Source organism: Longibaculum muris (genome assembly GCF_004343035.1).
GTDB lineage: Bacteria > Bacillota_I > Bacilli_A > Erysipelotrichales > Coprobacillaceae > Longibaculum > Longibaculum muris.
Window position 1 is genome coordinate 57,672 of sequence record NZ_SMCQ01000007.1, and the last position, 50,511, is coordinate 108,182.

Genomic DNA, 50,511 nt, shown 5'->3' on the forward strand with positions numbered 1-50,511 from the left:
GATAAATATCAAAGGATGAATTTTTATTGGTTGAAAACACATGTTAAACTTTTATATATAGGTTGTTTAATTGGATTTGTAGTAGAAGTAAGCATGATGTTTGCAATTTATCAAATTGATTATTTATCTTCTAGTTTTTCACATTATATCCACAAGTATGTATTGTTTCCTACTCTTGTTAATTTAATGGTATGTTTTTTGGCATCATATCTCGTAAATAATCGTAAAATATCATTTAAATCAAAACAATATAGTGTATCTATATTGACTGTCATATTAACTTTTGTATTTTCTTCAGTCCATAATAGTTTTGTGTCAGTCTTAATCTTATTGGGATTTCCAATACTTATTACAATTATTTACGAAGATGAAAAGTTAACAAGTGTTGTGACGGTATTAAGTTTAATTTTAATGTTTATAAGTAGTTGTTTTTTAGAATGGGATCCAGATAAAGTCTTTAATTCAACCTATCTTTTAAATACTATGGTTATTATGGTTTCGACTTTTTTGCTTTGGGTTATTAGTTGTTCAATGATTCATTTTATTGAGAAGAAAAGTAAAATTATAATTGAGGATAGTATGGAAAAATTTGATTTGGAAAAAAGAATATATATTGACGGATTAACACTGATTAAAAATAAGGATGCTTTTGATAAAGAAATGGATGAAATCACGAAAGATTCTAAAAATATTTATCATTTGGTGATGTTTGATATAGATTTATTTAAAGCTTTTAATGATGATTTTGGTCATTTATTTGGTGATAGAGTTTTGACCTCAGTAGGAAAAATATTATTAGAAAATATTCCTGAACAATCTGCTTATAGATATGGTGGTGATGAATTTTGTGTTATATTTAAAAATTATTCGGAACATGAAATTGAAGAAAAATTAAAGTTGGTGCAAAAGCAATTAAAAACAACTCAAATAAAGGGTGTGTCTGTAGAAATAACAATAAGTATTGGAGTTGCGGTAAAAGAAAATATAATGACTAAAGAAGAATGGATTGCAAAAGCTGATAAAGCTTTGTATTTATCTAAAAATAGTGGTAGAAACCAAATCACTTTTAGTCAATAATAAAAAACAGAAATTCAATGTTTGAGTTTCTGTTTTACTGATTTTGTTTATAAATCAAACTATTGTAAAGATGAAAATATATGATAAAATAATAACCGTGTGACTAGTGTGTGACGATAAATTATTATACTTATAGTATAAAATATTAAGGTAGAGGTGAATGCGCTATGAAAAAGAAAATGACTCTTATGATAGTGGCTGCTGGGTTATTTGTTGTAGCAATAGTTGGTGGTTCAATTGCATATTTTACTGCTGATACAAGAGCTAAGAATGCTATTACTGCTGGTAACTTAGGAGTTGAATTAAAAGTAGATGAAGAAAAAGTATCTCAATATATTGAAAATAATGGATTGAAAGTATCTGGAGCACTTCCGGGAGATAGATATGATTATCCAATTTATGCATATAATAGTGGGGATTTTCCATCATATATTCGTATTACATTAACAAAATATTGGAGTGACAGTCATGATGAAAAGAATTTTGACGCAGATTCAGCAAAGATTCTATTAGAAAATAATAACTCTGATTGGATTATTGATACATCTGATGAAAATAATGAAGTTGTTTACTGTTACTATAAAAAACCAATTGATAGCAAGACATCAACTACTCATGTTGTTGATGCAATCAAAATTGCTGATTTAAAAAATGCTGATCAAGATTTGTATTCACCATTAACAATAAAAGTTGATGTTGAAGTTGATGCGATTCAAAAAGTTGCAGCAAAAGATGCCATTTTAGCAGAATGGGGATTAGATGCTCAATTTGATTCTAATGGTAATATTGTAAGTATTAGTGAGTAAAGGGGGAATCTAAATGAAAAAGTTACTAATAACAGGTTTAAGCATATGCTTGTCTTTATTGTTAAGTGTTAATGTAGCAAAAGCTGAAGATGATTCACCTTTTATTACTTTTGATGGTAATGCATCTCAATATTTCGAATTTAATACAAATCAAAATGAATTGACTGATAAATTCATGGGCATGATGCCTGGTGAAGAAAGAAGTGAAACTTTTACATTAGTTAATAATGATCAAAGAGAAATGAAGTTTTATTTAAATACACAAGTTTTAAAGGATTTAAGTGAAGATAGTAAAACAAAAGGTGCAGTTTATGAAATCTCATTTACAAGAGATGGTGAAGAATTTTATAGAGGAACTATTGGTGGTGAAGATGGTTCATTAGTTGATTTAAGTGGTCAAAGCATGGGTGAAAACATGTTGATGGCTTCATTAAAAGAAAATGAAAAAAGTGTAATTAAAATGTCAATTGGTATTGATGGTGACTCAATGACAAATAGTTATCAAAATGCTGCTGGTGAGTTACAATTTGAATTCAGTGTAGAATATGATGATCCTGAAGTAGTACAACCAACAATTGTAGAAAAAATTGTCAAATTACCAGGGAAACAAATTAACAGATATATCAATGCAGTAAAAACAGGTGACTATACAGAATTGTTACCACTAGTTGTTGGTTTAGCAATTAGTGCTGGATTAATTCTTGTCTTAGTTAAAACAAGAAAGAAAAAAGATACAAAGGAAGGAGAATAATCATGAAAAAATTAATGAAAACATTATTTGCAGTAATGGTAATGGTTAGCATGATTGCTCCTGCTACTTTGACAAATGTATCAGCTGCAACAAGAAAATATGAAGTAGTTTTTAGATCTGGATCACAAGGAACATTTAAAACAGAAGGATTAAAAGGTGATTATGTCATTAATAAAGATCATACTGTTATTAAATATACAGTAAATGCTAATGGGACTTTTCCAGATGTTCCTGAATTAGACATAAAAGAAGGATATAGAAATAATTCTTGGAGTCCTGTATTGCCACAAGTTGGGACAAAAGTTCAAGAAAAACAAGTTTATGTTGCTAAATATATAAAATTAGTTAATGCTGTAGAATTTACAGTAAAATATGTAGATAAAAATGGTGTTGAATTAGCTACACCATCAATCTATACAACTGATTTAAATACTGAAGAAATCGTTAGAGCAAAAACTATTGATGGATATCAACCAGACTCTTTACAAAAAAGATTGGTTGTATCTAGAGAAAATGTAGAAATTCAATTTGTTTATACATCTACAAGAGAAGCAGAAAAACCTCCTGTAATTGAACAAATCGTCTATGTTGAAGGAGAACCAGTTTATGTTGATGTTGTTAATACAACAACAGTTGGTGGAGGAGCAAATGGTGGACAAGCAAATAATCCAACAAACCAAAATCCAACAACAAACAATCAAAATGATAATCCAACAGTAGAAGTGGAAGATCCTAATACACCTCAAGCTAATGGAGACGATACAACAAATGTAGATGATGAAAAGACACCATTATCTAAAGGACAACAAACATCAGGTAACGTTTTATATGTTGCTGGAACATTAGGTGTTATTGTTGTTATTATGGCAGTTGTATATCTATTAAAGAAAAAAAGAAATGCATAGATGGTGAATAATGTTTGATAAGGTCATGAAATTCATCATGACCTTATATTGATAAATATATCTTTGGTTTCATAATTTCTATGAATATGAATGTCTGTGACCTTTGCGTGACTAAAAAAATATAGAATTATGGTAGAAGATAGAAAAATCCTATTGATATATAGTAAGGAGGCTAAATTATGAAAGGAAAAATCCAACAAAGAGTAATTAATTTATTATTATGTCTTTGTATGATATGTGTAACTGCTTCAAATGTATTTGCTGTTACAGGTGATGAGCCTAGTAGCAAAGAAGAAACTAGAGAGGTTATTGATTGGAGTGTTACAAATAAGGATGGTTATAAATTTATAGCTAGTAATGAAAAGGAAACTGTCCAATCATTAGATGTTGATAATGATAAGACAGGTGTGTTGAAAAAAGCACCTGTAAATGATATAAATAGTAAATTACAAGTTCCTAATTTAGAAGATGGACAAATTTGGAAAGGTAAACAAGTTAAATATCTTGGTGATTCAGTATATGAAATCACTATTAAGTTTACTGGAAAAACTTTTACAAAGAAATATACTGAAAATAATCAGGTTAAATACGAATATAATGTAAATCCAATTAAAGAGGGTACAACAAGCGTACTAACTGATACTATTGGTGAAGGATTTTCGATTGTAAAAGTACCTACAACAAATGTAAGTGGTTCAAATGTTGAAACGTCTGGTTCACAAGTTAAGTGGAGTGTTCCTTGGGATAAACAACCATTATATGATAAAGATGTTGTTGGTACTTTAATTTATCAAGTTAAGTTAAATGATGGTGCTAAAGTTAATACAATTTATCAAACAGGTGACTTATTAGCAAAGATTGAAGCTAATGAATATAATACTTATTATTATACACATGAGCAAGTAACTACTAATGTTCCTGTTATTATAAGTTGGAATAATAGAACATCAGGATATGATAGTCAAGGAAATGAATTTAAAGGTATTAATTCTGTAACAATAAAAGGCAAAGAATATAAAGGAAATCCACAAAGTGAAGATATAACTTTTGATGGAGAGAGGTATGCATCTTCTGATCAAACAAGCAAAGAAGATTATACATTAGCATGGCGTGCTGAGCCTGCAAAAGATAATGCAAAGGGAAAAATTTATTATATTTTAGTTTTTGATCAAAACGGGAAATTGTTATATAAACTTGAGAATGAAGATGCAATAACAGTTCAAAACCCAGGGGGAAATGGAACAGAATATGCATTTACGATTACAGAGATTATCCCAAATGGGAAGCCTATTGAAGGTCGTAATCCATCTGCAATTGATGCTCAAGAATTTGGTCAAATTAGATTGACACAAAAAGATATTAAGGATTTATTAGAAGTTGATAAAACAGCTGATTTAGTAAATTGGGACGCAAGAAAATACAATGTTAAAATCACAGCTTCATCTAAGCTTGAAGTTGCAGAAGAAAAGCCTATTGATGTTGTATTAGCATTAGATGTTTCAGGATCTATGTTGTTCCCAAGTAAATTAAGTAAGGTTTCTAATACTGAATATACAAAAGATGGCTTATCTAAAGCATTTGGAGACAACAAATTTGATCGAAATGGAACTTATTATGTTATTAATGATCCAGCAGGTAAAGCTACTGTATATAGAATAAAATTTACAAAAATCAATGGCATATTACCGATTCCTCTGTACAGGGTGAAGGAAGTACTATAATTAGTAATAATAATTATTTATCTGATAATGGAAAATATTATGTATACACAGCAAGTGATTCAACTCAACGTTTTCAATATGTTAAAGGTGCTGCTAGTACATTTGTAAAATCATTGAATCAATTATCTAAAGATAGTTATGTAGGTATTGTTCCATTTGCTAAAACAGTTCAAGAGGAATATCCATTGACAAAAGTGGATGGTAAGGTCTCAAACTTTATATCAAAAATAGATCAATTAAGTACAACTGGTGGTACTAATCAAGTAGCTGCTTTAAATAAAGCAAAAGCAATGTTGGATAGTTCTGAAAATAAAGAAAATCCAAAATATGTGATATTATTAACTGATGGTTCAATTAATGCTAGACGTCCAAATAGTGATATTAAGTTCAATAATGATGATATTAAACAAGCTGCAGATGAACTTAAAGCTGCTGGCTATACACTTGTTACATTAGGTGTAAGTTTGGGAGATATTCAAACAGCCAAAGATTTATTGCAGGCAATTGCAAGTAAAATGGTTTCAGGAAATAAACTAGCATATGAATTAGCATATGGTACTGAATATCCAGATGAATTAAATTCAATTTTTAATTCAATAGTAAGTTCAGTTATGGGTAGTAGCTTAACTAAATGTGTGATTAAAGATTATATTGATCCTAGATTTGATTTATTAAATGATGAAGGACAAATTGCTAAAGTTGGTGATTCAGTAAATGGTGGTATTGTTGATAAAGATCCAAATGGATGGTATGTAATCTGGGAAAATCAAACAATTGGTAATAAAATTGGAGATACACCTGGTTGGGAAAAGAATATCACTTTAGTAGCAAAAGAAGATTTCTTAGGTGGAAATGTTATTCCTACTAATGGTGAAGGTTCACATGTCTCTGTTCCTTTTGGTGATAAAGATGGAAACATTAATAATTGGCAAGATATGAATTTACCTAAACCGACTGTAAATGTAAAAGAATTAAAAGGTATAGAAAAAGAAGTTGAACAAACTTATTTCTTAGGTGAAACTATAAATACTAAAGAATTGTTGAAAGTATTAATAAATGAATTAAACACTACACATGAACAAGCAACGGCAATTGCGAAAGAATTATTAGAAAGTGGAAAAACAGTTGCTGATTATAGTTATGGAGATACAAACGATGTAGTTGGTCAATTAAAATTGGCTATTTCAACTGAAAATGGTAATCTAAATAATCATGTTGCAACTAAAGTTGGTAAACATGTTGAAAAATATCAATTGAATGTTAAATATATTCCTAAAGACTATTCATCAAGAGAAGATGTTATGAGTAAAAAAGGTTATGAAATGCCAAATCAAACATTTGTTAAAGATGGTGGAATGCTTGTTACTAAAGAATTTAATTTATTAACAGGAACTGCTTGGGTCAATGTTATTGATGGAAAAATTATGATTACAAAAACAATTGATAAGTCAACAAACAACGGTACACAAGGTGATCCAATCTTCACATTTAAGATTGAAGGAATAACTGCTTCTGATAAAGCTTACTTAGAATATAGAACAGTAAGATTTTCAAATGTTGGAGAACAAACTGTTACTTTAAATGGATTAGAAAAAGGTGTTTATACAATTACAGAGTTAGATACAATGAGATATAAATTGTTAGATATTACTGTTGATGGTAGTGCACCAGTAGCAAAAACTGATAGTAATGCTAAAGTTGCAATTGGCTATACAGGAATGGATAACGAAAAAACAAATTTAAATGCTATTCAAGGTAATGTAGTATTTAAAAACAGCTTAGAGAATGATAAATTTATTTCTGATACTGATGTTGTTACTAACAAATTCAGTGTTGATGAAAATGGTAAAGTTACGATTACAAATGAGTATTATAACAATAACAATTAATAGGAGGGATAATATATGAATATTTTGAAAAAAGTAAATAAAAAAACAACAATTATTATCTCTCTAATAGTTGTTGCTGTAGCATTGGTTGGAATATCTATTGCTTATTTAAGTGATTCTGCTGGGACATTAGTAAATACATTTGATGCGGCAAGTATTCACACTGATATCGAAGAAGAAGTTGATGGTTCTTTAAAGAAGGATGTTAAAGTTGCAAATAATGATAAAACTGATGCATTAGTAAGAGTAAGATTAAGTATTTCTAATGAGGAATTATTTAATCAATACTTTGGATTGAAAGATCTTGGTAATAATCCTTGGGAATTGAAAGGTGAATATTACTATTATACAGAAGTATTAAAGAGTAAGACAAAGACTCAATCATTATTTACACGTCTTCTATATAAAGATGGAAATGAATATAAAGATTTTCCATTTGTAGAAGATAGTGAAGGAAATTATGTTCTAGATTCTAGTGCAACTGATAGAATGAAAGAAGCATTACAGATTTTAAATAGTGTAGAAATTACGGTATATCAAGAATCTGTTCCGGTTAAATTCTCTTATAAAGATAATGGTCAAACCATTCAATTAAATGCTGACCAAAATGGAAATGGTTTAATTGATACTGATGAAGAAAAAGCAGATGCTGAAAAAATCTGGAATTATTTTGAAAGTCAAAAATAGAGGTTCATTTGAACCTCTTTTTTAAAGAAAAGGGGACCTAATATATGATGAAAAAAGTATGCAATATTTTAAGTGGAATAGTTTTTATTATTTTATTAGCTTTAGCGATATTAATGTTTGTTCCAAATTTTATTGGGTATAAAGGATTTGCTGTTATTAGTGGAAGTATGGAACCAAAGATACCAGTTGGATCAATTGTTTATGCTAAAGAAGCAGCATTTTCTGATTTGGAAGTGGGAGATGTAATTAGTTATAAAATTAATAATGATACAATGGTTACACATAGAATTTATTCGATTGATGAGAAAAAACAAACAGTTGTGACAAAAGGTGATGCCAATGAAAAAGTTGATACTGCTGAAGTAAAAAGTAACCAAATTGTTGGGAAGGTAGCAATGAGTATACCATTAATTGGTTATATTACAATTTATGCTAAAACCCCTATAGGAATTATTGCAATTTGTGCCATTGCTGCTATTCTTATTTTATTAAACTTCTTACCTGATATTTTTGAAAAGGAAAATAAGAAAGAGGAAGAAACAAAGTAAATAATAAACTCAAATGTTTTGTTAAAATACTTGAAAGTTTTTAACAAAACATTTTATTTGTGACCAAGATGTTACTATTGTTATATATAATGGAATCATAAAAGATAGAGAAAATCTTGAAAGGGAGGAAATAATATGAATAAAAAGAAATTAGGAGTCACTTTAGGAAGTTTAGCATTAGTAGGAGCAATTGGATTTGGCGCTACTTTAGCATATTTATCTGATACAGCTGGTACATTAACTAACACATTTGTTGTTGGTGATAACATTAGTATTGAATTAGATGAAGCTAAATATAACGAAACTGGTAGAACAAATGAAGGAAATGAATATACTGATATTTTACCAGGTGTAGCATTTGAAAAAGATCCAACAGTTACTGTTAATACTCCAACAACTGAGTCATATGTATTTATGGCTATGAGAGAAAGTGAACAAGTAAAACCAACTGATTTTAATAAAGATTGGGTTTTTGTTGATGAAGTAGGTAGTGTTAAAGTTTATAGATATAATAAACCTGTAAATAACGAAATGTTAAATGGTGAAGAAGATATTGATAAAGATCGTAAGGGTATTCAATTACCAGCTTTGTTTAATCATGCTAAATTAGATGAAAATTATGATTTAGACAATGAAACTATTATTGAAGATATTTTAGTAAGAGCTGCTGCTATTCAAACAGGTGGTTTAACTGAAGATCAAGCATATGCTCAAGTAAAAAATTTCTTAGTTTCATTTGCTAGATAATTAAATAAATTAAAAAAAGGTGAGGACAAAATATGAAAAAGAAAAAAATAACTACATTAGTGGCTAGTTTAGCCTTAGTTGGTGCTGTTGCATTTGGTGCTACTTTAGCATATTTCACTGATAGTGATAATGCTACTAACACAATTACTATGGGACATGTTGATATTGATTTAACAGAACCTAATTATCCAGGTGGAGAAGAAGGCGGAAAAATTGAAAATGTTGTTCCAAATCAAAACATTGTAAAAGATCCAACTATTACATTAGTAGATGGTTCTGAAGATGCATATGTTAGAGCTAAAATTGAATATAAATTCGATGGTCAAGATATGCCAGAAGAAATGGTTAAAGAATTAGAAGCTAATATTGATGTTTTATCTAATTGGGTAAAAGGTGAAGATGGATATTTATATTTCCAATATAAATTAACTTCTGAAAATAACAGCGTAAAATTATTTACTCATGTTGTTATTCCTGAAAAATGGGGAAATGAAGTAGCTAACAAAGCTATTGAAATTAAAGTAAGTGCTGAAGCAATTCAAGCAAATAGTTTTGAACCAACAAGAAATGAATTAAATGAAATTGTTGCTTGGTCATATGAAGATGGTACAGCAATTACTCCAGAAACATATAAAGCACAATAAATGTAAATTTAAAAGTCAATCATTTTGATTGGCTTTTTTGTATGAAAAGATATCGAATTTATTTGAATGTTGTGATATCATATGAGTAATCTTTATATTAGGGAGAAATTGATGATGAATAATAAAGGAATTGCAAAACTGTTAAATTTGATTGGTATAGGTTTATTGGTAATGATTATAGTAATTTTATTACCACTAACATTACCTAGGGTGTTTGGGTATGATATATATGGCATCTTAAGTAATAGTATGGAGCCAAGTATCAGTACTGGTAGTGTTATTTATGTAGAAAAAGTAGATGCATCTCAAATCAAAGTTAATGATATTATTACTTTTAAAATGGATAGTCAATCAGATGTTGTTGCAACACATAGAGTTGTAAAAATAAATGATGATCAATCTTTTGTAACGAAAGGGGATCATAATAAAACAGAAGATGCTATGCCAGTTAATCAGAAAAGATTGATTGGAAGAAGTGTCATGAGTATTCCGTTTCTTGGTTATATTTCACAATATTTATTTTCTGATTATGGAATTGCACTTATTATTGTGATGTTCTCATTAACTATCCTTTGCTGGATTGGAGCTGATTATTTTAAAAATAAGAACATATAGCATTAAAATGCTAGATGTTTTTTTGTGTAAAATATTTACACAAATACTAAAATTTATATTCAGAATTTCCTAAATTCACTTTTTACAATAACGTTTGTACCAGATAGGGTGATATGATATAATAATTTTGTGAATTATTAAACGAATTTATATAAAAAGATGCTTGTATTTTAGATAAAAAAGAATACAATAGTAGTGCCTTATTTATTTTTGTGAAAGAGGGATAATATATGGAAAATGACACGATTTATGTAACGATGTTTAAAATGTTTACAGTTCGTTTTGGGGATATTATGATTAATGGTGATGATATGAAGTCAGATAGGCTATTAAGACTTTTTGCTTATTTGTTATATAATCATGAAAGAATTATTCCTTCTAGTGAATTGGTTGATATGTTATGGTGTTTTGAGGAAGTTGATAATCCAATTGGAGCTTTAAAGAATTTGGTTTATCGTTTAATAGTTTTATTGAAAAAGACTTTTAGTATTAGTGATTTAATTACAACTGGTAAGGGATCATATTCTATTAATAAAGATTATCATATTGAGGTTGATGCTTTGAATTTTGAAAAAGAGTGTCAAAAGGAAATGAATACGATTGAGGAATATGAAGAATTTAGTTGTTTATATACAGGTAAATATTTAGTTGAGGTTGAAGATGATCATAATGTGATTACGAAACGTACTTATTATGATTCTGTTTATATTGAACGTATTATGGAGTATGCAAATTTACTTGAAGAACAAGGTGAGTATGCAAAGATGGAACATGTTGTGAAACGTGCTCTTGAAATTAATCAGTTAGAAGAAGAATTGTATGAATTGTTGATTAGATCGTTATATTATCAAAAACAGTATAAGCAGGCAGCTGAAATGTATCGTAAAACTACAGAGTTGCTTTATAAGTCTTTGGGGGTTAAACCTTCTGAGAGTATGCAGGATTTGTTTGAGTTAATTAAAAAGCAAAGTCATAGTGAGGATGCAGATATTATTGAGATTCAAAAGGATTTGGCTGCTGAAACTCCTGAGGGAGCGTTTTTATGCGAATATGGAACGTTTAGAGAAATCTATAATATGCATTCACGTTTGATGGGAAGACTTGGTATATGTGCTCATATGTGTCTTGTGAGTGTTGTGAATAGAAAACCTAAGGATGATGAAGCTGATCAGAAATATGTTGAGAAGATCATGGAAAAAATGCAATCTGCGATGTTGAGTGGTTTACGTATTGGTGATGTTTTATCACGTTTGAGTGTGAATCAATTTATTGTTTTACTTCCTAGCTGTAATTATGAAAATTCGAGTATGGTTATGAATAGGGTTTTAAGAAAAATTAGATATTCTTTAAATCATACCCGCTTTGATTTAGAAGTGACCATTGAAGAAGTTGAAACTAAGGGGTAAACTATGGATAAGTATATAAGAAGTATGTCATTTAATATGATTCATTTATGTATTGATGATTATGAAAATTATAAAATCAAAGGCAGAGCCTATAACAATACTCGTCAAGAAGTTATATGCTTTAATGATATTGATGATATCTTTATTCAGTTTGATCGTATTTTTGATGATAATGGTCAACCCCAAGCATCTCAATCATCAAGAAGCTTTACTCATCCAAAACCACTTGGAAGATATCAGTTTAGACCCGAGACTTATAATGATTATGATGAATTTTTAAATGAGGTTGGGAAAAAGGCCACTTTAGATTTGGTTATTAAATCAAGAAAAAGATCAACATGGCAAGGAATTATTATTTATAATGGTCAAGAAATTGCATTTGATAGCATTTTAGAAATGTTGAATTATGTCATTTCTTTCATTGAGAGTTAATTGTTATAAAAAATATATAAATGTGACTGTTGTGTGACATTAATCATGTATTATATGGCTGGTAGGTGGTTATAGATGAAACAGATGAGTCATAAAAATAACAATTTTATAATTAACATTAAAGAAACACAAAATGATACTTGGCAAGGAAGTATACAGTGGATTGAAGGTAAAAAAGAAGAAAACTTTAGAAGTGCCTTAGAAATGATTAAACTCATTGATTCTGCTTTAAATGACCAAGACCCATATCATAAAGAATAAAAAAACAATGATTGTATAGTAACATTCATTGTTTTTTTATTGCCTAATTTATTTACTAAATATTTATTAATGTATTAGTAAATAAATTGAATATATTTAGTAAAAAATATTTGACAATCAATCGCATTGTGATAGAATAAAGATAGAAAAGATAGGAGGAAAATTATGAATCATGAAATTAATAGACTTATTCATTTTGGGTTTAATCATAAAATGTTAAAAGTTGAAGATGAAGATTATGCAGTGAATTTATTATTGGATTTGTTTCATTTGGATACATTTGAAAAAGAAGATATTGAGGAAGATTTAAAAGAGTGTACACCTATTCTAGATAATATGCTAGATTATGCAGTTAAAGAAAATCTTATTGAAGATAACATAACAGCTAAAGACCTTTTTGATACACGTATTATGAATTGTTTAATGCCTCGTCCTAGTGAAGTTGTTGAAACATTTAATGATTTATATCAAAAGGATTGTCAAAAGGCTACAGATTACTTCTATGATCTTTCTATAGCATCTAATTATATTCGTAAAAGTAGAACTGATAAAAATATTCGTTTTAAAAAATATTATCAATATGGAGAAATAGAAATCACAATTAATCTTTCTAAACCAGAAAAAGATCCAAAAGAAATTGCTAAAGCAAAATTAATCAAATCAAGTGGTTATCCAAAATGTTTACTATGTAAAGAAAACGTTGGATTCAGTGGGGATTTAAATCGTGCAGCAAGACAAACCCATCGTATTATTCCACTTGATTTAGATGAACAACGTTATTATTTACAATATTCTCCTTATGTTTATTATAATGAACATTGTATTGTCTTTAATGAAGAACATCGTCCAATGGTTATTAATCATGATACCTTTACTCATTTACTTTCTTTTTTGGATATGTTCCCACATTATATGTTAGGTTCTAATGCTGATTTACCAATTGTTGGTGGTTCTATCTTAACTCATGATCATTTCCAAGGGGGGCGTTATACTTTTCCAATTGAAGGAGCTAAAATATTAAAAACAAACTATTTAAATAAATATCCAGACTTAAAAATAGAAGTTATCAAATGGCCTTTATCAACAATTAGAGTTACTTCTTCAAATAAAGCAGAAATTATTCAATTTGCTGATGACTTATTAGCAAAATGGAAAAATTATTCAGATAAAGCATTAAATATCCTATCACATACAGATGATATCCCACATAATACAATAACTCCAATTGCTAGAATGAAAAATAACGAATATCAAATGGACCTTGTTTTAAGAAACAATCGTACAAGTGAAGAATATCCAGATGGTATCTTCCATCCACATCAAAATTTACATCATATTAAAAAAGAAAATATTGGTTTAATTGAAGTTATGGGATTAGCTGTTTTACCAGCTCGTTTAAAAGATGAATTATCTTTATTACGTGATTGTTTAATTCAAGAAAAGAAAATTGAAGATTATGATGTTTTATTGAAACATCAATTATGGTATGAAGAATTAAAAGCAGAAAATGAAATTACAAATGAAAATGTTGATGATATCTTATCGTTAGCACTAACAAAGAAATTTGTTAATGTATTAGAGGATGCAGGAGTCTTTAAAATGAATGATGAGGGTATTGATAGTTTTATTCATTTTGTTGAATCTATGGAGGAATAAGGGATGATTAAAGTTATTGAAAGAGTTGATGATCATATTGATTTGATTTCAATGAAAAATGATCAATTAGAAGTTGTTGTTTCTAATTTTGGTTGTACAATTATCAAAGTATTAATGAAAGATAAAGATGGAAATGTTGATGATGTTGTTTTGGGATATGATAATTTTAAACAATATCAAACATTGGATGCTTATTTAGGTGCCTTAGTTGGAAGAATTGCTAATCGTATAGGTAAAGGTGAATTTACTTTAAATGGGGTTGACTATCATTTAGCTATTAATAATGGACCTAATCATTTACATGGTGGAATAAAAGGCTTTAGTTATCAAATCTTTGATTATGAAATCAAAGATGAAAAGACAATAGAATTTCATTATCTATCTAAAGATGGTGAAGAAGGTTATCCAGGTAACTTAGATTTTAAAGCTATCTATCAGTTAGATGGAGATACTTTAAAAGTAAGATATCTCGCAACTTGTGATCAAGATACTATTATTAATATTACTAACCATTCTTACTTTAATTTATCAGGTAAAAAAGAAAATATTTATAATCATCTTTTAACTGTAAAAGCTGATTGTTTTGCTTGTATTGACCAAGATGGTTTACCAACTGGTATGATGCGTGAAGTCAAAGATACACCATTTGATTTTAATGAAGCAGGATATATTGGAAATCATATCGTTCAAGAAGATGAACAATTAACTCTAGGAAAAGGTTTTGATCATCCATTTATTTTTACTGCAAAAGAAAATCAAGTGATTTTACAACATCCAGCAACTGGAAGATGTTTAACTGTTTCAACAACATTACCAGGAGCTCAAATATATACAGCAAACTATTTAGATGGTCGTTTAGGTAAATATGGACAACATTATTATGAAAGAGATGCTGTGTGTATAGAAACACAAAACTTACCTGATGCGATTCATATTGAAAAAAATCCATCAACAATTTTAAGGAAAGGTGAAACATATGATGAGATGACATCATATCGATTTGAGGTAAAGAAATAATGAAAAAAGCAAGTTTAGTTATTAAAGAAATTCAAGATAATCAATATAATGCACTTTTAAAAGAAGTCTATGTTGATGAAAGTTTAGTAGAAAATCAAAAACAAAGATATGTCAAAGCGATTGAAAAGTTCATATCTTTATATGGTGATCAAGATATTGAAATCTATAGTACGCCAGGAAGAAGTGAAGTTTGTGGAAATCATACAGATCATCAACATGGTGAAGTTTTAGCAGCCGCAATTAATCTAGATATAATTGGGATTGTTGCTAAGGATGATAAAGCAGTAAAAATCTTATCAGATGATTATGATATTCAAGCAATTGAAATAAATGATTTAACAAAAAGAGATGAAGAAATTGAAACATCAGAAGGTCTAATAAGAGGTGTTTTAGCAAGATACCAAGAATTAGGATTTAAGATTGGTGGTTTTAATGCTTATATGACAAGTGAAGTTTTACAAGGCTCTGGTTTATCTTCATCAGCGGCTTTTGAAGTCATGGTAGGAACTGTTTTATCTGGTTTATATAATGAAATGTCTATTGATCCAGTGACAATTGCTCAAGTTGGACAATATAGTGAAAATGTTTATTTTGGTAAACCTTGTGGATTAATGGATCAATGTGCTTGTTCAGTTGGAAGTTTAATTCATATTGATTTTAAAGATAATGATCATCCAGTAGTTAATAAGATTGATGTTGATTTTCCTGAATTTAAACATAGTTTATGTATTGTTGATGTGCATGCATCACATGCTGATTTAACTAATGATTATGCATCCATTCCTTATGAAATGAAACAAGTTGCAAAATTCTTTGGTAAAGAATTTTTAAGAGATGTCAGTGAACAAGATTTCTATGCTCAATTACCAGAAGTTAGAAAAGCAACAAATGACCGTGCTGTTTTAAGAACAATTCATCTTTTTGAAGAAAATAAAAGGGTTGAAAAAGCTGTTAGTGCTTTATATAATGGTGATTTTGATGCATTTAAGAAAGTTATAAAAGCATCAGGAGAAAGTTCATTTAAATATTTACAAAATATCTATTCAAATAATTATACTGATCAACAAGCAGTTTCTATTGCTTTGGCTCTATCAGAAGAAATTTTAGGCTCACAAGGAGTATGTAGAGTTCATGGTGGAGGATTTGCTGGAACGATTCAGGCTTTTGTGAAGGATGAATTTGTAGAAAATTATAAAGCTGAAATTGAAAAATATTTTGGCATTGGTTCTTGTCATATTCTAAAAGTGAGAAAGTATGGCGGAATGAAGGTTTTATAGAACTCCTAAGGGAGTTCTTTTTTAATTATTTAGGAAAAGTAGGACAATTGATTTGAACTATGTTATGATAATGTTGTGATAACAGTTTATTGGGATAAAGAGGGTGAAAACATTGAAATGGAATATTGTAGCAGAATATATTTCATTGGTTATTTTGGCAATTATTTGGGTCTATGCAAGAAAGGGAAGTCATTTACCAACTTTGAAAAATAGAACCTTTCAAGGATGTCTGGTGATGAGTTTTTGTGCAATTCTTTCAAATATTTTATCAACAACAATGATTTATCATTATCAACAAATTCCATGTTTTTTAACATGGATTGTGACAAGTATTTATTTTATATTAACTCCATTAATGGGATTGTCGTATTTTTTATATACTGTTTCAGTCATTTATCATGATAATAAGGAATTAAGAAAAGTGATGATTATAGCTTTTGTTCCAGCAGTTTTTTATGTTGTCTTAGTTATGATCAATCCTTGGAATCATTATTTGTTTAGTATAACTTCATTAGGATATACGCGAGGAATAGGAATTTCTAGCACATATATTATTTTTTATGCTTATTGCATAGCAAGTATTATTGTGACCTTAAAAAATATGAAACATATGGATAAAACAATTCATCGTATTCTTTCCACTTTTCCTATTTTAGCAGTTGTTGTTATTATTATTCAACAAATCTATCCAAATGTAATTTTATCAGGTTCTGCAGCAACTTGTGCTTTATTAATTATATATTTACATTTACAAAACAAACAAATTTCTTTAGACTATCTAACTTCCTTACCCAATCGTCAAGAATTATTAAGTATGTTAGATATTATGTTACGTCGAAATCCAGAACAAGATTTTGTTTTAATGGTTATTTCTTTACGTAATTTCCGACAAATCAATAATACTTATGGACAACCTATAGGAGATGCATTTTTAAAAGAAGTGAGTAGTTTTTTGAATCATATTGGTCCTAAACAAAATGTATATCGTTTTAATGGTGATGAATTTGCTTTATTGTTTACACATGTTAATGAAGCTGAAATGAAAAAATGTGTAGAAGTCATTCAAAAACGAATGAAACATTCTTGGAAAGTCAATGATTATCGTATTTATTTATCGCATGTGATTGGAGCTGTTCGTCATTTGGATCATTTACAAACAATTGAACAAATCATTAATGCGATTGAATATGCAATAAATCGTGCAAAAGTAAACCAAGAGGAAGAAATCTGTTATTGTGATCAAAAGATGTTAGGACAATTAGAAAGAAAGAATCAGATTATTCAAATACTTAAAGAAAAATTAGAAGATGAAAGTTTTGAAATGTATTATCAACCTATTTATGATTTAAAGACACAACAATTTATTCATTTAGAATCTTTGATGCGTTTAAACCATACACCACTTGGAAGTTTGTCACCAGCTGAATTTATTCCAATTGCTGAAGAAACAGGTTTGATTATTGAAATCACATATGTCATCATAAAAAAAGTATGTCAATTTATAAATGATCTACAAAAATTAGGTATAGAACATAAACTGATTCATATTAACTTTTCTGCTATTCAATTCTCACAACCTGATTTAAGTGAAAAAGTCTTACAGATTATTAATCAATATCATATTCCTTTATCTTCAATTGAAATAGAATTTACAGAAAGCACACTAGCAAAAAGCAGTCAAGTTGTTAATGAATTTGCTTTAGAAATGATGAAACATGGCATTTATTTGGGATTAGATGATTTTGGTACAGGTTATTCTAATTTAACGACAGTGATTAATATTCCTTTTAAGACTGTTAAATTGGATAAGAGTCTTGTTTATGCTGCAATGGAAAGTCATCAATCATCACTTGCAATTCAACATATTTCATCAGCTTTTCAGGAATTAGGGATGAATATTATTGCTGAAGGGATTGAAACAGTTGAACAAAAGGATATGATGGAAAAGTTTCAAATTAATCAAATTCAAGGTTATTATTATGCCAAACCTATGAGTGATAAAGATGTAGAAAAATTTTTGTTGTCATATCAAAAGAATAATCCCATTTAAAGACTATACTTTTTTTAAAAAATTTAGTACAATACTTTTATAGGAGGGGATATTATGTATTGTCATCAATGTGGAAAAGAAATTAATGATGAGGTGAAGTTTTGTCCGTATTGTGGAGCGCCTATAGATTTAGGACAAACACAAACAGACCAGGGATATCAGCCACTTCAAGATAATCCTTATAATCAACCATATAATCAAAGCTATAACAATTCTAATGTTAAAGCAGATGATGCACCTAGTGCTGGTTTTGCTGTTTTATCATTCTTTATTCCAATCGTTGGATTAATTTTATATATTGTATGGAAAAATGAATATCCAGCTAAAGCTAAATCTTGTTTAAAAGGTTTAATTGTTGGGGTTGTTTTGTATGTTATATCACTTTGCTGTATGTTTGCAGCAATTGGTAGTATAGCCACTGATTCTGAAGAAGATCTTGAGTTTAATGGTTATTATAATGCGGTTGTAGAAACAATACCTTATGAATCAATTGATTAAGTTTATTATTGAACGATTGAGTCATTTTGGAGAAATACCACTATGTAATGGAATTGCTTCAAGAGCACCACATATTGGTGGATTTTGTTTTCCATTATGTTATCGTTGTACTTTTATTTTGATATTCTTTGCAATTTGTATGGTGATTTTTTATCGTCGACAAGTTCGCATGCCTTATATGCTGATTGTTATATGTATGATTCCTATGATTGTTGATGGGAGCCTACAAACATTTTTTGCTGTGATAAGTACTAATTTGAAAAGAGCAATCACTGGAGGACTTTTTGGAATTGGTTTAGCTGCTTGGATGACTCGTTTATTTTTATATTTGGATGAAGATATAACATCTAAAATGAGGTCGGAGAAAAGTGGATAGACCTTTTCTTTTTAGCTGGGAATATCTTATGATAGTAAAAAATTATCAGTTATTATCATGATAAAAAAGACTAGGACTTTTATAAAATATAGTGTATAATGTCATTCGGAGGCGAAAGACATGTATAAGCAATTAGAGCCATATGGAAAATTGGTTGATTTTTTAGGTGAAGCTTTAGGTGATAATGTTGAAATTGCCTTGCATGATTTAACTTCTCAAGAACAAGAGATTGTAGCTATTGCTAATAGTCATATTTCTGGTAGAGAAGTAGGGGCAAAGCTTTCTAATTTATCAATCCATTATTTAGAAACCAAACAATATAAAGATCATGATTATGTAATGAACTATAAAACAACCGGACCAGATGGGAAGTTATTACGTTCAGCAACTTATTTTATCAAAGAAGATGGTAGAGAATTACCAATTGGAATGTTATGTGTTAATGTTAATATTTCTGATTATGAATATTTAGAGACAACGCTTAAGAAAATATTAGGGATTAAAGAAAGTAAAGATGTTGAGTTTAAATTAGATAATCCAATTGAGATTTTATCTTCACCATTGGATGAAATGATTGATTTATATATTAAGGAATGTTTAGAACAAATGGGATTTCCTAGCTATTTCTTAGTAGAAAGATTGAATGTTGAAGAAAAAATAAAGGTTGTTAAGTATTTACAGGAAAAAGGAACTTTTAAAGTTAAGGGAGCAATTGTTTTGGTTGCTGAAAAATTAGCTGTCAGTGAACCAACAATTTATCGATATTTAAAGAAAATGTAGAAAGGGTAAGATGTTATGAAAGATATTGTATTTGTAAGTGGGCATAAGAATCCTGATAGTGATTCTATTTGTAGTGCAATCGCATACGCTGATTTCTTGTTTAAAATTGGTCGTTATAATGCAGTACCAGTAAGATTAGGGGAAATTAATAAGGAAACTGAATATATTTTAAAGAGATTTCATTTAGAAATCCCTGTCTTATTAAAAACTGTGAAACAAAAAGTAGAAGATTTAGATTATGATAAAGTTACTGTTTTTTCTAAAGAATTGACTTTAAAAACAGCATGGTCTTTAATGAAACAACAAAATTTAAAGAGTGCACCAGTTTCTGATGATCATAATCAATTGTTAGGGCTACTATCAACTTCTAATATTATTGAAGGATATATGGATGAATGGGATAGTCAAATCCTAAAAGCAGCAAATACACCAATTGAAAATGTTATTGATACATTGGATGCAAGTATTTTATACTTAGATAAACAATTAAAAACAATTAAGGGAGAAGTACATATTGCAGCTATGACTGGTGAAGAAGCCATGAAACGTGTCAATGAAAATGATGTTGTAATTGTTGGTGGTGATCGTGATGAAGCGGTTGAACATTTGATTAAAGCAAAAGTTTCTTTAATTATTTTAACTGGATCACTTGCGATTTCTAAAAAATTATTAGATAAGTGTGAAGCTGAACATATTAGTGTGATTTCAACACCATTTAATACATTTATGGCATCACAACAAATTATTCAAGCTATTCCAGTTGAATATGTTATGCAAAAAGGCGGTTTAATGACTTTTTCAACTGATGATACAGTTGATTATGTTAAAGAAGTCATGAGTGAAACACGTTTTAGAAGTTATCCTGTTTTAGATTTTATGGGACGTGTTGTTGGTTCTATTTCACGTTTCCAAGTCTTAAATGGTATGAAGAAGAAAGTTGTACAAGTTGACCATAATGAAAGAAGCCAAGCTATTGATGGTATTGAAGAAGCTGAAATTTTAGAGATTGTAGACCATCATAGAGTTGCTGATATTCAAACAATTGGACCTGTTTTATTTAGATCAGAACCAGTTGGATGTACAGCAACAATTGTTGCAAAATGTTATAAGGAACATGGATTGGAGATTCCTTCTGATATGGCGGGTATTATGTTAGGGGCTATTATTAGTGATACTTTGTTGTTTAAGTCTCCTACATGTACGCCTACAGATACAAAGATTGCTAGAGAGTTAGCTCAAATTGCTGGTGTAGATATTCAAGAATTTGGAATGGAAATGTTCAAAGCAGGAACTTCATTAGCTGGTAAAACAGTTGAAGAAATCTTTAATCAAGATTACAAGAAGTTTACTTTTGGAGATTTATCAGCTGGTGTCGCACAAGTCAATACAATGGATATTGAAGGATTTGCGCCTTATAAAGCTGAAATGTTAGCTTATATGGATCAAGTTGCTAGAGAAAACCACATGGAATTTACAATGTTATTGTTGACTGATGTTATCAATGCAACAAGTGAAGTTTTTGTGGCTGGACCTCGTCCTGATTATGTAGCAAATGCCTTTAAGGTAGAACTTGTTGATCAGCAAGCAAGTTTACCAGGGGTTATTTCTCGTAAGAAACAAGTTGTTCCAGTTATTACGGAAGCTTTAACTCAATAATTAAAAAATAGGTTATACTGTATTATGGTATAACCTATTTGTCTTTTTATAAGAAAATATCATGCTTAAATAAGATGATGTTTTTTTAAACAATGATAAATCCCATCGTCATCTATATCATTAGTGGTTTCATCAGCTGCATCTTTGACTTCCTGAGAAGCATTTCCCATGGCAACAGCAATTTTAACCAATTCAAACATATCAATATCATTATGCCCATCACCAAAAGCCATTGTTTCATCAATGGAAATATTATAATAGTCTAAGACTTTTAAAATTCCATTTTGCTTTCCACCTTGTGAAGGAATAACATCAATTGCTAAATCATGCCAGCGTGTTTTTTTACAATGAGGCATAGCTTCTAAAATTTTTGCCTCATCATCTTGGGTGATATCATAAGGAATAACTTGATAGATGGGATTATCATAGCCACGTTTTAAATCATTGATATCAGGTAATGGTGTAGAAATTGCATCTTGAACAATTTGAACAGCTTGATTGTGATAATTGATATACATTAATTCTTTTTCTACAAAGATACAAGGAAAAGAATCATTTTCAATCAATTGAATAATGTTGTGAATATCTTGTTGATCGATTGGTAAATCATAAATCACTTCATTCTTGTTATAACAATATTGTCCATTTAATGTAATATAGCCATCAAATTCTAAATTATCTAAAGGAAGATCCTTCATTTCAGATATATGACGTCCTGTCGCAATAAAGGTATAAATCCCTCTTTCTCTCAAACGTTTTAAAGCGATTTGAGTGGATTGAGGTATTGTGCGTGTACGATGTGATAGTAATGTCCCATCAATATCAAAAAAGATTGCTTTAATCATTTGAGATACCTCCAAAATCATAGTATAATCATTATAGCATAAAGTGAGGGGAAGGACATGAAAAATTTAGCTCATAGAGGCTATAGTGTAAAATATCCAGAAAATACAATGGAGGCTTTTATTAAGGCCTATGAAAAAGGTTTTGATGGGGTAGAAACGGATGTTCATTTAACCAAGGATGGAGTCTTGGTTTTAATTCATGATGAGAAAATTAATCGAACCAGTACGGGGAAAGGCTATGTAAAGGATTTAACAATTCAAGAGTTAAGACAATATAATTATTGTTATAAGAGTTATGGGCATTATGATATTCCAACTTTAGAAGAATTGTTGAGGTTTATTCAGGATAAGGATTTTATAGTGAATATTGAATTAAAGACAGATGTTATTCATTATCAGGATATTGAAGAAAAAGTTTATCAGTTGGTAAAAAGATTAAAAGTTGAAGATAAAGTCTATTATTCATCTTTCTATTTACCATCACTTTTAAAAATGCGAGAAATTGATCCTCATGTTTATGTTGGATATTTAATGGAATTTCACTATAAAAAGAAATATCAAGAGCTCATTGAACATGATTTAAAAGCCTTTCATCCACGATATAATTTTCTAACCCAAGAACATATCAAAACATTAAAAAATCAAAATATTTTTATTGCGACATGGACAGTTCCAAATTTAAAAGAATATCAACGTTTAATTGATTTGGGAGTGGACATAATAATATCAAACGAATATTTTAAGTGAGGTACAAAGATGAAAACAACTGGCATGGTGAGAAGAATTGATGAATTAGGAAGAATTGTTATTCCTAAAGAAATAAGAAAACAATTAATGATGAAAGAAGGAGAAAGCATTGCTTTTTCTTTGGAAGATGAAAAAATTATTTTAACCAAGTTTTCAATGGTGCATAAAATAAGCAATAGTACACAAATGTTATTGGAAGGTCTCTATAACAAATATCATAATACTTTTATGATTTGTGATAAAGAAAGCATTGTGATTTGTTCAGCTGATGGATTAGCTAAATATCAAAGAAAACGCCTTCCTAAAGATTTGGTATTATTGATTGAAAATCAAGAAAAACAAATTGAAGTGATGATGGATTTCTTTGGTCAAGAAGAAAAAGTGACAATCTATCCACTTTCACAAGAAGCTGAAAGTGTTGGGGCTTTATTGATGTTGACAAGACAAACCCCATATTATACAATGGATGAAACTTTATTAGAATTTATAAAGGACGTTATTGAACAGGAGATAGAATCATGCGTTTAGATAAGTTTTTAAAGGTTTCAAGAATTATTAAAAGAAGAACGTTATCCAAAGAAATTAGTGAATCTTCACGTGTAAAAGTAAATGGTAAAATTGCTAAACCATCAACAAAATTAAAGATTGGTGATGTGATTGAAGTGGAATTTGGTCGTAGTATTTTAACAGTCAAAGTCAAAGAATTACGTGAACATGTTTTAAAAGATGATAGTTCAATGTTATATGAAATTCTTGAAGAAAAGAGGAAAGAAGAAGTTTATAGTGATTAGACTTCTTTTCTTTTTGCATATTTTTATTGTTTCTATCATAGGATAGCTTAGGAGGTAAAAATATGGATAATAGTTTACATTTTGAACAAACACCTTATCATCATATATGCTTAAAAGATCGTAAGACACTTGAGTTAACAGGAGTGAAAAAGATTGAAAGCTTTGATTCTTATGAGTTTTTGATTGAGACTTCTTTAGGTTATTTAAATATTACGGGGAGTGATTTGACTTTAGTGCGTTTAGATCAAGACCAAAATGAAGTGAGTATTAAAGGAAATATTGATAGTATGAGTTATGTTTCTGATAAGAAAAAACCACATCAAAAAGATAAAATGTTTAATAAATTATTGAAATAATGACTTTATTAGTTCAGTTTCAGTGTTTATTTTATTCTTTTTTATTTGGTTTTGTGATGAGTGGTGTTTATCATATCATGAATCGCTTTTTATATGTTGTTCCTGCTTTTATTCGTTATTTGTTTCAGGTTATTATTGGATGTTTTTTTGGGATTCTTTATTTTTATGGATTAGTAATACTTAATGATGGAATCTTAAGATTATATTTCTTTGTTTTGGTATTTATTGGATATTTATTTTATCAAAAGTATTATGCTTTTTCACTTTTATATTATTTAGAGAAATTTGTTTTGCTTTTGAAACGAATTATCGCACCTTTTCGCTTCTTTTTTCGTTATATTAATGTTATAATACAAAAAAGAGTAAAGAAGGTGAAATTAAAATGGCGAAGAAAAAAGAACCAAGATATAAAAAATTCTTAGGACTCATTTATTTAGTGATTTCTGCTGTTTTAATTTACACTTTATGTGTGAATGCTTATCGTGTAGTTGGAAGAAAGCAAGAATTAGCACGTTTAGAAGAAAGAAAAGTGGGACTTGAAAAGGAAAAGAAATCGTTATCTGAAGAAGTGAAACTTTTAAATGATGATGATTATGCTGCTCGATATGCCAGAGATCAATATATTTTTCCTAAAGATGGAGAAGAAGTTGTAAAATTGCCTGACACTAAGAAATAAGCTAACGCTTATTTTTTTGTGTTGTATAAGGAGGGACAGTATGAATGTATCGTTTCGTATGCGTATAGAAGAATTAAAAAGAGATCGTAAGATTACGGTTTATTTACCAGAGGATTACTATCATAGTGATAAACGTTATCCTGTTTTGTATATTCAAGATGGACAAAATGCGTTCTTTGATCGTCCATCTTATAGTGGTGTCAGTTGGGGTTTTTTGGAATATGTGCAATTGATGCATCTAGATATAATCATGGTAGCAATACCATGTAATTTTAATGATTTTAAACGTATGGATGAATATGGACCTTGGCCAATTAGTGAAGAATTATCTTTTCAGGAGACTGGAATGAAGGGAAAAATCATTGGTGGTGAAGGAGATAAATATGTAAAATGGATGATTCATGAATTAAAGCCTTACATTGATAGACGTTTTCGTACAATGAAAGATGATACTGGCATTGTTGGAAGTTCAATGGGTGGTGTAATTAGTGCTTATGCAGCTTTGGCTTATCCTGAGGTTTTTCGTAAGTGTGCGGCTTTATCAACGGCTTATTGGTTTTATTTAGATGAGTTTGAAGAAGTTATTGATAGTCATGAGTATCCACCGGAAAATCGCTTTTATTTTGATTTGGGTGAATTTGAAGGCTGTGGAAGTGAGTTAATGGATGAATGGTATATTGAAAGTAATAATATGATTTATAGTTTATTAAAAGACAAAATGGAAAATTTAGCGTATCATTATTTTGAAGGGGCTAAGCACAATGAAAGTGAATGGCGTCAACGTGTACCATTATTTATGGAATTTTTATATGAGGGGTGAAGAAAATGTATAAGATGATATTATCAGATTTAGATGAAACTTTATTGGTGAATCACCATGTTCCTAAAGTAAATCAAGAAGCTATTTTCAAAGCAAAAGAGAAAGGGGTTAAATTTGTTCCGGCAACAGGTCGTGCCTTTAACATGATTGGGGAAATCTTGCAGGAAATTGATAACTACCAAAAAGAAGATGAATATTCAATTTGTTTTAATGGTGGTTTGATTGTTGAAAATAAAGATGCGAAGATTCTTTCTTTTCAAGGATTACCTTTTGATTTAGCTAAAGAAATGTTTGAAATGGGTAAGAATTTTGATGTATGTGTGATGATTTTTACTTTGGATTGTTGTTATATTTTTAATGCTGATCCTGATGAAGTTGAAAGAAAGACGGTTCAAAAGGCCCGTTTTGAAGTTATTGATGAATACAATATGGACTTCTTAAAGGATGATCATATTGCAAAATTGTTATATGAAAAAAGAGATATGGATTATTTAAAGGGAATTGAAAAACAAATTCAATCACATGTTGAAGGAAGATTGGCTGTAAGTTATTCTTCATACCGTTATTTAGAATTTAATCCTATTGGAGTCAGCAAAGGGGCGGCTTTAAAGTGGTTAGCTGATTATTTACATATGGATATTCAAGAAACAATTGCGATTGGAGATAATTATAATGATACATCAATGATCAAAGCTGCAGGACTTGGCGTATGTGTCTCAAGTGCAACAGAAGATATTCAGGCAATGTCTAATTATGTAACGAAGGCTGATTATGATCAAGGGGCAGTTGCTGAGGTTATTGAGAAATTTGTTGAAGGAGGGCAGATGGATGGCTTATAAGATTATTGCGAGTGATATGGATGAAACGCTTTTAAATGATCAGCATGCAATTTGTCAAAGAAATATTGATTTGATTTTAAAAGCTAAGGAAAAAGGTGTGAAATTTGTTCCTGCGACAGGGCGTGGATTTATGTCCATTCAACATGATTTAAAGACTTTAGGGCTTTATGATGAGGCTCAAGAGTATGTGATTTCTTTTAATGGTGGGGCTTTAACTGAGAATAAGAATAATCAATTGATTTATTTTGAAGGATTGTCTTTTGAAAAAACAAAAGAAATTTTTGAATATGGGTTACAATGTGATGTTTGTCAACATGTTTATACAAAAGATACAGTCTATGTTTTTAATTTATCCAAGTCTGAAGCACAAAGAATTAAAGATCAAAAAGTTGAATGTGTGATTATGGAAGAAAATTCGATTGATTTTTTAAAGGATGAACCAATTTCTAAGATTTTGTATCAAAATACTGATGTTCCTTATTTAATGAGTTTAGAACCAAAAATGAAACATATTTGGGAAGGTGAATGTGCTGTAAGTTATTCATCTAATCGTTATATGGAGTTTAATAAGATTGGTGTTGATAAAGGAGCTGGACTTAAACATTTGGCTCAAATATTAGGTGTGGATATTTCTGAATGTATTGCTGTGGGGGATAATTATAATGATTTACCTATGTTAGAGGTTGCAGGATTGTCAGTAGCTGCACAAAATGCTGTTGATGATGTAAAAAAAGTTTGTGATATAACAACTCAAGCAGATAATAATGAAGGTGTCATTGCTGAGATTATTGAAAGGTTTATTTTATAGTTATGGATTTTAAGACACTGATTAATCAAGAAAGAAAACTTCCTTATTATCAGCAGTTAGAAAGTTTTGTGAATCAAGAATATGCCTCTCACACGATTTATCCACCACGTAATCGGGTTTTTCATTGTTTTAATTTTAAAGATTATGATGATATTAAAGTTGTGATTATTGGTCAAGATCCTTATCATGAAGAACATCAGGCTAATGGATTGGCATTTAGTGTTGAACGTGGGGTACAAATTCCACCAAGTTTAGTCAATGTTTATAAAGAAGCACATGATGATGTTGGAATTGATATTCCTAAGCATGGTGATTTGTCCGCTTGGGCACATCAAGGTGTTTTATTGTTGAATACGGTTTTAACTGTTCAAGCTCATCGTGCAAATTCGCATAAAGATAAAGGCTGGGAAACCTTTACAAATCATATTATTGAAGCGATGAATCAAAGAGAAAAGCCACTGGTTTTTATTCTTTGGGGAAGGCAGGCAATTGATAAGGCGAAGATGATTGATCAATCTAAGCATTATGTGATTACAAGTCCTCATCCTTCACCTTTATCTGCTTATCGTGGGTTCTTTGGCTCTAAGCCATTTTCTAGAACGAATGCGTTTTTAAAGAGTCAGGGAATTGAACCAATAGATTGGAGGATTCGATAATGTTTGAAAATGTACAGGATGCTATTGCATATATTGAATCAAGAAGAAATAAAAGAAGTATTGATGAATTTAGAGAAACTTTAAATAAGTGTCGTATTCCGATGAAACAAAAGAATATGATTCATATTGCTGGAACAAATGGAAAAGGTTCAACAGTGAATTATTTAAGAAGTATTTTAAATGCTCATGGATATAAAGTAGGAACTTTTACTTCACCTTATTTGATTTGTCATAATGATCGTATTCGTGTTGATGATGTTCCTATAAGTGATGAAGATTTGTTGTATTATATTAATAAGTATTATGATGTTATTGAAGAAGATGGCTTATCAATGTTTGAAATTGATGTTTTAATCATGTTGGCTTATTTTGAAACATTGGATTTGGATTATCGTATCATTGAAACAGGAATTGGTGGATTGCATGATAAGACAAATGTTATTGATCCAATTATTAGTGTCATTACAAATATTGGCATGGATCATCAAAAACAATTAGGTGAAAGCATCTATGATATTATTAATGAAAAGATGGGTATTATTAAACCTCATCAAATGTTTATTACCAGTGAAACAAAAGGGACTATTTTAGCTCGTTTACAAGAACAATGTGATGCGCAAGGAGCTATGATGTATGTTGTTCCAGAATATCAGGTTTCTCGTTATCCTTTCCATTTCCGTTATCGTGATATGGCTTTTACGCTTGAAAATCAAGGAATTTATCAAGTTACAAATGCCCGTCTTGCTTTAACGATTGCTTCAAAGCTGATTCACTTAGATTCAACACTTACAACTCCAGCGATTGAAAATGCCTCATGGAAAGGACGTTATGAAACATTGCCTTATCATGAACGTAGTGTAGAAATCGATGGCGCACATAATGTACCTGGAATCAAAGCATTGATACAAACTTTACGAGTAAAAAATGAGAAGGATATTAGTATTATCTTTTCGTGTTTAACAGATAAAGACATTACACCAATGTTAGATATGATGCTTAAGGAAGGATATACTGTTTATTTAACAACATTTAATGATGAACGTGCAATTGATTTATCAAATGTTGAATCACGACCTGGATTGATTATTGTGGATAGTTTCATGGAAGCTTTAAAGGCTGCCTATGTGAAGAAAACACATATTGTGATTACGGGTTCATTACATTTTATTTCACGTGTTCGTAAATATTTAATTGAAGAAGCAAAAAAATAAAATATTTATTTTGAGACTATTCATTGTGAATAGTCTTTTTTTCATATAGTATAGGTTATAGAAGGAGAGTGATAAGGATGAAAGTAGTTCAACTTAATCAAGAAAACGCAAAAGTGGTTGCCAAGCTTATGCATGGAATAAAACCTGAATGGTGGCCAACTTTTGAAGATGCTTATGGTCAACTCACAAACATTGATGAAAGTATTGGCACAGTTGGTTGGTATTTATCAGATGAGAATGGCAATCCTCTAGGATGGGCACTGTTTAGGGAAATGAAAGCATATTTATCTTTAGAATTAGAGTGTTCTGGTTTTAATGATAAGGGTGTTTTTAAGCTAGAACACAAACTTAAAGATTTATTTGATGTTGCAGAAAAATATGCAAAATCTAAAGGTTATACAACATTAAGAACTGGTATGAGTTCTCTAGATTTTAATATTGATGGACAAAGAATAGATAATATTGCTGAAGCTTTGGAATCTTTAAAAACGCAAAGAGTTGATTATTATTGGTTATTAGATTATGGTTTTAGGGTTATGGGGATACATCCTAATGCTTATGGAAATAATATGCATTGTATTTTATTTGTTAAAGAATTAGAGTGAAGATTTAATTCCTGAATTAAAAAAGGCAATATTGCCTTTTTTAACGTGTATTGAAATTAATCGGTTCATCAAATTCTGCCCAATCGAAATAAACGAATTGGAAAAGATAGAATTTTTGATTCTTTGGATCACGAACAATAAAATGATCCCTTCCAACTTGTTCAATAATACCTTTGTATGCACGATCACGCCAATCAGTGCTGCCAGTATAGGTAAAATAGAATGTCCCAAGCTTACCAATATTTAAACGTAAAATATTCTCTAAATAAGTTTGTGTAGATATTGGTGTTGGTAATGCAGCAGTTTGTGAAGTCTGCATTCCTTGCAAAATTGATTGATTATCAGTATTAGTATCCATAGACCCTCCTACAAGTCACAATTTAATTTTCCCCCAGGGGCATAAAAACAGTGGTTTTTGTATCGACCAGTGAGATTTCCATAAAATTGATCTGGACATGATACCCTTGCTCCAGGGTTTTTAAACCATAAGGCATCATAAGCTGGTTCGACACGATATCCGTCGATATTTCTTAATGCAAGTTCTCGCTCTTTAGCGTTGACGGGTTGGTTGAAAAGTGGCTGATCAACCCCAGCAAAAGCATTTTTTTGGTATACAACCTCATAAATATTGCGGGTGTTTTTAAAAACATCACAATTAGCAACAACCCGATTAACAATAACATTTCCTACCATTAACATTCCTTCGTCACCTTCACCAAGAGCTTCTGATTTCATGATTCTGGCTAATAATTCTACGTCTGAATCATTGTATGTTATTCTTGGAGACAAATTCATCACCTCTTTTTAATATATGCAATTGTAAAGAAAAATTGCTTAAATTCAAAAAAGATTGGAAAGATGAATGAAATTTCGATATTGTAAAAAATTGAAGATTTTTTATTTATGAAAATGACATGAAATTGTGTTTTTTTAACTAAGTTTGTGATAGAATAGATTTATAGGTAAGCACTTTCACATTCAAAGTTTAGGAGGAAAAAATATGAGTAAAGAAATTGTTGCGATGATCCTAGCAGGTGGTCGAGGAACACGTCTGGAAGCTTTAACAGCTAAAGTTGCGAAACCTGCTGTCTATTTTGGAGGAAAATACAGAATTATTGACTTTCCTCTAAGCAACTGTGCAAACTCAGGGATTGATATCGTTGGCGTTTTGACACAGTACGAATCAGTATTATTAGGAAGCTATGTTGGAGCTGGTTCTAAGTGGGGACTTGATGGAAATAACTCACTTGCAGCGAATTTACCAGCACGTGAGAGAGGGGAAGTTGGTGCCACTTGGTATGCCGGTACTGCTGATGCGATTTATCAAAATATTAGTTTCTTAGATCAATATGATCCTGAATATGTTTTGATTCTTTCTGGTGACCATATTTATAAAATGGATTATGCTGATATGTTAGCTGCTCACAAAGCTAAAAATGCTGATTTAACTGTTGCAGTTTTAAATGTATCTATGAAAGAAGCAAGTCGTTTTGGTATCATGAATACAAATAAAGATGGAACGATTTATGAGTTTGAAGAAAAACCTGAAAAACCTAAGTCTACATTAGCATCTATGGGTATTTATATTTTCACTTATAAAGAATTAAGAAAATACTTAATTGAAGATGCTAAAAATGAAGAAAGTAAACATGACTTTGGTATGAATATTATTCCAATGATGTTAAATGAAGGTAAGAAATTATATGCTTATGAATTTGATGGATATTGGAAAGATGTTGGAACTGTAGAAAGTTTATGGCAAGCTAACATGGACTTGTTAGATGATAAAGAATTAGATCTTTATAACATCAAGAAAGATTGGAAAATTTACACTGAAGATACATTGAGTAAACCTCAAATTATTGGAGAAGAAGCAAGTGTTAAGAATTCACTTGTTACTCAAGGATGCATTGTCAATGGTGATGTAGAGGGTTCTGTTTTATTTAATAATGTTTATATTGGTGAAGGTGCTAAAGTTGTTGATTCTGTCTTAATGCCAGGGGTATTGATAGAAGAAGGAGCAGAAGTTTACAAAGCTATCATTGATGAAGGTGTCGTTATTAAAGCTAAGAAAGTTGTCAACAAGGATGCTAAAGTAGTAGAACTTGTTAGTGACAATGCGAGATAGGGGGTTAACAAAATGGCAAAAGTCGTTGGATTAGTAAATTTACACTCTGATGTTTCTTATAAGGGATTAACTGAAAGAAGACCAGTTGCATCTGTTAGTTTTTTAGGAAGATATGGAATTATTGATTTTGTTTTATCTAATATGTCTAACTCTAATGTAGATACTGTTGGGGTTTTGATTAAAGAAAAACCAAGATCTTTGTTTAAACATTTAGGAAATGGGAATTCATGGAATTTTAACTCTAAATCTGGTGGGGTTTCATTGTTATATAATGAAAAATATGCAAATAGCCCTATGTATAATCATGATATTAATAATTTAGTTGAAAATATTGCGTTTTTAGAAAAAGCAAAAGCAGATTATATTGTCATTGCACCAGCACATATTATTACAACTATGAATTATGCTGAAGTCATTGATGCTCATGCAAGATCTGGGGCTGAAATTACAATGGTATATCAAAGAATTAATAATGCTAATGAGTCATTTGTTGGTTCAGATTATTTAAGATTAAAAGGTAAACAAGTGACTGAAATTAAAAAGAATAAAGGTAATCGTAAAGAAAGAAATATTTCATTAGAAACTTATGTTATTAATGCAAAAGTTTTATTGAAATTAATTGATTATGCGAAAAAGATTAGTTCTTTCTTTGATTTAAAAGATACTTTAGCTTATTTATGTGATGAAAGAAAAATCATGGCTTATGAATATAAAGGATTCGCAAGATGTATTGATTCTTATGATGCTTATTATAAAGTAAGTATGGAATTCTTAGATATGGACGTTTCTACTCAAGTATTCAAGAGTACATGGCCAATCTTCACAAATACAAATGATACACCTCCAACAAAATATCTAAAGAATGCACAAGTGAAGAAATCATTTGTTGCTAATGGAGCTATTATTGATGGTGAAGTTGAAGGAAGTATTCTTTCTCGTAATGTTATTATTGGTAAGAATGCAGTTGTTAAGAATTGTATTATTTTAAATGGATCTAAAGTTAGTCCTGGAGCTCATCTTGAAAATGTAATTATTGATAAAGATGCGCGTATTGAAAAGAAAACTGAATTAATTGGTGACGCAGAACCTCTTTATGTTAAAGAAGGAGATGTTGTTTAATGAGAATCGTTTTTGCAACAAGTGAAGCCAATCCCTATATTAAATCTGGGGGATTAGCTGATGTTTTAGGATCACTTCCTAAAGCACTCGTTCAAAAGGGTCATGAATGTATTGTTGTTTTACCAAAATATCAAGATATGAAATTGGCTGATACATTGGAATATGTTATGAGCTATGATATTTGGGTAGGATGGAGAAAATGTTATTGTGGTGTCTTTAAAGCTGAGTACGATGGTGTAACTTATTACTTTATTGATAATGAACAATATTTTAGAAGACCTGGATTATATGGATATGATGATGATAATGAAAGATTTGCTTATTTTGATTTTGCCGTTTTAGAATTATTATCACATGTAGATATTAAACCAGATATTCTACATTTGCATGATTGGCAAACTGCTATGATTGCAACTTTATACAAAGAAAGATATGCTTATTATGAATATTATCAAGGAATTAAAGTTGTCTTTACAATTCATAATATTGCTTATCAAGGAAAATGTGATCCAGCATTGTTAAGTGACCATTTTGGTTTAGATAATTATCTTTACTATAATGGAAATTGTCGTAATGATGGATGCTTCAATATGATGAAAGCTGCTATTTTCTATAGTGATGTGATTACGACTGTTTCACCTACTTATGCTCAAGAAATCTTAACTGATAGTTTTGGTGAAGGTTTACAAAGTATTTTACAAATGCGTCGACATGATTTGTATGGAATTTTAAATGGGGTTGATTATGATACAATTAATCCATCTACTGATCCGCAAATTGTTGAACATTTTGATGAAACAACAGTTGATGAAAAGAAAGTCGCAAATAAGTTAGCACTTCAAAAAGAATGTGGACTTCCAGTTGATCCGGATATTCCATTGATTGGAATTGTTACAAGATTAACTTGGCAAAAGGGACTAGATTTAATTATTAATCGTATGGATGAATTAATGAAACGTGATGTGCAAGTTGTTATCTTAGGTGCTGGTGATTTGAAATATGAAGAACCATTAAAAGGATTTGCCGCTTATCATAATCAAAAATTATCATTAAATTTAAAATATGATTTTGGTTTATCTTGTCGTATCTATGCTGGTTGTGATATGTTCTTGATGCCATCATTATTTGAACCTTGTGGTTTATCACAAATGATGTCATTACGTTATGGAACAATCCCAATTGTAAGAGAAACTGGTGGATTGAAGGATAGTGTTGAACCATATAATGAATTTGAAAATACGGGAACAGGATTTAGCTTTAAGAACTATAATGCACATGAAATGATGGAAATTATTGATTATGCTTTAGAAGTTTATAAAGATAAAGACAAATGGCGTGGATTAGTGCATCGTGCAATGAATGCTAAACTTGATTGGGACAAAAGTGCTGATGCCTATTTGAAAGTTTTTAATTCATTGTTAGATTAGGTAAAAGGGATAGGGAAAACCTATCTCTTTTATGCTGAAATAAGAAATGATTTGCTTTCTTGTTTATTGTTTAGTACAATGGATGTGGTAAGGAGGAGAAAAGATATGCGTACTTTCTTGAAAATTTTTACTGTCATAGCATTGATTTTGGTTTTCTTTGCATGTGGAAAAAAAGAAGTCGTTGTTTCTTTGGAAAAAGAAGGCGTCGAATATAAAGTTGGCGACCAAGTTTCTTTTTACTATCCTAAAGATTTTACCTTAGATACAAACTCTGAAAATAAACAAATCATACGTTTTATAAAAGATGAAGAAGTTATCACTTATACAACTATTCAAGATGATACAGATAATAAGCTTGAGGATATGCCTGAACTTTATGCTGGGCAACTTGAAGAAGATGGAGCAAGTGAGGTTGGCTATAAGACAGAGAAAATAGATAGTGGTTTGAAAATTTATGAGTTTACTGGTATCTTTGAAGCAACAGGTATAAAATTTGAACATGTTGTTTATTTCACTGATCAAGCAACATATGATTTTGCTTACCTTGCTCCACAAGAAGTTTATGATGAAAATATTCATGTGATATTACAATATTTACAGTCGTTAACTGTTCATCATTATTCTTGATAAATAAAATTGAATTTGATATAGTATAAATAAATTATAAGTAAGAATGAAGAATGAATGAAATGGATAGAGAGAGCTGGGATGGTGGAACAGCTTCACGGATGATTTTGGATGCACTTACTTGAGTCTTTTGAAAAGAAAGAACGTAAACTTGCGTTAAAAGTAATGGAAAGCATACAATAAGGTGGAGGCATAGGAATGCTCTTTATTGTTTGCTTTTTTCATTTTAAAGGAGGAAACTATGAAATTATTTAATACTTTAACAAACAAGAAAGAAGAATTTGTCCCAATTAAAGAGGGAGAGGTTAGTATTTATGTATGTGGACCTACGGTTTATAATTATGTTCATATTGGAAATACGCGACCAATGATTGTTTTTGATGTTTTAAGAAGAACTTTTGAATATTTAGGATATAAAGTGACTTTTGTTTCTAATTTTACAGATGTTGATGATAAGATTATTAAGGCAGCAAAGGCTGAAGGAATTAGTGAGAAACAATTAACAGATAAGTATATTAAGGCTTATGAAGATGTGAGACGTGGATTGAATTTATTATTTCCAACTTATGCTCCACGTGTAACGGAAACAATGCAGCCAATTATTGATTTTATTAAGGATTTGGTTGATCAAGGTTATGCTTATGAAGTTGATGGTGATGTTTATTTTAGAGTGACTAAAATTAAAGAATATGGAATGTTATCAGGAATTAAAGTTGAAGACTTGATTGCTGGAGCTAGCGAACGTGTGGATGACAATGATAAAAAAGAAAGCTCTACAGATTTTGCTTTATGGAAAAAGACAGATGAAGGGATTCAATTTGATAGTCCATGGTCTAAAGGGCGACCAGGGTGGCATACTGAATGTGTTGTGATGATTAATGATATTTTCGATGATGGTCGTATTGATATTCATGGTGGTGGACAAGATTTAAAATTCCCACATCATGAAAATGAAATTGCACAATCTATGGCTTGCCATCATCATCCAATTGCAAATGTATGGATGCATAATCAAATGATTAATATTAATAATCAAAAGATGTCTAAGTCTTTGGGAAATGTTTTATGGGCAAAAGATTTATTAATGGAATTAGGATGCAATGTCTATAAATGGTTAATGCTTTCTACACATTATAGAAATCCATTAAACTTTACTGAAGATGTTTTGAATAATGTGAAAAAAGAAGTAGAAAAAGTAGAAAATATTATCAAACAGACATCACTTTATTTACAAGTTAATCATTATAAGAGTGAAGAATTTTGCAAAGAAAGTGTTGATCAAATGGTTGAGGCTTTGTCAGATGATTTAAATACATCATTAGCTTTAACTCAGATTCTTGGACAAGTTAAAGTTTTGAATCAAGCAATGCGCAACAAAGATAAAGATAATGCAATGATTTCAAAAGGATATCAAACATTATTACGTATGCTTGATGTGGTGGGATTTGTTCATGAGGTTAAGGTGTTAAGTGATGAAGATATTGAATTATATCAACATTGGCAAAGTGAAAAGGCAGCTAAAAATTTTGAAGTAGCTGATCAATTAAGAGAAAAATTGCAGGCAAAAGGGATTATTTAAGATGAGACCAGATTTAATGAATGCTTTAGCTTTGGCCTATTTAGGTGATGGTGTTTTTGAGGTTTATGTCAGAGAATATTTGATTGTAGAAAAGCAAATCACAAAGCCTGATTTATTACAGAAAGAAGCCATTCGTTTTGTGAGTGCGAAATCTCAGGCCGCTTTTATGCAAGCAGCCATGGCTAATAATTGGGTCAGCGAAGAAGAAATAAGAATTTATAAACGTGGAAGAAATACCAAGAGTAATCGTGTGATGAAGAATACAAGTGTTATTACGCATAATCAATCTTCTGGTTTTGAAGCATTGATTGGACATTTGTATTTATTGAAGAATGAAGAAAGAATTCAGGAGATTTTTGAGTTATATAAGAATTTTGTGGAAAATAATTGATAAGCTAAGAGTTTAAGATATGAGGAGTAATTATGAGACAATATATTTATGGAAAAAATACTGTTTTTGAATCTTTAAAGGGAAATAAACCGGTGTATGAGGTTTATATGATGAAGAATGTAAAAGATGAAAAGTTAATGGCTTTAGCGAAAAAGAAGAATGTGAAAGTGAATATAGTGGCTCAAAAGAGTGTCTTAAATAATCTTGTTGGGAATGTTGTTCATCAAGGAATTGTGGCACAGGTGGAAGGTTATGATTATTATGAAATTGATGAGATTTTATCATCAATTCCGCCTCATAAACAACCACTCTTATTGATGCTTGATGGTTTAGAGGATCCTCATAATTTGGGAGCTATCTTAAGAACTTGTGATTCGATTGAAGTTGATGGGGTCATCATTGGTAAAAATCGTAGTGTTGGATTAACTCCAACAGTTGCTAAGGTTTCAACTGGTGCGATTGATTATGTTAAGGTTGCTCAAGTTACCAATCTTTCGAGAACTTTAGAAGAGCTTAAGAAAAAAGGCTTTTGGGTTGTTGGTTGTGATTTGGATGAATCTCAGGATTACCGAGCTGTTGATTATAATATGCCACTTGTTGTGGTGGTTGGATCAGAAGGCTTTGGGATATCAAGATTGGTGAAATCACAATGTGATTTTAATGTTGTTTTACCAATGTGTGGGCATGTGACTTCACTTAATGCTTCAGTAGCGACAGCTTTGATTCTTTATCAAATTTATAATTCTCGTCATCCCCTATAAGAAGAAGGGAGGTAACGATGGAACGTTACAATGACTATGAATTACTTTATTTGTTTCATTGTGGTAGTGATGAGGCGAAAGAAATTTTATATCATCGCTACTATAAGTTAGTAGCAAAATGGGTTCAACCTTTTTTATACCATGGTCGTATTCATGGTTGGGAGTTTGAGGATTTTATTCAAATTGGCATGTTAGCCTTCTTTAAGGCTATTGATAGTTATCGTGATGATAAACAAACCAGTTTAAAGACGTTTATGAAAGGTAATATTTTAAAACGAGTCATCAGTTGTGTAAGGCAAGGACATTGTATTGAAGAAAAAATCAATGCAATTGAGTTTTCATTGGATAATTGGTTGGATGAAGAAGAACAATATCGTTATGAAGATGTTGTCGCAGACCCCAATGAAGATTATCAGCCACATGCTTCCTTAATTGTGAAAGAACAATCAACATATTATCAAGAGCGAATTTATGCAGTGACTTCCCCTCGTGAATATCAAATCTTACTTTACAAAAAAGCAGGTTATGAGGAAGAAGAAATTGCTAAAAAGCTGAATATAACGCTTAGAAGTGTATATAATGCAGTTTATCGTTGTTCAAAGAAGATAGAAGGCATTGACGAGTTTGAATAAATGTGTTAAATTATAATAACGGTAAAGGAGTGATGGGCATGAAACAAAAAGTTATCTTGGTATGTAGTGAATGTTTGTCACGTAATTATTCAGTTACAAAAAATAAACGTGTAAACGTAGAAAGATTGGAACTAAGAAAATATTGTAAGAAATGTGGAAAACACACAATTCATAAAGAAACAAAGTAGGAGGAAGCAGATGAAAATCAAGGAATGGTGTACGCTTAAAGGTATACGAAGTGAAATCAAAAATATCCATTGGTTGACAAAAAAAGAATTAGCTTATAATTCAATGATTGTTTTAGTTTTTTGTTTTTTATTCGGAGTATATTTTTATGGCAGTGATGCAATTATTGCATTAATCTTAAAGGCATTGGGGATGAATTAATATGTCAGGAATGAATGATGAAGGAAGACGCTGGTATGTAGTCAATACTTATTCAGGTCATGAAAACAAAGTTAAAGAAAACTTAGAAAAACGTGTTGAATCTATGGGGTTACAAGATTGTTTATTCAATATTGTTATTCCTGAACATGTGGAAACTGAAATTAAAGATGGTAAGAAAATCAATAAAACAAAAAACATGTTTCCTGGATATGTTTTAGTTGAAATGATTATGACTGATGAAGCTTGGTATGTTGTACGTAATACATCAGGGGTTACTGGATTTATTGGTTCTTCTGGTGGAGGAGCTAAACCTTTCCCATTACCAAAAGAAGAAATTGATCCAATTTTAAAAAGAATGGGAATTCAAACTTCACAATTGGAAATTGATTATGAAGTTGGCGATGAAGTGAAAGTTCTTTCTGGACCATTTGCGGGTAGACAAGGAAAAGTTGAAGCGATTGATCGTGAAAAAGAAGTGGCAACTGTTCTTGTTGATTTCTTAGGAAATGCAACTCCTATGGAAATTGAATTAGTTCAATTAGAAAGAGTGGATTTATAATGATGAGACCTTTGGGTCTCTTTTTATTTAAAAAAAGTTTGATAAATTCAATAAAAACACTTGCATTATTGAAAAGATTATGTATAATAATTAATCGACGCAATATGTGTTACTATGCGTGGGAGGATTGACATCCAACTGACCACAGCACGGACAAATTTTAATAGGAGGTGTGTCGCGTGAGCAAGAAAGTCGTAAGAGTTATGAAAATTCAATTCCCAGCTGGTGGGGCAAAACCAGGTCCAGCTTTAGCAGGTGCTGGTATTCAAATGCCAAAATTCTGTACAGCTTTCAATGATCAAACAAGAGATCGTATGGGAGAAACTGTACCAGTTGTTTTGACAATTTATGAAGATAAGAGCTTTGAATTCGTTTTAAAGACAGCCCCAACTGCTGAAATGATTAAAAAAGCATGTGGTATTAAAAAAGCAGCTTCTGATGCTAAACAAACAGTTGCTACTTTATCAGCTGATAAATTAAAAGAAATCGCTGAATACAAAATGCCAGATTTAAATGCAAATGATTTAGAAGGTGCAATGAAAATTGTAGCTGGTACTGCTCGTAATATGGGTGTAAAAGTTGAAGGCTTAGAAGCCTAATTTAATGAAGAGGAGAAAAGAAAATGGCTAAAAAAGGTAAAAGATATCAAGAAGCCGCTGCTCTTATTGAAAAAGGTAAAGCTTACCCAATTGAAGAAGCAGTTGCTTTAGTAAAGAAAACAAGTAATGTAAAATTCGATGCAAGTGTTGATGTTGTATTCAAATTAGGATTAGACACAAGACATGCTGATCAACAATTACGTGGAGCAATCGTGTTACCACATGGAACTGGAAAAACTAAAAAAGTATTAGTTGTTACTCAAGGAGCTAAGGTTGAAGAAGCTAAAGCTGCTGGAGCAGATGTTGTAGGTGGAAAAGAAATCTTAGAAGATATCCAAAAAGGATGGTTAGATTTCGAAGTTATGATCGCTACACCAGATATGATGGCTGAATTAGGTAAATTAGGTCGTATCTTAGGGCCTAAAGGATTAATGCCTAACCCTAAAACAGGAACAGTAACTATGGATGTTGCTAAAGCTGTTCAAGAAACTAAGGCTGGTAAAGTGACTTACCGTACTGATAAAGATGGTAATGTGCATATGCCAATCGGTAGAGTTTCATTTGATGATGAAAAATTAGCAGAAAACTTTAAAGTGATTTATGATTTATTAGTTAAATCTAAACCATCTTCTGCTAAAGGAACTTACATGAAGAACGTTGTTATTTCTACAACAATGGGTCCTAGTGTAAAAGTTGCTTCTTTATAAGAAGTATAAATTAGTCGCAATCAATATACCGTAGACAGCAACGGGGAAACCTTAATTATGTTGCCGAGGTGATATTGTCAACTCACATTGACAAAACTCCCTCGTTTTAGGGAGTTTTTTAACGGATATATTGTTGCATATATAAAAATTTTATAGGAGGTGTAACAATGTCAAAAGAAATCTTAGAGGCTAAACAACAAGTCGTTAATGAAATTGCTGAAAATTTAAAGAATTCTCAATCAGCAGTTGTTGTTGAATACCGTGGATTAACTGTAGCTGATGTCACTGAATTACGTCGTGCTTTAAGAGCTGAAAACGTTGGATTCAAAGTGTACAAGAACAAATTAGCTCAAAGAGCTACAGAAGAAGCTGGTATGGCAGAATTAAACGAATATCTTGTTGGTCCTAATGCAATCGCTTTTGGTCATGAAGATGCAGTGGCTCCTGCTAGAATTTTAGCAGAGTTCGCTAAAAAACACGAAGCTTTACAAATTAAAGCTGGTTATGTAGAAGGTAAATTCTTACCTAAGGAAGAAGTTATGGCAGTAGCTAAATTACCTAATCGTGAAGGTATGTACTCAATGTTACTTGCTTGTATGAAAGAACCTGTTGCAAAAGTGGCAAGAGTTATTCAAGCTGTTGCTGATGCAAAAGGTGGAGAAGAAGCAGCACCTGCTGCTGAATAGTTAATCAAAAATATCAACGGAGGAAAATAAAATGGCAAAATTAACACATGAAGAAATCTTAGCTTACTTAGAAGAAGCTACAATTTTAGAATTAAATGAATTAGTAAAAGCAATCGAAGAAAAATTTGATGTAACTGCTGCTGCTCCTGTAGCTGTAGTTGCTGGTGGAGATGCAGCTGGTGCTGATGCTGCTCCTGCAAACGTAACAGTAACATTAACTGATGTTGGTGCTACTAAAGTTGCAGTTATCAAAGCTGTAAGAGAAATCACTGGATTAGGATTAGTTGAAGCTAAAGGTTTAGTTGACAAAACTCCAGCTGAAATCAAAAAAGATGTTCCTGCTGAAGAAGGAGCTAAGATTAAAGAACAATTAGAAGCTGCTGGTGCAACTGTAGAAGTTAAATAATTGTTACACACATTAGAGCCCTTTAAGGGCTCTTTCTTTTTTAAGGAGAAAAATAATGGCACATTATTATACAAATAATATTGATTTAAAATCACAAGAAACAAAGATTCCTTTTGATTATCGTGATCATCATTTAACTTTTGTGAGTGATTTTGGTGTTTTTTCAAAAGATAGAGTAGATTATGGTTCACGCGTATTGCTTGAATGTATGAACATTTCATCATCTCATCAATCTTTACTAGATGTTGGTTGTGGCTATGGGACTTTAGGTATTTCTTTGAAAAAAGAATATCCATGGTTGCATGTTGAAATGGTTGACGTGAATGAAAGAGCTGTTCATTTGGCTAATGAATCAATTCAATTAAATGGTGTGGATGATATTGAGGCTTATGTGAGTTCAATTTATGAAAATGTTTCTCATTGTTTTGATGTGATTGTTTCTAATCCACCAATTAGGGCTGGTAAAAAAGTTGTTTTTGATATTTTGGAAAAAGCTTATGATCATTTAAACAATCAAGGTGAATTGGTGATTGTGATTCAAAAGAAACAGGGAGCTCCTTCGGCTAAGAAAAAAATGGAAGAAGTTTTTGGCAATTGTGAAATTGTAAAAAGAGATAAAGGATATTTTATTTTAAAATCGATTAAGCACTGATTTTTTAAATTTCAAAAGAAATTTTGAAATTTTTGATTTGGTATTGACTTCAACTAGTCTCTATGCTAGTATAATACAATGCCTACTCATGTATAAAAAGCAGTGTTTTTTCGCTATGCTTTGATGATGGAGATAGAGATAATTGATAAGGAGTGAAGCGGACTTGGAAAAGAATGTAACTCAAGCAAAAAGTCGTATTAATCGTCGCAATTATTCAAGAATTAGTGGTTCTTTAGAGCTACCTAATTTAGTAGAAATCCAGACAAATTCTTATGAATGGTTTAAGACTGAAGGGATTAAAGAGGTTTTTAATGATGTTTATCCTATTAGTAACTTCAATGAAACATTAACTTTAGAATTTGTTGATTGTCGTTTTGATGAACCAAAATATTCAGTAGATGAAGCAAAGGATAGAGATGCTAACTATTCAGCACCTATTCGTGCTACCCTTCGTTTAGTGAATAACGGAACTGGTGAAATCAAAGAAAATGAAGTCTTTATGGGAGATTTCCCTTTAATGACAGATTCAGGTACTTTTATTATTAATGGTGCTGAACGTGTTATTGTTTCACAATTAGTACGTTCACCAGGAGCATATTTTGCTGATGCTATGGATAAAAGTGGGAAAACTGTCTTTACTGGAAGTGTTATCCCATCAAGAGGAACTTGGTTGGAATTTGAAAATGACGCCAAGGATGTTTTAAATGTGCGTATTGACCGTACTCGTAAGATCCCAGGTACTATTCTTTTACGTGCTTTAGGGTTAAGTAGTGATGAAGATATTATTGAGGTGTTAGGTGATCATGAGTTTATTAGAAATACTCTTGCAAAAGATCCAACACATAACACTGATGAAGCTTTAATTGAAATTTATAACAAGTTAAGACCTGGTGAACCAGCAACTTTAGAAGGTGCAAATACGCTTTTATTTGCTAAGTTTTTCGATGCAAAAAGATATGATTTGGCACGTGCTGGACGTTTTAAACTAGGTAAGAAATTAAGTCTTTTAGATCGTATTACAAATCGTGTTTTGGCTCAAGATGTCAAAGATATTGATGGAAATATTGTGATGGAAGAAGGAACTTTATTAACAAAAGATAAAGTTGATCTTTTAGCACCTGTTTTTGCTGCTGGAGCACATTGTATTGATGTGAAAACAAATGAATTAATGAAATCACATGGTAGAGTTCAAGTGATTGAAGTTTATGTAGATGAATCTAAATCTAAAAAAATGAAAGTTGTTGGAACTGATTTATCATTAGATTGTAAATTTGTTACAATTTCTGATATGTTAGCAGCTTATTCATATATGTTAAACTTAGTGGATATTTATGATTCATTAGATTTAGCAAGTGACGATAGAGTGAACTTAATGAGCAGAATTGGTCTATTAGATGATATCGATCATTTAGGAAATAGACGTGTGCGTTCAGTAGGTGAATTAATTCAAAATCAATTTAGAATTGGTTTATCAAGAATGGAAAGAGTTGTTAAAGAAAGAATGTCATTATCTGAAGTAGATAGTGTGACACCTCAATCATTAACAAATATTCGTCCATTAACTGCAGCGATGAAAGAATTCTTCTCATCTTCACAATTATCTCAATTCATGGATCAAATCAATCCATTAGCTGAGTTAACAAATAAACGTCGTTTATCTGCCTTAGGACCAGGTGGTTTATCAAGAGATAGAGCTGGATATGAAGTGCGTGACGTCCATCCATCTCACTATGGTCGTATCTGTCCTATTGAAACTCCTGAAGGTCCAAACATCGGGTTGATTTCAACACTTGCTTCTTATGCAAAAATTAATAAATATGGATTTATTGAAACACCTTATCGTAAGGTTAATAATAGTATCATTAACGAAAGTGATGTGCGTTATTTAACAGCTGACGAAGAAAAGAATTATATTATTGCCCAAGCCAAAGTGCAAATTGGGGAAGATGGTCGTATCTTAGATGAACAAGTTATTGCTCGTCATTTAGGAGAAAACATTATGGCGAAGCCAGAAGAAGTTGATTTCATCGATATTTCGCCAAAACAAATCGTATCTGTTGCAACATCATGTATTCCATTCCTTGAAAACGATGATGCCACTCGTGCCTTAATGGGTGCCAACATGCAACGTCAAGCCGTACCTTTATTAAATCCACATACACCATTTGTTGGAACTGGTATGGAATATCAAGCAGCCAGAGATTCTGGAGCAGCAGTTGTTGCTAAAAAAGAAGGTTTGGTTACTTATGTTGATGCGAAAAAGATTATTGTTGAAGAAGATACTGGTCCACATAAATATCGTTTAACTAAATTTGCGATTTCTAATGCTGGAACTTGTATTAATCATAGACCAATTGTTAAAGTTGGAGATAAAGTCTTAAAAGGGCAAATCTTGGCTGATGGTCCTTCTATGGAACAAGGTGAATTAGCTTTAGGACAAAATGTCTTAGTTGGATTCATGACTTGGAACGGATATAACTATGAAGATGCCGTTATCATGTCTGAAAGATTAGTTAAAGAAGATGTATATACATCAATTCATATTGAAGAATATAGTATTGAATGTCGTGATACAAAATTAGGCCCAGAAGAAATTACAAGAGATATTCCTAACGTTGGTGAAGAAGCTCGTAAGAACTTAAACAGCGAAGGTATCATTATGATTGGGGCTGAAGTAAAAGAAGGAGATATCTTAGTTGGTAAAGTGACTCCTAAAGGACAAGCTGAATTATCTGCTGAAGAAAAACTTTTATTAGCTATCTTTGGTGAAAAATCTAGAGAAGTTAAAGATAATTCATTAAGAGTTCCTCATGGTGGAGCTGGTATTGTTCATGATATTAAAGTCTTTGAAAGAAAGAAAGGCGATGAATTACAACCAGGTGTTAATAAGGTTGTTAAAGTTTACATCGTTCAAAAACGTAAAATCTCTGAAGGAGATAAGATGGCTGGTCGTCATGGTAACAAAGGGGTTATCTCTAAAATCTTACCAATTGAAGATATGCCACACTTAGAAGATGGAACTGTTTTAGATATCATGTTGAACCCATTAGGGGTACCATCTCGTATGAATATCGGACAAGTTTTGGAATTACACTTAGGTTATGCTGCAAGAGAACTTGGAATGTACTTTGCAACACCTGCCTTTGATGGTATCAACGCTAAAGATTTGGAAGATATTATGAAAGAAGCAGGAATGCCAGTTGATGGTAAACAACCTGTTATCTCAGGTCGTACTGGAGAATACTTTGATTCAAAAGTATCTGTAGGTATCATGTATATGATTAAGTTAGCCCACATGGTTGATGATAAATTACATGCAAGATCTGTTGGTCCTTACTCATTAGTTACACAACAGCCACTTGGTGGTAAAGCACAAAACGGTGGACAAAGATTTGGGGAAATGGAAGTTTGGGCACTTGAAGCTTATGGTGCTGCTTACACATTACGTGAAATCTTAACTGTGAAGTCTGATGATGTTGTTGGACGTGTAAAAACTTATGAAGCGATTGTCAAAGGACAAAAATTACCTGAACCAGGATTACCTGAATCATTCAGAGTATTAAAGAAAGAATTACAAGCCTTAGCATTAGATATTCAAATGTTAGATGCTGATGGTCATGAATTAGATGAAAGAAAGATTGAAGATGAAGAACGTCGTTTCCCAACTTCAATTGATACAACTCCAGAACCAGAAGAAGCAACTCAAGAAGTTGTTGAAGAAGAGGTAGAAGGAGATTTCTTAGAAGAAGATGAATCATTTGATGATTTAGATTCTGTAATTGATGAACTCTTCACTGATGATGAAGAAGAAAGTAACGAAGAGTAGGAGGGAACAATGAATGGCAGATGTCAATAACTTTTCAGCAATCCAAATTGGATTAGCTTCTCCAGAAAAAATTCGTGAATGGTCTTATGGTGAAGTTAAAAAACCTGAAACTATTAATTATCGTTCTCAAAAACCAGAAAAAGATGGTTTGTTCTGTGAAAGAATCTTTGGACCATCTAAGGATTGGGAATGTAGCTGTGGTAAATACAAAAAGGTCAGATATAAAGGTGTAATCTGCGATCGTTGTGGTGTTGAAGTCACAAAATCTTCAGTCCGTCGTGAACGTATGGGACACATTGAATTAGCGACTCCTGTTGCTCATATCTGGTACTTAAAAGGAATTCCTTCAAGAATGGGACTTATCCTTGATATGTCACCAAAACAACTTGAAGAAATCATTTACTTTGTATCTTATGTAGTTACGGATAAAGGAAGTACACCATTAGAATACAAGCAAGTATTATCTGAAAGAGATTATCGTAACTGTTATGAAAAATTTGGTCATCAATTTGAAGCAAAGACTGGTGCAGAAGCTATCAAGATCTTGCTTCAAAAAGTTGATCTTGATGAAGAATTTGAATTGGTTACTAAAGAATTAAAAGAAGCCCAAGGACAAAGACGTTCTAAATTGTTAAAGAGACTTGAAGCGATTGAAGCCTTTAGATCTTCTTGCAATCAACCTGAATGGATGATTCTTGATGTGCTTCCAGTTATTCCACCTGATTTACGTCCAATGTTACAATTGGATGGTGGACGTTTTGCAACAAGTGACTTAAATGATTTATATCGTCGTGTTATTACACGTAATAATCGTTTAAAGAAATTGTTAGAATTAGGAACACCTTCTATTATCGTGCAAAATGAAAAACGTATGTTACAAGAAGCGGTTGATGCTTTGATTGATAACGGTCGTCGTTCAAAACCAATTACTGGGGCTGGTGGTAGACCATTAAAATCATTGAGTCATACTTTAAAAGGTAAACAAGGTCGTTTCCGTCAAAACTTACTTGGTAAACGTGTTGACTATTCAGGACGTTCAGTTATCGCAGTTGGTCCAGACTTAAAGATGTATCAATGTGGTATTCCTCGTGAAATGGCATTAAACTTATTCAAACCATTTGTTATTAGTGGTTTAGTGAGAGAACAAATTGCCACAAATATCAAGGCTGCAGAAAGATTAATTGATAAGATGGATGATGCGATTTGGCCAATCGTTGAAGAAGTCATTAAAGAACATCCAGTTTTATTAAACCGTGCACCTACACTTCATAGATTAGGTATTCAAGCATTCGAACCTAAATTAGTTGAAGGACGTGCAATCCGTCTTCACCCACTTGTTACACCAGCGTTCAATGCCGATTTCGATGGTGACCAAATGGCTGTCCATGTACCATTAGGTGAAGAAGCAATTCAAGAAGCAAGACAATTAATGTTAGGGTCTGGAAATATCTTAGGACCTAAAGATGGAAAACCAATCGTTACACCATCTCAAGATATGGTGCTTGGTAACTATTATTTAACATTAGAAGAAGCTGGAAAAATTGGTGAAGGTAGTGTTTTTGCTGATGTGAATGAAGTTTTAATGGCATATGATGCTAAAACTGTACATTTACACACAAGAGTAGCAATTAGAGGTAAATCTTTAAAAAATAATACTTTCACTGAAGAACAAAACAATAGTTATTTAATTACAAGTGTTGGTAAGATTATCTTTAACCAAATCTTTGATGGTAATTTCCCATTCATCAATGATCCAAGTAAAGAAAACTTAGAGGCAACACCTGCTAAATATTTTGTTCCAATGGGAACTGATATTAAGAAACATATTCAAGAACAACCTATTATTAAGCCATTAGGTAAAAAGGCTTTAGGTAATATTATCGATGAAGCATTTAAATTGAATAAGACAACAGAAATTACAGAAATGCTTGATAAATTAAAAAATCAAGGATTCTATTATTCAACAATTGCTGGTATTACAGTATCTGTATACGATATCCAAGTACCACAAAGTAAGTACGTTTTATTTGATCATGCTGATGAAAAACTTGAAGTTATTAAGAAATTATACCGTAAAGGTAAAATTACTGATGAAGAAAGACATAACATTGTTATTAAGTTATGGGAATCTGTTAAAGATGAAGTACAAGCTGTCGTAAAAGAAGAATTCGAAGCTGATGCTAAAAACCCAATCTTCATCATGTCTGACTCTGGTGCCCGTGGTAATATCTCTAACTTTACTCAGTTAGTAGGTATGCGTGGGTTGATGTCTAACCCTAAAGGGGAAACAATTGAGTTACCTATTAAATCTTCATTCAGGGAAGGTTTAACAGCATCTGAATTCTTCATTTCTACCCATGGTGCCCGTAAAGGTTCTACCGATACAGCCTTAAAGACTGCCGATTCTGGTTACTTAACAAGACGTTTGGTAGACGTTGCACAAGAAGTGATTGTTACTGAAGATGACTGTGGAACTGATAGAGGATTCATGGTTACTGAATTATATAACACATCTGACAATTCTGTTATCGTTCCATTATATGATAGACTTGTTGGACGTTATTCACAAAAAGATATTGTTCATCCTGAAACTGGTGAAATCATTGTTAAAGCTGGTGAAATCATGGATGAAGCAACAGCTAAAGAAATTACTGATGCTGGAATTAAAGAAGTTGAAATTAGATCTGTACTTGGATGTAAAGCAAAAGATGGTATCTGTAGAAAATGTTATGGTCGTAACTTAGCAACAGGTGAAGAAGTTGAAATGGGAGAAGCTATTGGTATTATGGCTGCACAATCAATCGGTGAACCTGGTACACAGTTAACAATGCGTACATTCCACATGGGTGGAGTTGCTGGTGGAGCAGACATCACTCAAGGGTTACCTCGTATTCAAGAGTTATTTGAAGCTAGAAATCCAAAAGCTAAATCTATTATTTCTGAAATTGAAGGTGAAGTTTCTAACATCATTGATAACAATGGACGTGCTGAAGTTGTTGTTTCTAACTTATTAGAAACAAAGAGCTATTTAGCTCCTTACGGTGCAAAATTAAGAGTATCTGTAGGCGATGAAGTTGGTATTGGTGCTAAGATTACTGAAGGTTCAATTGATCCTAAAGAATTATTAGCAGTTGCTGATGTAGAAGCTGTTGAAAACTATATCTTAAAAGAAGTTCAAAAGGTATATCGTTTACAAGGTATCGAAATTTCTGATAAACATATCGAAGTTATTATTCGTCAAATGTTAAAGAAAATTCGTATTGTTGAAGGTGGAGATACTGGAGCATTACCTGGTACACATGTTAATGTACAAAGATTTACTGAATTAAATAAAGAAGTCTTAAAGAATGGTAAACATCCAGCTGTTGGTAGACCTATCTTATTAGGTATTACAAAAGCTTCACTTGAAACTGAATCATTCTTATCAGCTGCATCATTCCAAGAAACAACAAAAATCTTAACAGATGCTGCTATTAAGGGTAAAGTTGATCACTTAAAAGGATTAAAAGAAAATGTTATCATTGGTAAATTATTGCCAGCTGGTACAGGATTAAGAGGGCCTTTAAAATCTCCTGAAACAATTGCAAGAGAGGAAGAAGAAGCTCGTAAGGAATTAGAATTAGAAGAAGCTGAAAAATTAGAAGCTGAAACTCTTTCTGAAGATTTATTAAGTACTGAAGCTGATGAAGAATTTACAAATGTTGATTAAATAAGTGGAGCAAGGTAACTTGCTCCATTTAATTTTATTGATAAATTCAAATAAATTTGAAAAAAGTGTGTCAAGCAAATTTGAAAATGTCTCAAAAATCGTTAAACATTAGCACCAAAATTTCGGTGCTTTTGTTTTGCGAGATAATTTAGATAAGAAGCTT

The 50,511-nt window shown here is 31.1% G+C and carries 55 protein-coding genes and 1 other annotated feature (1 of these 56 cut by a window edge); of the genes, 52 read left to right on the plus strand and 3 right to left on the minus strand.

The window, feature by feature from the left end; genetic code table 11:
- The 22 genes from EDD60_RS06740 to EDD60_RS06845 all read left to right on the plus strand — a co-directional run.
- A protein-coding gene (locus tag EDD60_RS06740) for a GGDEF domain-containing protein (protein ID WP_066448324.1) crosses the window boundary here: on the plus strand, nucleotides 1–1,077 show its 3' portion. Its footprint begins 24 nt before the window's first position; only the last 1,077 of its 1,101 coding nucleotides appear in the window; the start codon falls outside the window, past its left edge; the stop codon is at nucleotides 1,075–1,077.
- A gap of 167 nt (nucleotides 1,078–1,244) precedes the next feature.
- Nucleotides 1,245–1,883, plus strand: a complete 639-nt coding sequence (locus EDD60_RS06745; protein WP_066448321.1) for a TasA family protein — start codon at nucleotides 1,245–1,247, stop codon at nucleotides 1,881–1,883.
- 13 nt (nucleotides 1,884–1,896) lie between these two features.
- The gene (locus EDD60_RS06750; protein ID WP_066448320.1) at nucleotides 1,897–2,634 is read left to right on the plus strand and encodes an LPXTG cell wall anchor domain-containing protein; all 738 of its coding nucleotides are present in this window, start codon (nucleotides 1,897–1,899) and stop codon (nucleotides 2,632–2,634) included.
- 2 nt (nucleotides 2,635–2,636) lie between these two features.
- Entirely contained in the window at nucleotides 2,637–3,539 is a 903-nt protein-coding gene (locus tag EDD60_RS06755; RefSeq protein WP_066448319.1) for a MucBP domain-containing protein, read from the plus strand.
- A 179-nt stretch (nucleotides 3,540–3,718) separates the two neighbouring features.
- Nucleotides 3,719–5,260 carry a hypothetical protein gene (locus EDD60_RS06760; RefSeq protein WP_066448316.1) on the plus strand — a complete coding sequence of 514 codons (1,542 nt, stop codon included), beginning with the start codon at nucleotides 3,719–3,721 and terminating at the stop codon, nucleotides 5,258–5,260.
- Nucleotides 5,260–7,149, plus strand: a complete 1,890-nt coding sequence (locus EDD60_RS06765) for a vWA domain-containing protein (RefSeq protein ID WP_257529212.1) — start codon at nucleotides 5,260–5,262, stop codon at nucleotides 7,147–7,149. The genes EDD60_RS06760 and EDD60_RS06765 overlap by 1 nt, the downstream gene beginning before the upstream one ends.
- A gap of 15 nt (nucleotides 7,150–7,164) precedes the next feature.
- On the plus strand, nucleotides 7,165–7,836 hold the full coding sequence (locus EDD60_RS06770; protein ID WP_066448313.1) for a hypothetical protein: 672 nt from the start codon (nucleotides 7,165–7,167) through the stop codon (nucleotides 7,834–7,836).
- A gap of 44 nt (nucleotides 7,837–7,880) precedes the next feature.
- The gene (locus EDD60_RS06775; RefSeq protein WP_066448311.1) at nucleotides 7,881–8,384 is read left to right on the plus strand and encodes a signal peptidase I; all 504 of its coding nucleotides are present in this window, start codon (nucleotides 7,881–7,883) and stop codon (nucleotides 8,382–8,384) included.
- Nucleotides 8,385–8,519: 135 nt separating this feature from the next.
- Nucleotides 8,520–9,131: a SipW-dependent-type signal peptide-containing protein gene (locus tag EDD60_RS06780; RefSeq protein ID WP_066448309.1), complete on the plus strand. Its 612-nt coding sequence runs from the start codon at nucleotides 8,520–8,522 to the stop codon at nucleotides 9,129–9,131.
- Between the two features lie 32 nt (nucleotides 9,132–9,163).
- Nucleotides 9,164–9,775 (plus strand): SipW-dependent-type signal peptide-containing protein, encoded by a 612-nt coding sequence (locus tag EDD60_RS06785; protein ID WP_066448306.1) that lies wholly within the window; start codon nucleotides 9,164–9,166, stop codon nucleotides 9,773–9,775.
- A 114-nt stretch (nucleotides 9,776–9,889) separates the two neighbouring features.
- Complete coding sequence (locus EDD60_RS06790; RefSeq protein WP_165973135.1) at nucleotides 9,890–10,390, plus strand: signal peptidase I; 501 nt, start codon at nucleotides 9,890–9,892, stop codon at nucleotides 10,388–10,390.
- 230 nt (nucleotides 10,391–10,620) lie between these two features.
- Nucleotides 10,621–11,796 carry an AfsR/SARP family transcriptional regulator gene (locus tag EDD60_RS06795; RefSeq protein WP_066448303.1) on the plus strand — a complete coding sequence of 392 codons (1,176 nt, stop codon included), beginning with the start codon at nucleotides 10,621–10,623 and terminating at the stop codon, nucleotides 11,794–11,796.
- 3 nt (nucleotides 11,797–11,799) lie between these two features.
- Nucleotides 11,800–12,228 (plus strand): hypothetical protein, encoded by a 429-nt coding sequence (locus tag EDD60_RS06800; RefSeq protein WP_066448299.1) that lies wholly within the window; start codon nucleotides 11,800–11,802, stop codon nucleotides 12,226–12,228.
- Between the two features lie 75 nt (nucleotides 12,229–12,303).
- Nucleotides 12,304–12,489, plus strand: a complete 186-nt coding sequence (locus tag EDD60_RS06805; protein ID WP_066448296.1) for a hypothetical protein — start codon at nucleotides 12,304–12,306, stop codon at nucleotides 12,487–12,489.
- A gap of 165 nt (nucleotides 12,490–12,654) precedes the next feature.
- Complete coding sequence (locus EDD60_RS06810) at nucleotides 12,655–14,145, plus strand: UDP-glucose--hexose-1-phosphate uridylyltransferase (protein ID WP_066448292.1); 1,491 nt, start codon at nucleotides 12,655–12,657, stop codon at nucleotides 14,143–14,145.
- A gap of 3 nt (nucleotides 14,146–14,148) precedes the next feature.
- Nucleotides 14,149–15,162 carry an aldose epimerase family protein gene (locus EDD60_RS06815; RefSeq protein WP_066448285.1) on the plus strand — a complete coding sequence of 338 codons (1,014 nt, stop codon included), beginning with the start codon at nucleotides 14,149–14,151 and terminating at the stop codon, nucleotides 15,160–15,162.
- Nucleotides 15,162–16,439 carry a galactokinase gene (locus EDD60_RS06820; RefSeq protein ID WP_066448274.1) on the plus strand — a complete coding sequence of 426 codons (1,278 nt, stop codon included), beginning with the start codon at nucleotides 15,162–15,164 and terminating at the stop codon, nucleotides 16,437–16,439. The genes EDD60_RS06815 and EDD60_RS06820 overlap by 1 nt, the downstream gene beginning before the upstream one ends.
- A 112-nt stretch (nucleotides 16,440–16,551) precedes the next feature.
- The gene (locus EDD60_RS06825) at nucleotides 16,552–18,489 is read left to right on the plus strand and encodes a GGDEF and EAL domain-containing protein (protein ID WP_066448271.1); all 1,938 of its coding nucleotides are present in this window, start codon (nucleotides 16,552–16,554) and stop codon (nucleotides 18,487–18,489) included.
- Nucleotides 18,490–18,543: 54 nt separating this feature from the next.
- Entirely contained in the window at nucleotides 18,544–18,987 is a 444-nt protein-coding gene (locus EDD60_RS06830; RefSeq protein ID WP_066448268.1) for a zinc ribbon domain-containing protein, read from the plus strand.
- The gene (locus EDD60_RS06835; protein WP_066448265.1) at nucleotides 18,971–19,363 is read left to right on the plus strand and encodes a DUF2085 domain-containing protein; all 393 of its coding nucleotides are present in this window, start codon (nucleotides 18,971–18,973) and stop codon (nucleotides 19,361–19,363) included. The genes EDD60_RS06830 and EDD60_RS06835 overlap by 17 nt, the downstream gene beginning before the upstream one ends.
- A gap of 120 nt (nucleotides 19,364–19,483) precedes the next feature.
- Nucleotides 19,484–20,143, plus strand: a complete 660-nt coding sequence (locus EDD60_RS06840) for a helix-turn-helix transcriptional regulator (protein ID WP_066448262.1) — start codon at nucleotides 19,484–19,486, stop codon at nucleotides 20,141–20,143.
- 15 nt (nucleotides 20,144–20,158) lie between these two features.
- Nucleotides 20,159–21,799: a putative manganese-dependent inorganic diphosphatase gene (locus tag EDD60_RS06845; RefSeq protein ID WP_066448256.1), complete on the plus strand. Its 1,641-nt coding sequence runs from the start codon at nucleotides 20,159–20,161 to the stop codon at nucleotides 21,797–21,799.
- A gap of 65 nt (nucleotides 21,800–21,864) precedes the next feature.
- Here EDD60_RS06845 and EDD60_RS06850 read toward each other — a convergent pair whose 3' ends face one another.
- Nucleotides 21,865–22,644, minus strand: a complete 780-nt coding sequence (locus tag EDD60_RS06850) for a Cof-type HAD-IIB family hydrolase (RefSeq protein ID WP_066448254.1) — start codon at nucleotides 22,642–22,644, stop codon at nucleotides 21,865–21,867.
- 57 nt (nucleotides 22,645–22,701) lie between these two features.
- Here EDD60_RS06850 and EDD60_RS06855 point away from each other — a divergent pair, with 57 nt between their 5' ends.
- The 12 genes from EDD60_RS06855 to EDD60_RS06910 all read left to right on the plus strand — a co-directional run bounded on the left by EDD60_RS06855 (nucleotide 22,702) and on the right by EDD60_RS06910 (nucleotide 30,153).
- Nucleotides 22,702–23,391 carry a glycerophosphodiester phosphodiesterase gene (locus EDD60_RS06855; protein ID WP_066448251.1) on the plus strand — a complete coding sequence of 230 codons (690 nt, stop codon included), beginning with the start codon at nucleotides 22,702–22,704 and terminating at the stop codon, nucleotides 23,389–23,391.
- Between the two features lie 9 nt (nucleotides 23,392–23,400).
- A complete protein-coding gene (locus EDD60_RS06860; protein ID WP_066448249.1) occupies nucleotides 23,401–23,919 on the plus strand; it encodes an AbrB/MazE/SpoVT family DNA-binding domain-containing protein in 519 nt (172 codons plus the stop codon).
- Nucleotides 23,910–24,182, plus strand: a complete 273-nt coding sequence (locus EDD60_RS06865) for an RNA-binding S4 domain-containing protein (protein WP_066448246.1) — start codon at nucleotides 23,910–23,912, stop codon at nucleotides 24,180–24,182. Before EDD60_RS06860 ends, EDD60_RS06865 begins: the two co-directional genes overlap by 10 nt.
- 62 nt (nucleotides 24,183–24,244) lie before the next feature.
- Nucleotides 24,245–24,538, plus strand: coding sequence for a sporulation protein YabP (yabP, locus tag EDD60_RS06870; protein ID WP_066448245.1), 294 nt, complete (start codon nucleotides 24,245–24,247; stop codon nucleotides 24,536–24,538).
- The gene (gene yabQ / locus EDD60_RS06875) at nucleotides 24,538–24,960 is read left to right on the plus strand and encodes a spore cortex biosynthesis protein YabQ (RefSeq protein WP_066448242.1); all 423 of its coding nucleotides are present in this window, start codon (nucleotides 24,538–24,540) and stop codon (nucleotides 24,958–24,960) included. The genes yabP and yabQ overlap by 1 nt, the downstream gene beginning before the upstream one ends.
- Nucleotides 24,921–25,214, plus strand: coding sequence for an FtsB family cell division protein (locus EDD60_RS06880; RefSeq protein ID WP_066448240.1), 294 nt, complete (start codon nucleotides 24,921–24,923; stop codon nucleotides 25,212–25,214). The genes yabQ and EDD60_RS06880 overlap by 40 nt, the downstream gene beginning before the upstream one ends.
- 40 nt (nucleotides 25,215–25,254) lie before the next feature.
- Nucleotides 25,255–26,034 (plus strand): alpha/beta hydrolase, encoded by a 780-nt coding sequence (locus EDD60_RS06885; RefSeq protein ID WP_066448237.1) that lies wholly within the window; start codon nucleotides 25,255–25,257, stop codon nucleotides 26,032–26,034.
- A gap of 5 nt (nucleotides 26,035–26,039) precedes the next feature.
- Nucleotides 26,040–26,873, plus strand: coding sequence for a Cof-type HAD-IIB family hydrolase (locus tag EDD60_RS06890; protein WP_066448236.1), 834 nt, complete (start codon nucleotides 26,040–26,042; stop codon nucleotides 26,871–26,873).
- The gene (locus EDD60_RS06895) at nucleotides 26,863–27,681 is read left to right on the plus strand and encodes a Cof-type HAD-IIB family hydrolase (protein ID WP_066448233.1); all 819 of its coding nucleotides are present in this window, start codon (nucleotides 26,863–26,865) and stop codon (nucleotides 27,679–27,681) included. Before EDD60_RS06890 ends, EDD60_RS06895 begins: the two co-directional genes overlap by 11 nt.
- A 2-nt stretch (nucleotides 27,682–27,683) precedes the next feature.
- Entirely contained in the window at nucleotides 27,684–28,337 is a 654-nt protein-coding gene (locus tag EDD60_RS06900; protein ID WP_066448226.1) for a uracil-DNA glycosylase, read from the plus strand.
- Entirely contained in the window at nucleotides 28,337–29,548 is a 1,212-nt protein-coding gene (locus EDD60_RS06905) for a bifunctional folylpolyglutamate synthase/dihydrofolate synthase (protein ID WP_132226338.1), read from the plus strand. Before EDD60_RS06900 ends, EDD60_RS06905 begins: the two co-directional genes overlap by 1 nt.
- A gap of 77 nt (nucleotides 29,549–29,625) precedes the next feature.
- A complete protein-coding gene (locus EDD60_RS06910) occupies nucleotides 29,626–30,153 on the plus strand; it encodes a hypothetical protein (protein ID WP_066448223.1) in 528 nt (175 codons plus the stop codon).
- Between the two features lie 40 nt (nucleotides 30,154–30,193).
- Here EDD60_RS06910 and EDD60_RS06915 read toward each other — a convergent pair whose 3' ends face one another.
- Together EDD60_RS06915 and EDD60_RS06920 are read right to left on the minus strand one after the other, a co-directional pair.
- Complete coding sequence (locus tag EDD60_RS06915; protein ID WP_066448221.1) at nucleotides 30,194–30,511, minus strand: spore coat protein GerQ; 318 nt, start codon at nucleotides 30,509–30,511, stop codon at nucleotides 30,194–30,196.
- A gap of 8 nt (nucleotides 30,512–30,519) precedes the next feature.
- Entirely contained in the window at nucleotides 30,520–30,948 is a 429-nt protein-coding gene (locus tag EDD60_RS06920; protein ID WP_066448219.1) for a cell wall hydrolase, read from the minus strand.
- 205 nt (nucleotides 30,949–31,153) lie between these two features.
- Between EDD60_RS06920 and EDD60_RS06925 the strand changes: the two genes are divergently transcribed.
- The 18 genes from EDD60_RS06925 to rpoC all read left to right on the plus strand — a co-directional run bounded on the left by EDD60_RS06925 (nucleotide 31,154) and on the right by rpoC (nucleotide 50,348).
- Complete coding sequence (locus tag EDD60_RS06925; protein ID WP_132226339.1) at nucleotides 31,154–32,281, plus strand: glucose-1-phosphate adenylyltransferase; 1,128 nt, start codon at nucleotides 31,154–31,156, stop codon at nucleotides 32,279–32,281.
- Nucleotides 32,282–32,293: 12 nt separating this feature from the next.
- Entirely contained in the window at nucleotides 32,294–33,400 is a 1,107-nt protein-coding gene (gene glgD / locus EDD60_RS06930) for a glucose-1-phosphate adenylyltransferase subunit GlgD (RefSeq protein ID WP_066448215.1), read from the plus strand.
- Entirely contained in the window at nucleotides 33,400–34,827 is a 1,428-nt protein-coding gene (gene glgA, locus EDD60_RS06935; RefSeq protein ID WP_066448212.1) for a glycogen synthase GlgA, read from the plus strand. Before glgD ends, glgA begins: the two co-directional genes overlap by 1 nt.
- A 105-nt stretch (nucleotides 34,828–34,932) precedes the next feature.
- The gene (locus tag EDD60_RS06940; protein ID WP_066448209.1) at nucleotides 34,933–35,454 is read left to right on the plus strand and encodes a hypothetical protein; all 522 of its coding nucleotides are present in this window, start codon (nucleotides 34,933–34,935) and stop codon (nucleotides 35,452–35,454) included.
- A gap of 241 nt (nucleotides 35,455–35,695) precedes the next feature.
- Nucleotides 35,696–37,033, plus strand: coding sequence for a cysteine--tRNA ligase (gene cysS / locus EDD60_RS06945; RefSeq protein ID WP_066448206.1), 1,338 nt, complete (start codon nucleotides 35,696–35,698; stop codon nucleotides 37,031–37,033).
- A 1-nt stretch (nucleotide 37,034) separates the two neighbouring features.
- Nucleotides 37,035–37,424, plus strand: a complete 390-nt coding sequence (locus EDD60_RS06950) for a Mini-ribonuclease 3 (RefSeq protein ID WP_066448203.1) — start codon at nucleotides 37,035–37,037, stop codon at nucleotides 37,422–37,424.
- A gap of 32 nt (nucleotides 37,425–37,456) precedes the next feature.
- On the plus strand, nucleotides 37,457–38,185 hold the full coding sequence (rlmB, locus tag EDD60_RS06955; protein WP_066448201.1) for a 23S rRNA (guanosine(2251)-2'-O)-methyltransferase RlmB: 729 nt from the start codon (nucleotides 37,457–37,459) through the stop codon (nucleotides 38,183–38,185).
- Between the two features lie 17 nt (nucleotides 38,186–38,202).
- A complete protein-coding gene (locus EDD60_RS06960) occupies nucleotides 38,203–38,817 on the plus strand; it encodes a sigma-70 family RNA polymerase sigma factor (protein ID WP_066448198.1) in 615 nt (204 codons plus the stop codon).
- Between the two features lie 38 nt (nucleotides 38,818–38,855).
- A complete protein-coding gene (rpmG, locus tag EDD60_RS06965) occupies nucleotides 38,856–39,005 on the plus strand; it encodes a 50S ribosomal protein L33 (protein WP_066448195.1) in 150 nt (49 codons plus the stop codon).
- 10 nt (nucleotides 39,006–39,015) lie between these two features.
- The gene (gene secE / locus EDD60_RS06970; RefSeq protein WP_066448193.1) at nucleotides 39,016–39,204 is read left to right on the plus strand and encodes a preprotein translocase subunit SecE; all 189 of its coding nucleotides are present in this window, start codon (nucleotides 39,016–39,018) and stop codon (nucleotides 39,202–39,204) included.
- Between the two features lies 1 nt (nucleotide 39,205).
- Entirely contained in the window at nucleotides 39,206–39,763 is a 558-nt protein-coding gene (nusG, locus tag EDD60_RS06975) for a transcription termination/antitermination protein NusG (RefSeq protein ID WP_066448192.1), read from the plus strand.
- 179 nt (nucleotides 39,764–39,942) lie between these two features.
- Nucleotides 39,943–40,362, plus strand: coding sequence for a 50S ribosomal protein L11 (gene rplK / locus EDD60_RS06980; RefSeq protein WP_132226340.1), 420 nt, complete (start codon nucleotides 39,943–39,945; stop codon nucleotides 40,360–40,362).
- Between the two features lie 23 nt (nucleotides 40,363–40,385).
- Nucleotides 40,386–41,069, plus strand: coding sequence for a 50S ribosomal protein L1 (rplA, locus tag EDD60_RS06985; protein WP_066448182.1), 684 nt, complete (start codon nucleotides 40,386–40,388; stop codon nucleotides 41,067–41,069).
- A gap of 10 nt (nucleotides 41,070–41,079) precedes the next feature.
- Nucleotides 41,080–41,198: a sequence feature (ribosomal protein L10 leader region), on the plus strand.
- 38 nt (nucleotides 41,199–41,236) lie between these two features.
- Entirely contained in the window at nucleotides 41,237–41,755 is a 519-nt protein-coding gene (rplJ, locus tag EDD60_RS06990; protein ID WP_066448180.1) for a 50S ribosomal protein L10, read from the plus strand.
- 31 nt (nucleotides 41,756–41,786) lie between these two features.
- Complete coding sequence (rplL, locus tag EDD60_RS06995) at nucleotides 41,787–42,161, plus strand: 50S ribosomal protein L7/L12 (protein WP_066448178.1); 375 nt, start codon at nucleotides 41,787–41,789, stop codon at nucleotides 42,159–42,161.
- Nucleotides 42,162–42,216: 55 nt separating this feature from the next.
- A complete protein-coding gene (locus EDD60_RS07000) occupies nucleotides 42,217–42,813 on the plus strand; it encodes a class I SAM-dependent methyltransferase (protein WP_066448175.1) in 597 nt (198 codons plus the stop codon).
- Nucleotides 42,814–42,976: 163 nt separating this feature from the next.
- The gene (gene rpoB / locus EDD60_RS07005) at nucleotides 42,977–46,639 is read left to right on the plus strand and encodes a DNA-directed RNA polymerase subunit beta (protein WP_066448172.1); all 3,663 of its coding nucleotides are present in this window, start codon (nucleotides 42,977–42,979) and stop codon (nucleotides 46,637–46,639) included.
- A 13-nt stretch (nucleotides 46,640–46,652) separates the two neighbouring features.
- Nucleotides 46,653–50,348, plus strand: a complete 3,696-nt coding sequence (gene rpoC, locus EDD60_RS07010; RefSeq protein ID WP_066448169.1) for a DNA-directed RNA polymerase subunit beta' — start codon at nucleotides 46,653–46,655, stop codon at nucleotides 50,346–50,348.
- Nucleotides 50,349–50,511 lie beyond the last annotated feature (163 nt).

Coding starts and splice junctions, on each gene's coding strand:
- EDD60_RS07000 (WP_066448175.1), top strand. CDS start 42,217: ATGGCACATTATTATACAAATAATATTGATTTAAAATCACAAGAAACA.
- EDD60_RS06855 (WP_066448251.1), top strand. CDS start 22,702: ATGAAAAATTTAGCTCATAGAGGCTATAGTGTAAAATATCCAGAAAAT.
- rplL (WP_066448178.1), top strand. CDS start 41,787: ATGGCAAAATTAACACATGAAGAAATCTTAGCTTACTTAGAAGAAGCT.
- yabP (WP_066448245.1), top strand. CDS start 24,245: ATGGATAATAGTTTACATTTTGAACAAACACCTTATCATCATATATGC.
- EDD60_RS06845 (WP_066448256.1), top strand. CDS start 20,159: ATGAAAGATATTGTATTTGTAAGTGGGCATAAGAATCCTGATAGTGAT.
- EDD60_RS06760 (WP_066448316.1), top strand. CDS start 3,719: ATGAAAGGAAAAATCCAACAAAGAGTAATTAATTTATTATTATGTCTT.
- EDD60_RS06830 (WP_066448268.1), top strand. CDS start 18,544: ATGTATTGTCATCAATGTGGAAAAGAAATTAATGATGAGGTGAAGTTT.
- EDD60_RS06790 (WP_165973135.1), top strand. CDS start 9,890: ATGAATAATAAAGGAATTGCAAAACTGTTAAATTTGATTGGTATAGGT.
- EDD60_RS06805 (WP_066448296.1), top strand. CDS start 12,304: ATGAAACAGATGAGTCATAAAAATAACAATTTTATAATTAACATTAAA.
- glgA (WP_066448212.1), top strand. CDS start 33,400: ATGAGAATCGTTTTTGCAACAAGTGAAGCCAATCCCTATATTAAATCT.
- EDD60_RS06745 (WP_066448321.1), top strand. CDS start 1,245: ATGAAAAAGAAAATGACTCTTATGATAGTGGCTGCTGGGTTATTTGTT.
- EDD60_RS06750 (WP_066448320.1), top strand. CDS start 1,897: ATGAAAAAGTTACTAATAACAGGTTTAAGCATATGCTTGTCTTTATTG.
- EDD60_RS06880 (WP_066448240.1), top strand. CDS start 24,921: ATGGCGAAGAAAAAAGAACCAAGATATAAAAAATTCTTAGGACTCATT.
- EDD60_RS06960 (WP_066448198.1), top strand. CDS start 38,203: ATGGAACGTTACAATGACTATGAATTACTTTATTTGTTTCATTGTGGT.
- EDD60_RS06780 (WP_066448309.1), top strand. CDS start 8,520: ATGAATAAAAAGAAATTAGGAGTCACTTTAGGAAGTTTAGCATTAGTA.
- EDD60_RS06860 (WP_066448249.1), top strand. CDS start 23,401: ATGAAAACAACTGGCATGGTGAGAAGAATTGATGAATTAGGAAGAATT.
- rpoC (WP_066448169.1), top strand. CDS start 46,653: ATGGCAGATGTCAATAACTTTTCAGCAATCCAAATTGGATTAGCTTCT.
- rlmB (WP_066448201.1), top strand. CDS start 37,457: ATGAGACAATATATTTATGGAAAAAATACTGTTTTTGAATCTTTAAAG.
- EDD60_RS06755 (WP_066448319.1), top strand. CDS start 2,637: ATGAAAAAATTAATGAAAACATTATTTGCAGTAATGGTAATGGTTAGC.
- EDD60_RS06835 (WP_066448265.1), top strand. CDS start 18,971: ATGAATCAATTGATTAAGTTTATTATTGAACGATTGAGTCATTTTGGA.
- EDD60_RS06910 (WP_066448223.1), top strand. CDS start 29,626: ATGAAAGTAGTTCAACTTAATCAAGAAAACGCAAAAGTGGTTGCCAAG.
- EDD60_RS06815 (WP_066448285.1), top strand. CDS start 14,149: ATGATTAAAGTTATTGAAAGAGTTGATGATCATATTGATTTGATTTCA.
- EDD60_RS06890 (WP_066448236.1), top strand. CDS start 26,040: ATGTATAAGATGATATTATCAGATTTAGATGAAACTTTATTGGTGAAT.
- secE (WP_066448193.1), top strand. CDS start 39,016: ATGAAAATCAAGGAATGGTGTACGCTTAAAGGTATACGAAGTGAAATC.
- rplJ (WP_066448180.1), top strand. CDS start 41,237: ATGTCAAAAGAAATCTTAGAGGCTAAACAACAAGTCGTTAATGAAATT.
- EDD60_RS06850 (WP_066448254.1), bottom strand. CDS start 22,644: ATGATTAAAGCAATCTTTTTTGATATTGATGGGACATTACTATCACAT.
- EDD60_RS06840 (WP_066448262.1), top strand. CDS start 19,484: ATGTATAAGCAATTAGAGCCATATGGAAAATTGGTTGATTTTTTAGGT.
- EDD60_RS06915 (WP_066448221.1), bottom strand. CDS start 30,511: ATGGATACTAATACTGATAATCAATCAATTTTGCAAGGAATGCAGACT.
- EDD60_RS06885 (WP_066448237.1), top strand. CDS start 25,255: ATGAATGTATCGTTTCGTATGCGTATAGAAGAATTAAAAAGAGATCGT.
- glgD (WP_066448215.1), top strand. CDS start 32,294: ATGGCAAAAGTCGTTGGATTAGTAAATTTACACTCTGATGTTTCTTAT.
- EDD60_RS06920 (WP_066448219.1), bottom strand. CDS start 30,948: ATGAATTTGTCTCCAAGAATAACATACAATGATTCAGACGTAGAATTA.
- EDD60_RS06800 (WP_066448299.1), top strand. CDS start 11,800: ATGGATAAGTATATAAGAAGTATGTCATTTAATATGATTCATTTATGT.
- EDD60_RS06820 (WP_066448274.1), top strand. CDS start 15,162: ATGAAAAAAGCAAGTTTAGTTATTAAAGAAATTCAAGATAATCAATAT.
- EDD60_RS06770 (WP_066448313.1), top strand. CDS start 7,165: ATGAATATTTTGAAAAAAGTAAATAAAAAAACAACAATTATTATCTCT.
- EDD60_RS06785 (WP_066448306.1), top strand. CDS start 9,164: ATGAAAAAGAAAAAAATAACTACATTAGTGGCTAGTTTAGCCTTAGTT.
- EDD60_RS06895 (WP_066448233.1), top strand. CDS start 26,863: ATGGCTTATAAGATTATTGCGAGTGATATGGATGAAACGCTTTTAAAT.
- yabQ (WP_066448242.1), top strand. CDS start 24,538: ATGACTTTATTAGTTCAGTTTCAGTGTTTATTTTATTCTTTTTTATTT.
- EDD60_RS06905 (WP_132226338.1), top strand. CDS start 28,337: ATGTTTGAAAATGTACAGGATGCTATTGCATATATTGAATCAAGAAGA.
- EDD60_RS06810 (WP_066448292.1), top strand. CDS start 12,655: ATGAATCATGAAATTAATAGACTTATTCATTTTGGGTTTAATCATAAA.
- EDD60_RS06795 (WP_066448303.1), top strand. CDS start 10,621: ATGGAAAATGACACGATTTATGTAACGATGTTTAAAATGTTTACAGTT.
- EDD60_RS06950 (WP_066448203.1), top strand. CDS start 37,035: ATGAGACCAGATTTAATGAATGCTTTAGCTTTGGCCTATTTAGGTGAT.
- rpmG (WP_066448195.1), top strand. CDS start 38,856: ATGAAACAAAAAGTTATCTTGGTATGTAGTGAATGTTTGTCACGTAAT.
- nusG (WP_066448192.1), top strand. CDS start 39,206: ATGTCAGGAATGAATGATGAAGGAAGACGCTGGTATGTAGTCAATACT.
- EDD60_RS06865 (WP_066448246.1), top strand. CDS start 23,910: ATGCGTTTAGATAAGTTTTTAAAGGTTTCAAGAATTATTAAAAGAAGA.
- EDD60_RS06775 (WP_066448311.1), top strand. CDS start 7,881: ATGATGAAAAAAGTATGCAATATTTTAAGTGGAATAGTTTTTATTATT.
- cysS (WP_066448206.1), top strand. CDS start 35,696: ATGAAATTATTTAATACTTTAACAAACAAGAAAGAAGAATTTGTCCCA.
- EDD60_RS06940 (WP_066448209.1), top strand. CDS start 34,933: ATGCGTACTTTCTTGAAAATTTTTACTGTCATAGCATTGATTTTGGTT.
- EDD60_RS06925 (WP_132226339.1), top strand. CDS start 31,154: ATGAGTAAAGAAATTGTTGCGATGATCCTAGCAGGTGGTCGAGGAACA.
- EDD60_RS06900 (WP_066448226.1), top strand. CDS start 27,684: ATGGATTTTAAGACACTGATTAATCAAGAAAGAAAACTTCCTTATTAT.
- rplA (WP_066448182.1), top strand. CDS start 40,386: ATGGCTAAAAAAGGTAAAAGATATCAAGAAGCCGCTGCTCTTATTGAA.